Origin of the sequence: Streptomyces sp. NPDC052042, assembly GCF_044548345.1 — a bacterium.
Taxonomy (GTDB): domain Bacteria; phylum Actinomycetota; class Actinomycetes; order Streptomycetales; family Streptomycetaceae; genus Streptomyces.
Window position 1 is genome coordinate 229,615 of record NZ_JBIUBU010000009.1, and the last position, 55,134, is coordinate 284,748.

Genomic DNA, 55,134 nt, shown 5'->3' on the forward strand with positions numbered 1-55,134 from the left:
GAACAGGTCCACGTGGGGCCATCCGTAGCCGAAGGTGTCGGCGTAGCAGACGAGAAGGAGGCGGTGGGTCACGAGGGACTCCTCTCCACCGCAACGCGGAGCAGGTCCCCGAGCCCGGCGGACACGTCGTGGACCGCGGACGGCGGCAGGTTCGCGCCGCGCGCCAGGGCCCGCCGTACGGCGGTGAAGTCCCGGGGGTTGTTCACCGCGTCGCAGGCGATGAGCCGGCCATCGCGGTAGTAGAGGACGGAGAACCGTCCGCTGTCCGGCTCGCCGCGCAGCACGTACTGGTCGTGTCCGGCGCTCAGTCCCGCGATCTGGAGTTTGGCGTCGCCCTGGTCGGACCAGAACCACGGCACTTCCTCACCACCGGGGACCTCGGCCCCCAGCAGGCTCGCGGCGGCCGCCTTGGCCTGGGCGGTCGCGTTGTGCACGGATTCGATGCGGACCCGGGTGCCGGGTTCGCCGAGGTCCCGCGATCCGGTCAGGGGCGCGGGCCGCAGCGTGCAGTCCCCGGCGGCGACGGTGCCGGGGCGGCTGGTGCGGGCCCGCCGGTCGACGACGATTCCGGGGCCGCAGTCGAGACCGATGGCCCGGGCCAGGTCGGTTCGGGGAACTGCCCCCACGCCCACCACCACGAGATCGCAGTCGATGGTGGAGCCGTCGTCCAGAACGGCCCCGCGGACCGCGCCGTCCCCGGTGAACTCCGTGACCGCCGCGCCGAAGGTGAACCTCACCCCGGACCGCCGGTGGCGGCGGACGAGGTGTTCGGCGGTCGGTGGCGCGCACAGCCGTGCCAGGGCACGGTCCGCGACCTCCACCACCTGTGTGTCCACCCCCAGGCGCCGGGCCGCGGCCGCCACTTCGAGGCCGATGAACCCGGCGCCGACGACACACAGGCGGCGGCTCGCACGCAGTGCCGCGGCGAGCCGGGCCCCGTCACCGGCCCGCCGCAGCCGAAGGACGTTGGCGAGGTCCTCGCCGGGCACGCCGAGGCGCCGCGGCTCGGCTCCCGTCGCCAGCGCGAGCCCGTCGAACGCCAGGGTCTGCCCGGCGGCGGTCACGGCCCGGCCCGACGAGCTGCCGGGCCCGTCGAACTCCACGCCCAGCACCGGGTCCCCCAGGCGGAGTTCGATGTCGTTCTCCTGGTAGAAACCCTCGGGGCGCAGGGCCAGCGGTCCCGGGGCTCCGGGACCGCCGGCGTGGTCCAGCAGGACGGACTTCGACAACGGCGGCCGGTGGTACGGGGCCTCGTGCTCGTCTCCCGCGAGGGTGACCGGTCCCGTGTAGCGGTACTCCCGCAGCGAGGCCGCCACCTGCACTCCGGCCGTCCCGGCGCCCACGACGAGCATTCCGCCGCTCACGGGGCGGCCACCGGGACGTCGACCTCCAGGGCCTCCATGTCCGAGGTGATCCGGATCTGGCAGGCCAGCCGGCTCGTGGGACGACGCTCGGCGAGGACTTCGTCCAGCATCTCGGACTCGAAGACGCCCGGCTCACCGGTCCGGGCGCGGAAGGAGTTCCCTATGTAGACGTGGCACGTCGCGCAGGCGCAGGCTCCCCCGCATTCGGCCGCGATGCCGGGGACTCCGTTGCGGACTGCGGCCTCCATCAGGGAGACGCCCTCCGGGGCGTCCACGGGACGTACCTGGCCGCTGGTCCTGAAGAAGATTCTGGGCATGCTCCGCTCCTTGTCGGTTCTGGTCTGCGGGATGTCAGAGAAGGAATCCACAGGTCCGCAGGGTGTGTTCCGCGTCGATGAGATGGACGATCTTGGTCCGGATGCGGGGGCCGCATTCCCGGCCGACGATGTGGTGCACCATCTCGGCCGCCCAGAGTTGGTGTTCACCGCGCTGGTAGGCCGCCACGATCTCCGTGGAGGTCACCCGTACCTCGTCGTCGCCGGTCCGGTCGGCTGTGAAGCGGGAGACGGTCCGCACCGTGCGGCCGACCGACTCCACCGCCCCGGCGTATCCGCCGGCCATACGCTCCACGCGGCGGTGGCGCATGACGGCGTCGTCGTTGACGTAGTTCAGCACCGCGTCGAAGTCGGTGGCCTCGCGGCTCATCGGAAGGACGTAGCGGGTCTCCCCCTCGTCCCACAGCGCCTCCCAGTCGCGGTAGCGCTTGTCGTCGAGGAGCCGGGCCTCCTCGTAGATCAGTTCGACGGCGGCGAGCGCCGCCGGATCGGTGAGCGGAAGGCGCTCCACCGTGCCCGTGCCGGTCCCCGTTTCAGTGAACATCAGTCATCAACCGCTTCCACATGGTGTACGCCGTGCGCATGCCCGTCTCGTCCGTGATGTGCGACCAGGGATGTCCCTCGTCGGAGGTCTGCTCCCGGTTGAGGCCGCGGTCGAGCAGGATGGCCATGCCGGGGTCGGCCACGGCCCCGCGCTGTACGCGGTCCCACACGTCGGAGTCGTCGGGGGTGCCGAAGCCGAAGGGTCCTTGGAAGTGTTCGTGGATCCTCAGCCTCTCCCTGTTCGCGCCCTCGGGACCGCCCTCGTAGCCGAGGGCGATGTGGGCGTTGTCGGTGGCGTCCACGGCCACCGGGTTGAGCAGCCGGATGAACCCCATGGACAGTGCGAGGTTGGGGAAAATGGTGAGGTTGAACCCGGCGCCGTGCAGCGAGCGGACCAGTCTGCGCACGTCCCTGGGCGGCAGGTCCGGTGCGAGGTCGGCGACCAGCGAGGCGAAGCGCTCCTGAAGGGGCTCCGTTCCGTCGTCCTCGCCGAGGTCGACGTGCTCCGGGACGAAGATCCCGACGGAGTGGCCGTTGTCGAGGCCGTAGGTGACGGCCCGCGGGTCCTTCATGAAGGACAGCATCTCGGCGGTCTCGGCGTCGACGTTCGCCATCCAGGAGCGGTGGACCAGGGGGAAGTGGTAGCCGTCGGTGACGTTCTCCAACTGGATTTTCCAGTTGGCCCGGTGGCGGAACTTGAATGCGCCCTGGACCTTCAGCGGGTATCCGGCGCCCTGCTTCATGAACAGGTCGATCCAGCCGCGGGCGGCGCCGAGGTAGTCGTGGAGCGGTGCGGCGTCCTCGTCGAAGTGTGCGAAGACGAGCCCGGCGTAGGTTTCGACGCGCAGCCGCTGGAGCCCGAGCCGGGACTTGTCGATGTCCTCGGGGTAGCCCTCCGGGTAGGGGATGCCGCGCAGGCGCCCGTCGAGCGCATACGACCAGCTGTGGTAGGGGCAGGTGAAGCCGCTGGTCATCGCCCCGGAGGGCTTCTCGCACAGCAGTGCGCCCCGGTGCCGGCACCGGTTCAGCAGGACGTTGATCCGGCCCTTGCGGTCACGGCTGACGATGACCGGACGGCGGCCGATCTCCAGGGTCTTGAACGAGCCCGGCTCGGGGAACTCGCTCTCGTGGCCCACGCAGTTCCACGTGCGGTAGAAGATGCGTTCCAGTTCCTCTTCGTAGATGTCCGGGTCCAGGTAGACCTGTGCGGCGACTTGGTCGTCCGCGACAAGTGCTCCCCGGTCCGGCGCCGTCGGGTACTCGGCGTCGGCTGTCACATTGCCCTCCTCGTGCTCGTATGCGTTGTCTCGGTGTCCACGCCCAGGACGAAGGCCAGGGCGCGGGCCTGTTCGGGGTCCAGCGCCTGCGACCAGAGCCGACGGGGCCGGTACTCGGTGATCAGGGCGCGGTCACGGTCCGCCTCGAACCACACGCGGAGCTCGGTGAGCGTGATGTTCGCCCCGCCCGCGGTGTAGGTGGAGAGCCGGACCATCGGCCATTGGCCCTCGACGCCCGTGCCGCTGCCGCCGCACGGCTTCAGCGTGCCCCGGCCGAGCAGGTGGGCGTTCAGAGTGAAGTGGGGGTTCGGGGGGAGTCTGGTCTCCAGCATCTCCACGATGCGGTCGGCCCCGCTGACCCGGCCGAACCGCTCGGCGTTCCACTTTCCCGCGCCCTCCCAGACGGCGTCCGGTGCGAACAGCGCCCGGAGTTCCTCGCGGTCGTAGGCGACGGCCGGGACGTCGCACAGTTCCATGTACCGCCGCAGTGTCCGGCTCGCCGCGCTGATGAGCGCGGCCTGGCCGTCTTGCATCGTGCACCTCTCGTTTCTTCCGTGTTGCTCCGTCGGGGGCGTGGTTCAGCCACGTAGGCGGGCGACGGCGGACGGCTCGTACAGCTCCGGCCGCCGGTGCGCGTAGAGGTGCCGGTGGGCGCGCGCCTCGTCGACGTGTGCACCGCGCAGGGCGCCCGAAACGGTCTGTTCACCGTTGCCTCCGGCGTCGGCCACGACGTGGCCGCGCGGGTCGAGGACGCAGGTTCCGCCCGCAAGGTCGAGACCGGCGACCCGGCCGGTCTGGTTGGTGTGCACCACATATGCCTGGTTCTGGATCGCGGTGGCCGCGAGCAGCGTCCGCAGTTCCTCGGGGGTGCGCCCGGAGCCGTCCATCGGCCAGGAATTGGGCACGACGAGGCATTCGGCCCCGGCGAGCGCCAGCGTCCGCGCGATCTCGGGGAAGCGCAGCTCGTAGCAGATGACGAGGCCGAACGTCGCGAAGTCCGCCTCGACCAGGCACAGTCGTTCACCGGCGGTGACGTGGGCGGACTCGGCGTGCCCGGGGGCGTCGAAGAGATGGGTCTTGCGGTACGAGCCGATCAGCTCACCGGAGCGGTTGAACACCCGACAGGTGTTGGCGTAGGTGCCGTCCGCCTCCTCGGTGATGTACGTGCCCACCAGATAGCTGTTCAGCCGCCGGGCGCGCGCGGCCAGTTCGGCCGCCAGAGGGTGTCCGCCCGGAATGCCGACCTCGGTGACCGGGACGGAGCCCAGCGGTCGGAAGGTGAACATCTCGGGCAGGCACACCAGGTCCGGCCGGGCTCCGGAGTCCGCCAGCTCGTCCAGCCGGGCGAGCGCCGACGCGATGTTCGCCTCGACGTCCTGGGTGGTGGCCATCTGGATCAGCTCGACACGCGTGTCCCTCATGTGACGGGCCCCTTTCTGTGGCGGTCGTCCGTTCCCGGGGCCCGGGGCTCCGGTTCCGGTCGAGGACTTCCTCAGACTGCTCGGCGGCCTTATCATTTGTAAAGCTTGTTCTTTATTACTTAAAGACATGAAAAACTTAGGAGTCTCCATGCTGGTGGACTACTCGTTCCGGCAAGTGGAGTACTTTGTCCAGGCCGCGACGCTGGGGACGATCAGTGCTGCGGCGGAGAGCTGCAACATCTCGCAGACCGCGGTGTCCCTGGGCATCGCCGGGTTCGAGCGCCATCTGGGCGTGCAGTTGTTCGTCCGCCGCAAGGCCAAGGGCGTGGTGCTGACCGAGGCGGGTGCCCGGGTGCTTCCGGCCGCCCGCGAAATGCTCAGCCTGGCGCGGCAGCTCAGGACCGACGCACGCGCCGAGGGCGACGAGATCGCGGGACGGCTGACCTTCGGCAGCACGTCGACCCTGGCTCCGGTGGTGGTGCCGCAACTGCTGGACGAGCTCGTCGGCCGCCATCCGGGGCTCGACCTCGCTGTGGTGGAGGGCCAGGCGGAGACACTGCGCCAGTCCCTGCTGAACGGCGAGTGCGACATCGCCCTGATGTACGCGGATCAGGACATGACCGGGCTCGACTGGCAGTCAGTCTCGGTCCTCAAGCCGTACGTTCTGCTGCCCGAGGCGCATCGGCTTGCCGGGAGAGCGGCCGTCCTGCTGGCCGACTTGGCCGACGAGCCGCTGATCACCCCCGTCACCTCCCCCGGCACGTACGACAGCGAGGCGGTTCTCCGGTCGGTGGGCATCACCCCCAAGGTGGGCCTGCGCAGCGGCAGCATGGAGGTCATCAGGGCGGCCGTGGCGCGGGGGCTCGGTTATGCGATCCTCGTCCAGCGCTGGCTGGCGAAGGAGAGTTCCGAGGGCCGTCCGCTGGTCGTGAGGGAGATCGCGGACCCCGTTCCCCCGACCCGCGTGGTGCTGGCACGGCCGGCCGGGGTGCGCCGCACCGCCCGGTCACAGGCGGTGGCCGCGTACTGCGCGGCGGCCTTCGGCGCCGGAGCAACGGGCGCGGACGCGGACGACGCCAGTCGGCCCGCGCGGTGAGCGTCGCCCCGGTCAGCTTCCTGCTGACCGGGCCAGCTCGTCGGAGACCAACCGGGCAGCCCGCCGCACCTCGTCCGTCACGCGTGTGACGTTCACCGTCCGATGGGCTCCCACCAACGACAGCGCCCCCACCACGGCACCGTCCGCCCGTACGGGCGCGGCTATGGAGACCGACCCCAGGTTCATCTCCTCGCCCGCGTAGCCGACTCCCAGACGCCTGATCTCGCGCAACTGACCGCTCAGCAGGGCCGGGCTGACCACCGTGAACGGGGTGTAGCGGGGCAGCGGCCCGGACAGGTACTGCTGGATTTCCTCCGGTGGTGAGAAGGCCAGGAGCACCTTGCCCGCGCCGGTCGCGTGGAGCGGCATGTCCGCGCCCAGCTCCCCGGTGACCGGCCACGACTCGCGTCCGCTGACCTTCTCCACAGCGAGCGCGGAGCCGCGCCCGTCCAGCACCGCGAGGGTGACGTTCTCCCGGGTCGCCTGGTGCAGTTCCTGCATCTGCGGGCGGGCTGACCGGCAGACCACGTCGACACGGGGAGCCCGCACCCCCCAGCGCCAGATGCCGATCCCGATCTCGTACCGGCGCCCGGTCGTGCGATGCACCACGTCGAGGTCCGTCATCTCGCGCAGCAGACGCAGGACGGTCGTGGCCGGCAGCCCCGTCGCGCGGGAGATTTCCGAGACCGTGTGGCCGCACCTGCTGCGGCCGAGGACCCCCAGGATCGCAAAGATCTTGCTGGCGACCGAGCGCCCCGCATCCCGTCCGTTGCCCGCCATCCCGCTTCCTCCTCACCAGGGCCGCATCCGCCCTTGCTTAGAGCAATCCCAGCCGCTTCACCAGCAACGCCCACCGCTGAGTGGCGACTTCTGCCCGAAACCCCAATGTCACCTTTCTTTCCACCCATGAAAGCCAACATTTACAAGAGCTTCCTGGCCCACCAACACTATGTGGCCAACGGGGCAAGCCAGGAAGCAAACCGTCGAATTCACAGGAGTGGCTGATGACGAATTCTTCTGGAAAAGTCCGTACAACAACCAGACGTGTCGTGGCGGCCAGCCTGGTCGGCAATGCTCTGGAATGGTACGACTTCTTCCTCTACGGAACCGCCGCGGCGCTCATCTTCAACCGTCTCTTCTTCCCCGGCGCAGACCCCATGGTCGGGACCGTCGCCGCCTTCGGCACCCAGGCTGTGGCCTTCGCCGCCCGCCCCATCGGCGGCTTCATCTTCGGTCACTTCGGGGACCGCATCGGGCGGCGCTCCATGCTCTATGTGACGCTCAGCCTGATGGGTGTGGCCACCTTCCTCATCGGCGCACTGCCCACCTACGAGACCATCGGCGTATGGGCCCCGATCCTGCTGACCCTGCTGCGGATGCTCCAGGGCATCGCCGTCGGCGGCGAATGGGGCGGCGGGGTATTGCTGATCAGCGAGAACGTCGACGGCCGGCGGCGCGGCATGCTGAGCGCACTGAGCCAGACCGGTGTCGGCATCGGCTTCCTGCTCTCGGCGCTCGTCTTCGCGATCACCCAGGGCGCCACCACCGAGGAGCAGTTCATGACGTGGGGCTGGCGGATTCCGTTCCTGGCCGGTGTGGCGATCATGGGCATGGGCCTGTTCATCCGGCACCGGGTCTCCGAGACCGCCGCCTTCGAAGAGGTGCGGGAGCAGAGCAAGGTCGAGCGGCTCCCCGCACTGACCGCCCTGCGCGAGCACCCGCGCAGTATGTTCGTGGCCTTCGGCGCCCGCCTGACCGAGAGCGGGGCCTCGTACATCTTCATCGTGTTCGTGCTGGCATACACCGATCAGGTCGGTATCTCCAACTCGGTGGCGCTCACGTCCGTGGTGATCGGCATGACGCTGAACGCCCTGGCCATGCCTCTGTGGGGCGCGCTGTCCGACAGGGTCGGCCGCAGGCCCGTGTACATAGGGGGCGCGGTGGGTGTCGCCTTGTGGGCCGCACCGTTCTTCTGGCTCATCAACACCCGGCAGACGGCCCTTGTCCTGATCTCGATCATCGTGGCGAACGCGATCTGCCACGCCGCCATGATCGGCGTCCAGCCCGCGTTCTTCACCGAACTCTTCCCCAGCGACGTCCGCTACAGCGCCCTCTCGCTGAGCCATGAACTGGCCTCGATCCTGGGCGGCGGAATCTCCCCGCTGATCGCGATCTCGCTCCTGGCCTGGGCGGATGCCTGGTGGCCGGTGGCCGTGTACGTCGCCTTCCTGGGGCTGGTCGCCGTGGTGGCTGTCGCCATGGCCCCCGAGACAGTGGGCCGGGACCTGTCCGCCGGCTCCCTGGACCGTCCGGCGCAGCCCACGCCCGGCGATACCCCGGCCCAGGTCTCCGCACCGTAACGCCGCTCCCGGTGTCTGCTCCAACGGTCGCTGCGCCTTGAAGCCGGAGCCCTTCATCGAGGACTGGCTCCGGCTCTGACCTGGAGCGGTCGGCGCGCAACCCCTGCTGCTCGGTGGCGCCCCGCGGCGCCGCTGTACGACGCAGTGAACAGGCACGAGGGCACGAGCGTGCTACCTGAGGTGGCGTCGTGGCCGGTCCTGGTGGATCGCGGTGCGGAGGCCGTAGACGACGATGATCAGGGTTGCCAGGGCTGCGAGCGGGTCGGCGGGGTGGGCGGCCGGCCATGCCCACCAGTGCGGTGTTTGCTGTGGACCGTAGCCGAACGTGGCGGTGGCCAGGGCGAACACGACGGGAGGAACGGTGGAAGCGGGCCCCCCGAGCAGCGTGCGTCCGACGAGTGCCATACCCGTGTACAGGGCGAGGTTGCGGACAGCCTGTCCTGCCGGCTCGGGGTCCGGGCCGAGGCCGGTGAGTGAGAGGGACATGACCAGTGCTGTCAGGGCCATGGTCGCGGCGGCGAGTACGGCATCACCTCGTGCGACGGCGCGGCCGGCCGTTGCTTCGATCTGTGGAGCACGGTTGTGTCCGGTGTTCAGAGCGATGGCCGGGGCGAGGGGGGCCAACAGGATCAGGGGTACGGATGCCGAAGTCGCTCCGCCCAGTTGGGGCAGGGGAAGACCTGTTTCGCCGACAGAGAGGGCGACGGCCCAGAATGCCGTGGTGATCACGGTGAGGAGCTGGACCCGACGAAGACGTAACCACCAGATCACCAGGCACACCGGGCCTTGGACAGGGTGGCCTCGTACCACACGGTCTGGCTTTGAGACGTCTGAGTTATCTGTGTCTGTACTGCTGCCCAGGCATCGGGGCTGTAGCGCGGTGGCGCCTGATCGGCGTCGATACCGGCTCGGACGGCGAGCCAGACCTCCAGCTGCTGGTATGCGGCGATGGCGGAGTCGACGGCCGCAGGATCACTCGCACACGACGGCGCCGTGGGGTGGGCTGAGAGGTGGGGAAGAGCTTGAGCGAGGTTGGCGGCGAGACCTGCGAGCAGATCCTGCTGCGTGAAATCCGGCGTCCGTCGCACGGTGATCTGCCAGCGGTCCTTGGTTGCGGGGGCGTCCTGTTCGCTGATGGTCTTCGGGGCGGGGATTCCGTAGGCGTGGAGCTGAGAGGCCGCCTGGGTGAGTGTCCGGGTCGCCTCGGAGAGCCGACCACGGTGTTCGGGCCAGACACAGACACGTGGACCGGCCCCGAGGCGGTCGCAGACGAGTTCCTTGGCTTCACGTTTGTGTACCGCATCGGCTCCGAGCCGGTCGACCAGGGCGATCCCGCCACCTACGCAGAGCGCCAGGGCGACCGTGCCGACCGCCAGCAGACGCCGTCGGGCCCCCGTAGTGACGCGCCCCAGGGCCGGCATGTGGCGTGAAGCCGCGATCCCGGCCAACGCAACGGCGGCCAAGCCAACGGCTACCAGCGCGGAAGCCGCGAGGGCACGTGTGTCGGGAGCGAAGACGTTGTCGCAGCAGCCGGCTACCGGCACCGTCAGATGCCGCAGCCAGAGAGGCTCAAGCGCTGGTGGGTAGACGGCCCACAGATAGTCGCCGATCAGCACGAGGGGAACAGCGGCGACTGCCGGCAGCCACAGACCGACCGCGAAGCCGGCCAGGATGTGAGCGGCGATGATGACCAGCGCCGCCGCCAGGATGGCGAAGTCCGGCCACCCGGGGGCGGATCCGAGCTGTAGCCTCACACCCAGCAGGGTGGTGCACAGCGCGAGAATTCCCAGCACCAGCACGGGAAGGGCGGAGCCGGCGGCGATCTGCCAGGCACCGCGCGCCGGAGCCCAGGATTCGGCGCGTGCGCGACGCAGGCGACCGGCCTCCCACGCGGCGCATGCGGCTGTCACCGGCGCGATGAACTTCACCGCGGACGCGGTCTGGGCACTCGCTGATTCCCAGTAGCCGTCCAGGTGGGCGGACACCTCTTCGGAAGCGGCGTACATGCCGACAACGGCCAGCAAGATCGGCGCGGCGATGACGGCGGCATTGGCCCGGGGATGAAGCCGGAACATCATCGCAAGCCCCCGCTGCGCAGAGTCTCCTCGTAGGCGGACTCGGCGGTCTGGCTCGGGGCGGCATCTTTGTCTGCCCGTGCGGTGAATTCGTTTACGGTGCCATTGAATCTCACGTGTCCGTCCTCAAGGACCACCACATTCTCGTAGAGATCACTGAGGTCCTCGGTCTGATGGGTCGAGACGATCACATGGGCGTGCCCCGACAGGCGGCCGACGATTCCCCTGAACACACGGCGCTGAGCGGGGTCCAGGCCGGCGGTGGGCTCGTCCATGAGGATCAGTTCGGCACCATGAACCAGCGTCTGGGCCACGCCGAGACGCCGCCGCTGGCCGCCCGAGAGTGCGGAACTCTGGGAATCAGCCTTGTCGGTGAGAGAGACTGCGTCCAGTGCCCCGACGGCCGCCTCCCACGCATGCGAGCGGGACATGCCTTTCAGCCATCCGGCATACGCCACCTGCTCACGCGCGGTCATACCTGGCATGGCGTCGATCTCTTGAGGCATCCACCCCACGCGTCGGCGGTACTCCTTGCGCTGAACACGGAACGCGGGATTCAGTCCCCCGTAGGACACCGACCCCGATTCCGGAGCCAGAGCGGATGCGGCAAGGGCAAGAAGAGTTGACTTGCCCGCGCCGTTCGGCCCCAGCAGCACGGTCCTTCCGGGCGGGAAAACGAGATCGAGCCTGTCGAGTACCACCACACCCCGGCGGTACTGGTAGGTGCAGGCGGTGAACTCGACAGACACGAACACTCAATTCTTCCCTGGGGCCGAGCGCCTGGGGGCAGGCAGCATCCGGCGGCGCTGACCCGGCTGGAACAGTAGGCACCGTAGTCCGCGGTGGACCAGCACGCGACATCGGATGCGGTGCATCGCAAGACGAAGGACGTCCGCGTGCTGGATGTATGCGGATGTTCCGACAACGCGACGAGGTGCCGTAGCCGGAGTCGCGCGCCCGCCAGGGGTTGTAGGACGGCCCTGGGAACCACGCCTGAGCGTCACAGGACGTTCAGGCCACGGTGAAACGGTGGCTCGGCTCGCCCCGCAGCCGACCCGTCGGGAGCTTGCGCCCGTAGGCGACCAGCAGGAGGTCCTGGGCGGCCCCGTACACGGGCACGCCCTGGCCGAAGGACCAGTCCAGATCATCGGCGCACAGCCGCACCCCGTCGGCGTCCGCCCCGAAGAACCGGAGGCTTCGGGGCCGGACCTCGCCGAGCAGCACGCGTAGCCGATCCTCCGGGACCTGCCGGTCGATACCGAGGGCGACGGTGATGTCCAGCCCGTGCACCACGTCGTGGCCGAGCGCCGCCGCGAGCCCGCCGACCGGCGGCTTCCAGGGGTGGTGTGCGTTGTCCCGCAGGAACGCCGCGAGCCGGGTGGTGGAGTGGGCTGCCGCGTCCCGGCGGGCGACCCGGTCGGTCATCCGGTGAAGGCGGCCTCGCGCCTTCGCGAGTTCGGCGAGGGTCGTCGGCAGGGAGTGCCTGAAGCCCATCGACATATGGGCCGCAACCTCGCGCACCCGCCATCCCGTGCACAGGCTCGGCGCGTCCCACTGATCGGGCCTCAGACCATCGAGCAGATCCGCCAACTCCCGGCGTTCCGCAGCGATCAGGGCCCTGATGTCCGTCCTGTTCCCCTTGGTCCCGTCCGTTGTGTGATCGCTCGTCTTCCCCATGTGTTCAAGGGTGTGCGCACCTGATGCATAAGTCCAATAGTTGGTCATGCTGCTGGCTAGCATCATTGCTTATGGAACTCCGGCAGCTCCGTTACTTCGTCGCCGTCGTCGAAGAGGGTGGCTTTACCCGCGCCGCCGCCCGCCTGCACCTCGCCCAGCCCGGACTGAGCGCCCAGATAGCCCAGTTGGAACGAGAACTGGGGCAGCAGCTGCTCGACCGCACCGGCCGGTCCGTGACGCCGACCGAGGTGGGGCGGGCCGCACTGCCGTACGCACGGGCCGCGCTGGCCGCCGTGGATGGGGTACGGCAGACGGTGGAGGAGTTCACCGGGCTGTTGCGCGGCCGGGTGAGGGTCGGGCTCGTCTCCGGCGCCGTCGGTCACGCCTTCGACATCGCCTCGTCTCTCGCCGACTTCCATCATGCCCACCCCGGGGTGGAGATCGCGCTCACCGAGGACACCTCGGAGCGGATGCGGGCCGCGCTTCTGGCCGGTGAGCTGGACATCGCCCTGCTCGGGCAGACCTGGAACGATTCCTCCCCCGGGCTTTCCCTCCAGACCGTGATCGACGAGCCACTGGTCGCCGCCGTCGCCCCTGATGACCCGCTCCTCACTCGCGCCGAGCACACCGTTCACGCCGAGCAGGCCGTTCCCATCGAACACGCCGAGCACGCCGGTCCCGCCGACCGTGTCGGTGACGGCGACCGTGTCGGTGACGGCGACCGTGCCAGGGAGGCTCGTCATGTCAGTGACGCCGATGACGCCGTTCACGCGAACGTCCCACTGGCCGAGCTGCGCGACCGGCCGCTGATCTGTCTGCCGCCCGGTACTGGGGTGCGCTCGGTGCTCGAACGCGCCTGTGCGCAGGAGGGTTTCCGGCCCCGGGTGGCCTTCGAAGCGGCATCTCCGTACGTTCTTGCGCAGCTCGCCGCCCGGGGTCTCGGTGTCGCCGTACTACCGGCCGACGAGAAGTCGATTCCGGACGGCCCCTTGCGCACGCTGCGAATCGTCCGGCCCCGGCTGCGCGGCCGGGTCGCTCTCGCCTGGCAGTCCGCCGGGCCCGCGAGTCCCGCGGCACGGGCGCTGCTCGACCGCCTGCGCGACGCACTTCCGAATCTGTCCGAGCGATAGCCGCACATCTGACGGCCACGAGCCGGACACGCGACGAACCGAAGACGACGAACCGAAGGCGACAAGCAGAAGGAAACGGGCGGAGGACGAGGGGCAGAGGGTGGGCAGAGGGTGGGCAGAGGGCGGGCAGGGGGCGAGAGCCGAGGTCGACGGCTCCGACGGGCGCGACCGGGCCGATGGCGACGGAGGATCAGCCCGGTACCGGACCGCGTCGCCGCACCAGCGGCAGGTACACCTCGTCGACGATCTCGACGAGCACGTCGTCGGGCGCCGTGGGCACCCCGCGTACGACGAACTCATTGCGCAGCAGCACGATGGCCACGGTGGCCACCCGTGGGTGGAGCGCTTCAGGGGAAGCCTCGCCGCGTGCCACCGCGCGCCCCAGGATGGTCAGCCAGGGAGCGGCCACGGCATCGCTGGACTGTTCCTGCAACTGCGCCTGGAGCTCCGACGTACCACCGGCCGCCGCGAGCAGTTCACGCAGGATCGCGCCGAGCGGTGAACTCCAGTGGCGGTTGGCCCGGCGCAGGAAGTCCAGGGCATCGCCGCGCAGGCTACCGGTGTCGGGCGGCTGAACCGTCGTGGCCAGTTGCCGGTACGCGGCGATGCCCAGCGCGAGGCGGTTCGGCCAGCGACGATAGATGGCGTTCTTGTTGGTGCCGGAACGGGCCGCGACCTTGTCCATGGTCAGCCCGGCGTACCCGGACTCGGTCAGCTCGTCCACCGCTGCGGCCAGGATCGCCTCCTCCAGAACAGCCCCGCGCCGCCGTGTCTGCCCGGCGTCTGCCCGGTTCGCCGCTTCCCCTGCCATGACGCCTTCCCGCAATCGGTACCGTTCGTACTCTCTCATTCTCGCTGTCGCCTCCAACAGGCGCCAAATAAGGTACGTTGAGTACCGTAAATCTCGTGACCGGCAGAGAGGAGCGCGACGCATGCGCGCCCGAGGAATCAGTTACGACACCGGCTTCGTCCGCGACGGAGAGATTTCCCGCACGTCCTTCGATCCGAAGGTGGTCGAGCGCGAATTGCGCATCATCCGTGACGATCTGCGCTGCAACGCGGTACGCGTCATGGGGGGCGATCCCGAACGGCTGGAGTTCGCGGCGGCGTACGCCGCCGGCCTCGGGCTGGAGGTCTGGTTCTCCCCGTACCCCCTGGAACTGACCACCGAAGAGATGCTGCCGCTGCTCGCCGACTGCGCCGAGCGCGCGGAACGGATCCGTCGGCAGGGAGCCGAGGTCGTATTCGTCACCGGCGCCGAGATGAGCCTGATGAACAAGGGGTTCCTGCCCGGTGACAGCCTGGACGACCGGGTCGCGTTACTGAGCCGGCCCGATCGCGTACGTGAACACATCGGCGAGATCGGCGCACGCGTCAACCACTTCCTCGGCGAGGCGGTGACACTCGTCCGCGACCGCTTCGGCGGCAAGGTGACCTACGCCTCCGTGCCGCTCGAACGCGTCGACTGGACCCCCTTCGACATCGAGTCCGTGGACCTCTACCGAACGGCCGAGACCGCCGACCGCTTCGCGGCGGGCGTCCACGACCTCACCGCTCGGGAGAAGCCGGTCGCCATCACCGAGTTCGGCGCGGCGACCTTCCGGGGCGCGGGAGACGTGGGCGCCCGGGGGCTGGAGATCGTCGAGTACGGCGAGAACGGCGGCCCCGCCCGGCTGAACGGCGAGTACGTCCGCGACGAGTCCGGTCAGGCCGCGTATGTGCGCGAGCTGTTGGAAGCGTTCGAGGCCGGGGGCGTCGACAGCGCCTTCGTGTTCACCTTCGTGCTCGCTGATCACCCGCACCGCCCCGACGGCGACCCCCGGGACGACTTGGACCTCGCCAGTTACGGCATCGTCAAGGCCCTCGACGGCCGTCTCGGGACCACCTACCCCGACATGTCGTGGGAACCGAAGGCCGCGTTCACCGCCATCGCCGAGTTCTACGGAAAGAAGTAGGCAACGAGCCGTCGGCAGGGCGCACGGCTGAAGGAAGCCGTCGGCCTGCGGAATGGCGAACCTGCGGGCCTTCGGATGCGGGGCCCTCGGGGCCGCCGGGAACGGGTGCGTACGCGACCCCCCGGCGGCTCCTGGCGGCCCCTCGGCCGAACTCCTGCCCAGGTCGGTGTCCCTTGGTCTACGTGAGGGACAGCGCCGGCCTGCCGCAGGAGCGGCGATCCCCGCTGTGCGGCACGTCAACCCGCGGCACGTCAACCCGTGGCACGTCAAGCCGTGGCACGTCAAGCCGTGGCACGTCAAGCCGCGCACATCAGTCCGCGCACGTCAGGCCGCGGAGCGCATCGGCTTGGGGGGCTCGGCGTCGTTCAGCCACTCGATCAGGCAGGTGCGGGCGCGTGCTACTCGGGAGCGCACCGTCCCCACCGGGCAGTTGCTGACGAGTGCCGCTTCCGCGTAGGGCAGCCCGAGCAACTGGGTGAGGACGAAAGCCTCGCGGCGTTCGTCGGACAGGTTGGCCAGCAGCTCGGCGAGGGCGATGCCGTCTTCGAAGCCGGGCAGGCTGTGTGGCTGGGCACGTTCGGCGGCGGCCTGCCAGTCGTCGGTGTCCGACAGGCGGGGCCGCGCGGCGGCGTATCGGAGGTTGTCGACCACCGCGCGCCGGGCGATGGTCAGCAGCCAGGTGCGGGCCGAGGAGCGGCCTTCGAAGCGGTGCAGGCTGGTGAGGGCCCTCAGGAACGTGTCCTGGGTCAGATCGTCCGCGGTCTGAGGGTCGGCACCAAGGCTGGTCACATAGCGGCGGACGTCGCGGTGCAGGGCCCGCACGAAGTGCTCGACGGCTTCGGCGTCACCGCTGCGGGCGGCGAGTGCCCAGGCCGTCGTCGATTCGTCGGGCGGGGTGGGCAAGGCAGGAGCGATCATCTGGCGTCCTTCTCGGGAATCCGGGCCCGGCGTTGAACGGCGGCGGGTCCGGTGCTGGCGTGCGGCCACGCAGAGGTGATCGATGTACGACCGCACGGAGGCGTACGGCCGATACCCGGGGCCGTCCGGACGCGGGGTGCCGGGGCGGCATCGGGAAACCGGCTGTCAGACGACAGCGGTTCCGGTGGGCGGGCCCCGAGAGGAGATGGCGTGGATGAGGAGGAACCGCCACGGCCTGGGGGCGGATCGGTTTCGGTGGGTGCGGATGCGCGGACGGTGCGGTGGGGCGGGCAGCAGGAGGGGCAGTCGCAGTGGTGCCACGAGCCATTCGGCGAGGAGCCGCAGGATGCGGAAGGCGGCTCGTTCGCCGTACGCGAGCCACATGCTGCACAGCAGTGCGGCCAGTATGTGGGCCGCGACCATGTCGGTCGACGACATGCCTGACATGTCGTGGCCCAGGTGACCGGAGCGGGCCACGTGTTCCAGCGGCGTGCTGTCCGCCATGGCGTGATGGTGGGCGGTGGGCGTGGCAGGATTCGGCGGGTGGGGCCGCGTCGCCGTCTGGGCCAGCGAGTACCACACATGTGAGCCCGCCTGGGCGGCCATCGCGACGGAGACGACCAGGGGGAATCCGCGCTCTCGCCCGGTCAGGCACCATGCCATACCGCCGGCCCCCACGAGTGCTGCGGCGGCGGCCCACCAGGGCACCGTGGAGCCCGACAGCATTCGGTGCCCCAGGGCTGCGAGCAGCGCACAGACGGCTGCGAACACCGCAGTCCTTGTCGCGCGACAGACCCACCCAATGGTCATGGCGGGCTCATCCTCGCATCCGCGCCTCTCGCGTCACGGGTACTCCTGCCGGATCGGTACGGATGGCGACCGGGCGTCCCACTTACGTCGACTCATGTGAACCATCGCACGTAACTGACGTGAATTGAAGGGGAGTTGAAGCCAACCGTGTGCGACGCCGAGGCCCTCGCCGCTGCCGTGAACCGCCGGGAACCAGCGGCCGTAAGCGGCCGACTACTGAAAAGACAGGAGTGACAGGAGCTGCCAACAGGGCCCGTGGGTCCAAGAGGGAGGCCGAGCGACGTGGAATGGTACGAGGACGACTCCCTGTGGTCCGACTTCGCGCCCACCATGTTCTCCCCGGCGCGCGCGCAGTCCGTTGCCGAGCTGGTGGCCACGTCACCTCTCCTCGACTTCCCGCCCGGGTCCAGGGTGCTCGACCTGTGCTGTGGTCCGGGCCTGTTTCTGGTGCCGCTGGCCGACCGGGGGTTCGACGTCACGGGCGTCGATCTCAGTGAGCCGATGCTGGAGCGGGCGAGGAGCGCGTGCGAGGAGGCCGGTGCCGAGGTGCGGCTGGTACGAGGGGACATGCTCACCTACACGGCTCCCGGGGCATTCGATGTCGTCCTGAACGTGTTCACGTCCTTCGGGTACTTCGACGACCCGGACGACAACCTCCGGGTTCTGAGCAACGCGTGGGAGAGCCTCGCCCCCGATGGGCAGCTCCTGGTGGACGTGATGGGCAAGGAGGTCCTGGCCGGCTGGATCGGGCGGCCCCAGGCCGTCGACCTGCCGGACGGCTCGTACGTGGTCCAGCGGGACGTCGTCTTCGACAGCTGGCGCAGGCTGCGGACCGACTGGACGCTGGTGCACGGTACGTGGGCGCGCACGGCGTCCCTGACGTCCTGGCTCTACAGCGCCGCCGAACTGCACGACCTGTTCGTGGCCGCCGGCTTCGCGGACGTGGAGTGCTTCGGCGGCTTCGACGGTTGCGCGTACGACAACCACTCCCGGCGATTGATCGTCCGGGGGCGCAAGAAGTGACGCGGACCATCGGGTCCGCACGCGTCGCTCCCCGGCCGGGTGCCGCCGCGCGCGGCCCGCCCCGCCCCGGCAGGGACGGCAGCCCTGCGCCCGCACCTGCCGCCGCCGCCCGCTCGTGGCCAACCACCCGGCGCCCGCAGCCCTGGAGGACCGGTACACCATGTCACCGCACCACGAGAACCACGATCCCACGCTCGGCAGCACGGCGGCAGCACACCTGCCCGAACACGGCCCGCGGGCCGTGCCGGGGGGAGCGCGGACGGAAACCGCCGCCTCGTCCGCGCCCATCACCACCGCACCCGTCCATGAGCACAACACCACCGCCGCTCCCATCCACGAGCCCATCACCACCGCCACGCCCGTCCATGAGCACAACACCACCCCCGCACCCGTCCACGAGCACATCACCGATGCGTTGAAGACGCCGGACCTGATCCGGCTCGGCGGCAACGTCGTGCTCGCCCGCTTCGAGACGATGAAGGTCTACGCGGCTCTGGGCGCCATCCGTACGCTGCTGCACCGCGGGCGCATCGTCCGGGGACAGACCCTCGTCGACAGTTCCAGCGGCATCTACGCCCTGGCGCTCGCCATGGCCTGCCACCGCTACGGCCTGCGGTGCCACATCGTGGCGTCCACGACCGTCGACTCGGTCATGCGCGCGCAGTTGGAGGTCCTGGGCGCGACGGTCGACCAGATGCCTCCGTCGCAGAACCTCAGGCTCGACCAGGAGCGCCGCGTCCGCCGCGTCCGCGAACTGCTGTCCGAACGCCCCGACTTCCACTGGATGCGGCAGTACCACGACTCCATCCACTACGCCGGATACCGGGAGTTCGCCGACCTCGTCACCGGGACACTGCCCGACGCGCCCCTGACCGTCGTCGGCGCGGTCGGTACGGGGGCGTCCACCGGCGGGCTGGTGCAGGCACTGCGGGAGACCGGGCGGACGGTGCGCCTGGTGGGGATTCAGCCGTTCGGCAGCGTCACCTTCGGCAGTGAGCACTTCCACGACCCCGAGGCGATCATCGCGGGCATCGGCAGCTCCATCCCCTTCGAGAATGTGCGGCACGAGCTGTACGACACCATGCACTGGCTGGGCTTCCGGCACGCCATGGCCGGTGCGATCGGCCTCCTCCAGGAACACGCGACCTTCGCGGGGCTGTCCACCGGAGCCGCACACCTGGTCTCCTCCTGGGAGGCGGAGCGCGATCCCGAGCGCCTCCACCTCGTCCTGGGCGCGGACACCGGCCACCGCTACGCCGAACGGGTCTTCGCCAGGCACACCGAGGCACAGGACATGCGCACCCTCCGGCCCCGGCCGATCCAGGCACTCGACGAGCTGCGTCCGCCCTGGTCGGTGATGGAGTGGGGGCGGCGTCCCGGTCAAGCGACGGTACGGCCGGGCCGATGCCCCGGCACGAACAGCGTTGAACCCGTTTCGCCCGTGGAGGTGACGCCATGACCATCGCAGCCCTGGAATCCCTGTCCTTCGGCCTGGGACACATGGCCGCGGCGGCGGCGGAAGCAGGACACAAGCTGTGCCTGCTCACCGCGGACCGGTCCGTCTACCGGCATGAACTCGCCACCCTGCCCGACGACACGCTCACCGTCATCGACGTCGACACCTTCGACGAGACGGCGACCCGCAGCGCGCTGACCGCCCTGCCCGACCTGGCCGGCCTGCTCAACACCACCGACACCTGGAGCGTGCCGGCCGCCTGCCTCGCGGCCGAACTCGGGCTCCACGGCCCGGATCCGGCCGCGGTACGGCTGCTCCGCGACAAATATCGGGTACGTGAACTCCTGCACCGCCGGGGACTGAGCCGGAGCGGTGCCGTGCGCGTCGCCCCGAGTCCCGACAGCGCCGACGAGGTGCGTCGTGCGGTCGGTCTGCCGGCAGTGCTCAAGGACTCCTCGGGCACCTCCTCGCGCAATGTCTGGATCGCCCACGACGAGGAAGCGCTGCGCCGCGTGCTCGACGAAGCCGCCCGGCAGCGGCTCATGGGGGAATTGTTCGCGGAGACGTTCCTGGCCGGGCCGCTCTACAGCGCCGAGACCCTCAGCTGGGACGGCGCCACCCGGCTGCTCGGCGTCCTCAGCCGGCAGACGTCCCGGCAGCCCGCGGTACGGGAGGAGGCCGCCGCCTTCCCCGTCGCGCTGCCACCGGCCGAGTCGGCCGCCGTCGAACAGTGGGTCGGGGACGTCCTGCACGCGGCGGGACATCACGGCGGCTTCGCGCATGTGGAGTTCATCCTCACCACCGAGGGACCGGAACTCGTCGAGATCAACCGCAGGATCGGCGGAGCCCTGGTGGGAGAGGTCATGTGCCGCTCGCTCGGGACCAATGTGTACACCGCCATGATGGAGGAGGCCCTGGGCCGCAGACCGCGCCTCATGGACGCGCCGCTCGATCGCACCGGCCCCGCGTACGCCTTCGTCCTCGTCTACGCGGACCGGCCGGGTGTTCTCAAGGGCTGGCACGGGCTCGACGAGCTGGCGGCCTTTCCCGGAGAAGTGCGCTGGTACCCGACCAGGGCGCCGGGAGACGTGCTGCCGCAGGTGGGGGACCAGCGCGGCTGCACCGGCATCGTGCTGGCCGAAGCCGCGACGGCGGAGCTGGCGCAGCACCGGGCGTGGAGCGCGGCCACCCGCGTGTGCCCCGTCGTCGCCGATCATGGGCCGTAGGCCCCGGCTCGGTGGGTGGCGGGTCACCGGCCCGCGGGCCTTCCTGCTGGCCGCCTCGTTCCTGATCACTCTGGGCAGCTTCGCCGTCCTGCCGTACGTGTCGGTGCTCCTGCACCAGCGGCTCGGGCTGGGGCTCGGTACGGTCGGCATCGTGCTGGCCGTCGCCTCGCTGGTGCAATTCTCCGGCGGCGTGGCCGCCGGAGCGCTGGCCGGGCGCATCGGCCTGCGGGCCACCATGCTGACGGCGCTGGCCGTGCGGACGGCCGGGTTCGCGGCGTTCGTGCCCGGGATGACCAGCCCCGTGCTCGCGGTCGGCGCCGTGTTCCTGGTCTCCTGCGGGGCGGCCCTGTATCTCCCGGCGAACAAGGCGTACTTGGTGGAAGGAGCCGACGAGGCCGACCGCCCCCGGCTGCTGTCGGCGAGCGGGGCGGCCTTCAACGCGGGCATCGCCCTCGGCCCGCCGGCCGCGGCACCCTTCGTCCTGGGCTCACCCACCGTGCTCTTCTCCTGCGTCACCGCGCTGTTCGCGCTCGTCGGCATCGGCCACGCGCTGCTGCCACCGGCCGCGGTGCGCCCGGTGGCCGACGAAGCGCGGGAGGCCGCCGGCGACGCCGACCGGCTCTGTCGCCATGACGACGGCCTGCCGCCCTTCGCCGTGACCGTGCTGAGTGTGTACGTCTTCATGTTCTTCCAGCACTATTTGGCGCTCTACGCCGTCCCGCGCACCTCGGTGGCCTACTACGGGGCGGTGCTGACGGGCTATGCCTGCCTCCTGGTCGTCGCCCAGCCGCTGCTGTCACGGTGGATCGCCGCACTCGCCTACCGGGACACCATGAAGGTGGGCTTCGGGAGCATGGCGGCAGGGACGGCCGCCATCGCATACGGCGGCCACACGGGCATCGGCGCGGGAGCGGCGCTCATGTGCGTGGGCGAGGTCGTGCTCTTCCTGAAGAACGACCTGGAGGCGCTCGCCCGTTCATCCGCGGCACCGGCCTCGGTCTTCGGCCGGCAGCGGCTGGCGGCCGGCCTCGGAGCGTTCGGCAGCGGAGTGGTCGGCGGCCAAGTGTACGCGGGTGCGGAAGCCATGGGCTCGGCACGGGGGTTCTGGCTCGCCGTGTGCCTCCAGGCTCTACTTCTTCCCGCCCTGCTGACGGGCGTGGTACGCCGCCGCCGTATCGGGACCGGGGCCGCCATCCCGGAACCCGGCGGCGAACGGTCGTCGTCACGGCGGCAGCGGCCACCACGAGGGTGAGACAACACTTCTCCCATGTGACCCACGGCACACAATAGGGGTGGGAACTTTCGTCTCTCCTCCTCCGACTCATCCAGTAGCGCGACTGGGCACCCCGTGCCCCGGAGAGTCCACGCCCCCGCTCACCAGCCGAAGCGACTGAAGAGGCCGCACGATGACGTCATTGCCAGCGCAACCCGCCTCCGAACCGGCCAACGCCCCCGTCGCCCAGACCGGTGACGGGCAGCGGCGGCGCCCCACGCTGCGGTCCGACCTGCGCGCATCCATCCCCGACGGCCTGATCGCGCTGCTGGTGACCGGCGCCGTCTTCGCACTTCTCTACGCCCGCATCCGCGCCGAGACCTCCTCGACCGTGTCGGTCATGCCCTTCATGACCGACACGGGCAAGTTCTGGCTGTACTTCCTCAGCCAGGCATTCGGCTGGTCCGCCCTGCTGTGGGCCTGGATCACCGTCGTCCTCGGACTCCTCCTCTCCGGCCCCCGCCTCTCCTGGCTACCGTTGTCCGGCCAGCGCCTCGAACGCCTGCACCGCACCACCAGCCTCAACACCATCGCCCTCATCGCCGCCCACGCGCTGCTGTTCGCCGCCCAACTGGTCCGCTCCGACACCGCACGCTGGCACTCCGCGATCGGCACGGCCTTCGTGGAGACCTTCGTCCCCGGCGGCTACACCTCGGGCACCGGCAGGATCGCCATCCCTGTCGGGCAGGCGGCCCTCTACCTGGCCATCCCCCTGGGCCTGCTCTTCTACATCAGGCACCGCATCGGCCCCAAGACCTGGCGGGTACTGCACCGCTTCGTCATCGTCGTCTACGTCCTGAGCGTCTGGCACACCCTGCTCTACGGCACAAACGTCTGGTACGACGGCTGGTTCCGCACCGCGATCTGGCTGCTCCAGCTCCCCATCGCCGCACTCCTCCTGCTGCGCCTGCTGCGGCCCGCCCGGCGCTCGGAGAAGCTACGCGGCCCTCGCGCCCACACCGGCTCGCCGACGGGCTGGGCCCTGCGCCTGAGCGGCCGTCTCGCCATCGTCGGTGTGATCGCCGCCCTGCTCGGCGTGGTCAGCAGCGGAAACGACGGCGGTCGCACCGCGCCTCCCGAGGACACCTCTTCCAGCCACAACAAGCACGGCTGAGTCCGCCCTCGCCCGCCCACGGGTTCGCCGCCGCGACACCTTGATGCCATGAGGCGGGGCGGGCGGCTACGGGAGTCCGACGACGGTGACGCCGCGCAGTTCGCGGTGGACGCGGGAGGCGAGCATGCCAGGAAGGCGCGGCTTGCCGTACGGGGCCAGGACGTCGTTGTCGAAAGTGCGCCATCCGGTGTCGGTGAGTTGGTAGACGGCGCCCGAGACCCCGTAGAGCTGGGGTTTACGTACGCGGAGTACGGCGTGGTCGGCCGTGCGGAGGAACGGGCACTGGCGGACGGACACGCGGGCGTGTTCGTTGCACAGGGGCGGCATGGAGGTGATGGACTTCTCGGGCCAGGACGGGGGCGAGTCGGGGCGGCGCCAGTCGAGGAACAGCCACCCTTGCTCGTTCCGGTCGGCAGGCCCGCCGCAGATTTGGCACAACATGCCCTCCATACAGGCGCGTTGGCGTTGTACGTGCATGCATTCGTAACGGACACGTCCGCCGGTGGATTCCTGCATGCGTACCCATAGATTGCCGTGGTGATCCCGGTCGGTGGGTCGCGGGCTGCGGTAGGCGATCCGGGGGCCGTTCAAGGCGAACTCGATCGTCAACTCCGATTCGCGTACAGGGTGTTCGGTGGTGCGCGACGCGACGTACGGCGTCAGGAGGGACATGGGGCGTTTCCTTTCAGTGGCTGGGTCGAACGAACGTACGGTTGCTGGGGTGGCGGGAAGCTCTGGGCACCGCGGTGGCGGGCCCGGGGCTCGGCGGCGGGATCTGGGCGCGCGGCGGGCTTTGGACGCGATGGCGGGATCTGGGTGCTCGCGGCGGTGGGCCTTGGGCACGCGGCGGGCTTTGGGCGCGCGCGTTGTGGGGCTACGCGTTGATCAGCGCGGCGCCCGGTTGAGGCGCGGGTTGCGGTAGGCGCAGTGGGCTGGCGGTGAGCCTGTACCAGCACGCCTCGTCCCGGGCGACGAACGAGACCTCGGCGCCGGTGGCGAGCCGGTGCAGCGCCTCGGTCTGGCGTACGTCGTCGGCGGCCCAGGCGCGCAGCTCGGCCGGTGCGTCGGGGATGGGCGGGGTAGGTACGGACAGGGTGGGCACAGTCCGGGTGGACAAAGGTGCGGGCACGAGGGTGGGCGCGGGCACGGGCCGTAACACGTATGGGGGAATCCACGGGGTCCCCGGTTCCGGGTCCAGCCCGTTCGCGAGCCGCGTTGCCTGCCCCCGCAGCCACCGCAGGGCGAGCCGGGGATTCGCGGCGCGTCTCCCGCCCAGGTGGATGGTCGTCCGGCCGTCACCCGCGTACACCGCGACGAGGAACGGCCCCGTCACAGCACCTCACCTCGGCTACGCCGGTTGGCGCGGGCCAGTTCGGCGCGCAGCCGCTCTATCGGGTCGGCCGGCCTTGCGGCCTCGGGGGCGACGGTCCATTCGACCCCGCCACCGATGGGTCGCAAGGACCACTGCCCGCACCACTCACCGCGGAACTCGCCGACCCGATCCTGTGATAGGTCCACCATGAGCGTGCCGGGTGTCGGGAGGGGCGGGGTCTCCAGTTCGTTCGAGGCGCCGTTCTGCACAGACACGGGCCACTCCTCTCCGTAGTGATTCCACTACCAGGGCGGCCCAGCGTGACCCAACGTCTGGGACGCTTCAACTTGTTGAGCAGGAACGGAAAGCTGGTGACAAACCGTTGAACCGCAAGGAGTTGGAGCCCGAGAGCAGTCCGGAGGCTGCCTTTGGCGCGCGTATCCGCAGCTCGCGAGAGGCTCGCGGATGGAAGCAGGAAGAACTGGGTGCGGAGATGGGATATTCCGGCACCCATGTCTCCGCCGTCGAAACTGGTCGCAAGATGCCGACTCTTCGCTTCTCGCGCAGCGCCGACCGCGTCTTCGAAACCGGTGACACAGCCGACACGTTCGAACGCCAGTGGCGCGAGATCCGGCACGGTTCACTGCTGGAGGGCTTCCCGCAGTACGTGGGGCATGAGGGACGCGCGGTGGAGATCCGGTTGTACGAAATCGGGATCATCCCGGGGCTGTTACAGACTCCGGAGTACGCCAGGGTCCTGGCGGACAGCGCCGTACGGCGTGGAGCGATCAGCCCCGAGCAGGCCACTGAGCGGGTCTCGTTCCTGGCGGAGCGTCAGGCGGCTCTGGTGCGCCCGCGCCCGCCGATGATGCTGGTGGTGATGGATGAGAGCTGCATCCGCAGGCGGGTCGGCGGAGATGCGGTCATGGACGCGCAGTTGGAGCGGCTGGTGGAATTCGCCGAGCAGCCGAACACCGTGCTCCAGGTCGTTCCGTACGACATAGGGGAACGTCGACCGTTCGACCTTCCGTTGTACATGCTGACGCTGTCCGATCTGTCCGTGATCGTGTACGCCGAATCCCAAATTCGGGGGCACCTGGAACGCGAAACGACCTCTGTACTCCCGCTGCTGACCGCCTACCATCAGCTACAGGCCGAGGCGCTGTCCCAGGCGGAATCCGTAGTCATGATCAACGAGGCACGAAAGGGCACCCTGTGACGACCACGAGCGAGTCCCCCCGCTGGTTCAAGTCTTCATACAGCAACAACGGCGGTGCCTGTGTGGAGGTCGCCGCCAACCTCGCCGCCTCACGCGGCATCGTCCCCGTCCGCGACTCCAAGAACCCGAACGGCCCGGTGCTGAACACCACCACCCACGCGTTCACAACCTTCGTCGCAGGCATCAAGTCCGGAAAGTTCGCCACCGCCTGACCGCCCAGCCCGCACGGACCGCAAGGATCACCAGGATCGCCAGTTGAGATGTGCCCCATCGTGCGCCGCATGGTGGGGCTTCTGGACGCGGCGGACCCGCCGTCCGTTTCCAGGCCGAGGCGCTGTCCCAGGCGGAATCCGTACTCATGATCAACGAGGCACGAAAGGGCACCCCGTGACGACCACGACCGACTCCCCCCGCTGGTTCAAGTCTTCGTACAGCGACAACGGTGGCAACTGCGTGGAGGTCGCCGCCAACCTCGCCGCCCCGCGCGGCATCGTCCCCGTCCGCGACTCCAAGAACCCGAACGGCCCGGTGCTGAACACCACCACCCACGCGTTCACAACCTTCGTCGCAGGCATCAAGTCCGGAAAGTTCGCCACCGCCTGACCGCCCAGCCCGCACGGACCGCAAGGATCACCAGGATCGCCAGTTGAGATGTGCCCCATCGTGCGCCGCATGGTGGGGCTTCTGGTCACGGCGGACCCGCCGTCCACGCCCAGACCGAAGCTCCGCGGGGTCCGTGGAGTCCGTAGAGTCCGTCCCAAGTAGTTCTCGCGGAAAACCAACGCTCAGCCGTGCGGCAGCCTCTGATCTGGGCTGATCATCGATCTTCGCGAAGATTTCATCTTTGTGCACAACCTTTCACGTTCGCCCGAGGTCTGGCCTGGCGGGTCAGCAGACCCACAGTCCAAACTTGGGGAACACATGCGTATTCGTGCCACTGTTGCCGCTGTCTCCGGCGCCCTGGCCCTGTCTTTCCTCACCGTTCCGGCCTCTCAAGCAAGCAGCCCTTCGCTCGCGCTGACGCGGGCGGACGCCGCCCCGATGATCAGCAAGGTCGTTGTGAACAGTGGAAAGCCGATCGTGCTCGGTACCACCGCCACCAAGAAGGTGACGGTCTCCGTCACCGCGTCCCACTCCTCGGGTATCAAGGACGCTCTCTCCTACGTCTGGAGGGGCCGCGACAACAAACCGAACCTGTACGGCTTCGGGTTCCACCCGGACGGGACAAAGGCCAAGTGCAAGGCCGCGAACGCCACAACCTCGACCTGCACCCTCACCATCACGGTCGATCCCGGATACCTGTGGAACACCAACGCCACGAACTGGCGGGTCTACGTCGGCGCATGGGGCAAGGACGGGAGCTTCACCGAGAACGACTCGTTCTCCTTGGTCAGGTTCCAGCGGCTGTCGCGGCTGACGGCCGATGCCTCCCCGGAGCCCGTGAAGAAGGGCAAGACCATCACGGTCACGGGCAAGCTGGACCGGGCCAACTGGGACACCCGTAAGTACGCGGGCTACGCGTCCCAGCCGGTCAAGCTCCAGTTCCGGAAGAAGAACAGCAGCACATACACCACCGTCAAAACGGTGAAGGGCTCCAAAACCGGCACGCTGAAGACCACGGTCAAGGCGGTGCAGGACGGCTACTGGCGCTGGAGCTTCGCCGGTACGGCCTCGACTCCCGCGGTCAACGCCCCCGGTGACTTCGTCGACGTGAAGTAGTCCCGCAGCGCGAGGTGGCAAGAGAACCGAAGGGCCCCGCAGGTCGGGCCCTTCGTCGTTTCCGCGAGGGGGCGCTTCCCCGGGAACTACGCCGTCCTCATCGCCCCTTCGAGGGGTCCGCCGACGGCAGTGTCCTCGCTCGGTGGGACGGCATCCCATCACGGCCGCGCCCGAGCTCGCCGGGCGGGTCCAGGCCGTGGTGCCCAAGCGCCGCGGCGGCCGTTCCCTACCGCCGTCGCCGCCCTCGCCCTGACCTCGTCTCCGCCGATCGGCCCCGGATGCTGACTTTGCCCGGTGCGCCCGGCGCTCCCCCGCAACTCGCTCTCCAAGGGCTGTCCCGTAATCCGCAGCGGGTGCGCGACGTCGGCTAACACCTCGCCGCGTTGTCGGAACGTCCGCATACATGCAGTATGCGTACGCCCCTCCGCCTTGCGATGCACCGCATCCGACGCCGCGCGCTGGTCCACCGCGGATGGAGGGGCAGCCCTTAACGTCCGCGTCCGGTGGCCCCGCCCACGGGTGGGTTGAGCCGGGCGAAGCCCTCCTGGCGCTGGTAGGGGAAGTACGGGTAGGGGGCCGTCTTGCCGCTCACCGCGTCCAGTTTCGCCATCTGGTCCGGTGTGAGCGTCCAGCCGATGGCACCGAGGTTCTGGCGGAGTTGTTCCTCGTTGCGGGCACCGATGATGACGGAGGAGACGGTCGGCCGCTGGAGCAGCCAGTTGATGGCGATTTGCGGTATGGCCTTGCCCGTTTCCTGCGCGATCTCGTCGAGCACGTCGACAACGCGATAGAGGTGTTCGTCCTCTACCGGAGGGCCGTAGTCAGCCGTCTGGTGAAGGCGGCTCCCGGCGGGGAGCGGCCTGCCTCGGCGGATCTTGCCGGTGAGCCGCCCCCAGCCGAGCGGGCTCCAGACGAGTGCCCCGAGTCCCTGGTCGAGCCCGAGGGGCATCAGTTCCCACTCGTAGTCGCGGCCGATCAGGGAGTAGTAGACCTGATGTGCGACATAGCGCGGGCGGCCGTACCTCTCCGCGATCGCGAGAGACTTCATCGCCTGCCAGCCGGAGAAGTTGGAGACCCCGACGTAACGGACCTTCCCCGCCCGTACGAGATCGTCGAGCGTGGACAGAACCTCCTCGACGGGCGTACCCGCGTCAAAGGCGTGCAGTTGGAACAGGTCTATGTAGTCGGTGCCGAGCCGCCGCAAGGCATCGTCGCACGTGGTGATCAGGCGCGAACGTGAGGAGCCCGCATCCCCCGGACCGTCGCCCATCGGCAGGCTGGTCTTGGTGGACACGATCACCCGGTCCCTGCGGCCTTTGATCGCTTCGCCGAGCACTTCCTCGGACGCGCCGCCGGAGTAGACGTCGGCCGTGTCGAACATGGTGATCCCGGCATCGATACAGATGTCCACGAGGCGGCGCGCTTCTCGCGCATCGCTGTTTCCCCAGGCTCCGAACAGCGGCCCCTGACCGCCGAACGTGCCGGCGCCGAAGCTGAGTGCGGGGACCTTGAGTCCGGATGCGCCGAGTCGCCTGTACTCCATCGTTGATCCTCTCTCGCCCACAAGGGCGATCTCGTCCACGAGGGTGCTCGCCCACCAAAGTACCTAATGGGCCTAGGGTTCCGTTAGTGGTGGCTTAAGATAGCAGGCGCGATGGACTAACGGAACAGGAGTCCCGTTATGGGGTTTGAAAGTGCGGATCCGGGGACGATCCGCCCCGGCGGGCGCACCGCACGCGTGCGGGCGGGGGTGCTGCGGGCAGCCGGGGACGCCTTGGCGGAGCAGGGCTTCGCCCACCTGGACCTCGCCGACGTCGCACGCCGCGCCGAGGTGGGCAAGACGACCGTCTACCGCCGCTGGGGAACGCTGACCGGCCTCGTGACCGACCTGCTGATGGACATGGCGGAGCAGTCCCTGCCGCGTACCGAGACCGGCTCACTGCTCGGCGATCTGAAGGCCAATGCCCGGCTCGTACAGCGCACTCTGGCCGATGTGCGACAGGGGGCACTGTTCAAGGCGGTGATCGCGGCGGCCACCTGCGACGAGAAGACGGCCGAGGCTCTGCGCCGGTTCTACGACATCCGCGTCCAGGAGTGGGCACCCTGTGTGCAACAGGCCGTCGAACGAGGCGAGTTGCCCGAGGACACCGACACCCATGAGGTGATCCGCGCCGTCTCCGCCCCCCTCTACTACCGCCTGCTGACCACGGGCGACCGCCTCGACGAGGCCGCCGCGGACCAGGCCGCCGAGGCAGCCGTGGCCGCGGCACGCGCGGGGGCCTACCGACGGAGTGCGTGAGGGCTCCACCCGCCTCGCCGACGCGGAGTCCTCACGCACTCCACCCTTGGTAATCAAATTTGACCAGTAGTCGTCCGCGCTCGTACGGTCGAGGCATGGCGGAGAAGACGATCCCGATCCTGCCCTGTCCCTCGATCCGCGAACTGGTGACGTTCTACGAGCACCTCGGCTTCACGGTGACCCACCTTCAGACCCGACCGAACCCGTACGCCGCGCTCGCCTACGGGGACGACATCGAGCTGCAGTTCTTCGGCCACAAGGCGGTCGTCCCCGCCGAATCCTGGTCCACCTGCTACATCACCACCGACCGCGTCGACGAGTTGTACGCGACCTTCCGCTCCCGCCTGAAGGCCGCCCTGGGGCGCGTCCCCACGCGCGGAATCCCGCGCATCGGACAGCTGAAGGACACCTCGTACGGCGTTCGCCAGTTCCTGATGACCGACCCCGGCGGGAACTGCGTCCGCATCGGGCAACCCAACGGCGAGTCCTTCGAGCACGGCCCCGCGCCCGACGAGCCGTTCGCCCGCGCCCTGCACCACGCATGGCTCATCGGGGTGTCCAAGGGGAATCCCGGGCAGGGAGCCCGCATTCTCGATCACGCCCTGGCGAAGGAGACCCCGGCCGGCCCCGCCGAGCACTATCGCGCCCTGGTCCTGCGCGCCGACCTCGCCGCGCAACTCGACGACCCGGCCGCGGCCCGCGCCCACCTGGCCGAGGCCGCCGGGCTGCCTCTCCGCGAGACCGAGCGCGAAGCCCTCGCCGACGACATCCGCCGCGCCTCGGACCTGGCCTCGGAGCTGGCCTCGGAACTCGCCGCGGAATGACCCGGGCTCGGGCCCCGCCGAGGCGAACGCACCGCGGAACGGCGGCACTCCGACGGCGCCGGGGGCGTCCTCCCCCAGGATCGGGTGGATCGCCCGCGCGGCCGTGGCCTATGTTGGCCAACCACTGAACGAAGTACGGCATGAGCCACCCAGCGCCCGATCTTCCGGGCGGCCGTCGACGGCTCCCACATACGGGCACTGAAAGGGGGATCCAAGACAGGGCGAAGCCCTGTTGACCGAGGCAGGACGGGCAGCAAGCATCACCTGACCACCGACGCCACCGGTATCCCGCTCGCCCCCACCTTGACCGGTGGCAACCGCAACGACGTCACCCAGTTGATCCCGCTGCTTCAGGCAGTACCGCCGGTGCAGGGCAAGCGCGGCCGGCCCCGGCGCCGCCCGGACGTGGTGCTGGGCGACCGCGGCTACGACCACGACAAGTACCGCCGCCTGGTCCGGGATCTCGGCGTAAAGCCGCTGATCGCCCGCCGGGGCACCAATCACGGCTCCGGACTCGGCGCCCAACGCTGGGTCGTAAGGCGAGCATTCGCCCATCTGCACTGGTTCCGCCGCCTGCGCATCCGCTGGGAGATACGCGACGACATCCACGAAGCCTTCCTCACCCTCGGATGCGCACTGATCTGCTGGCGACGCCTGAACTCTCGATAGGATTTTCAAGACAGGCACTGCTTGCGTTGATGGCCCGGTGGCCGACCTCAGGTTGGCTTGCGCCACACGGAGATGTGTTTCGCGGAGTCCTGGGTGAACGGCGCCCCGTCCCAGTTCGCGACGCGACGTTCCCTCTCTAGCCCGGCCATCCGCGCCATCAGGTCAAGTTCTGCCGGCCAGGCGTAGCGGTGCCGGGAGTTGTTGCGGCGGTAGCGGCCGTCGTTGCCGTCCCGGGTGAAGTGGTGCGAGACGAGAATCTGCTCGACGAGGTCGAAGGTGTCGAAGCCGAGATGCTGCTCGGAGACGTCGAACGGCACCGCGACCTGGCCGGGCGGCAGGAACCGCAGCGGCGGCACGCCCAGCTCGATGACGAATCGGCCGCCGGGCTCCAGATGCCGTGCGGCGTTGCGGAAGCACTCGACCTGCTCATCCTGAGTGAGCAGGTTCGTAATGGTGTTGTAGACGAGATAGACCAGGGTGAACTCGCCGGGAACGACGGTGGTGGCCATGTCCCCGATGACTACCGGGAGCGTGTCCTCGTCGATCTTGCGCCGCAGCACCGCTGCCATGTGCTCGGACAGTTCTATGCCCACGACCGGCACGCCGCGTTCCCTGAGCGGGACGCCCACTCGTCCGGTCCCGATGGCGAACTCCAGTGCCCGGCCGTCTCCGGCGAGCTCGGCGAGGAAGGCGAGAGTCGGACCGAGAACGGCGGCCGAGGACATCTCGGTCTGCTCGGCGTCGTAGCGGTCGGCGGTCGCACGGGTCCATAGCTCACTGCTCGTCACGGGCGGCCACTTTGCCGGATACCGAGGGGCGCTGTCGACGCATTTACGTTCTCCTCGACGCTGCCTGCACCGCCCACAGCTCGTGGTCGCCTTCCCTCAGCTTCGGCCGACCCGCCTCGCACCCGGATCAAGAGTCCCGGAGTGATCCAACCGCCTTGGAGATCATTTCGTTAGGAGTTCTGAAGGCTTGCAGAGAATCGGGCCTGTCCGGCTCCTCGGTCGGGTGGACCGAGGAGCCGGACAGCAGGCCGGTACGGTCGACGTCATACGTCGGACCTCGCACGTCAGACCTCGTGAGTCGGACGCCGGACGCCGGGCGTCAGGCGGCAGGCGTCAGGCGTCAGGCGTCAGGCGGCCGACCCGTCGGCGGCGGCGTTGCGGCGGCGCAGGTAGACCGTGGCCAGGACGCCCGCTATGGCCGCGCCCCCGGTCGCTCCGGCGACGGTCGGGTCGATCATCGGAACCGCCTCGGCGGGCTCCGCCCCACCGCACTCGGCGTGGCCGACGACCAGGTTGGCGCCGTTCAACGCCGGCAGCAGGGTGATGTGGACGGCGTTCACGGTCAGCACACCGTCGGCGTCGGTGGTCTGCTCGTTGAGGACGATCGAACCGACGGCGGGGATGCTGATCTTGGTGTTGGCGGGGGCGTTGGCCTGGAGGTTGGTCGGGATTCCGAGGACGCTGATCGACCCGCCCGCGATCAGGCCGCTGCCCTTGGCCCCGGAGGGGGTCGCCGCGCAGGTCGACTCGATCCCCGTCAGGGACACCGAGGCGACACCGAGGTCGAGCCCGAGCTTGTCGACGGCCGCGGAGGCCTTCGAGGTGCCGTCGGCCGGGTTGCCCTCGGTGTCAGCGGTGAGCACCGAGGTGGTGGTGAACGCGCCGAGGTTCAGACCGACGAGGGTCTCGGTACCACCCGACGGGTACGTCGAGTGGGGCGTCGGCGCCACGGCGACGGCTCCGGCCAGGGCCTCCGAGGAGACGACATAGGCGTCGGCCTTGGGGGCCGGAAGGGCGGCGTACGCCGGGGCGGCGACGGACAGCGCTCCGGCGACGAGGGCGCTGCTTGCCAGGACGCGGTTGCGGGTACGAATTCTCACGGATTGGGCCTTTCGTGTAGCGGGCAGCCAGGTCCGCTGCCGGGTGGTGGTTGCGGGGACGGGCGGTTCCCGTCGGCCATGAAGGTGCACAGGGCTTTCGGGGCCGTCCCCCGAACGGGCCGCCGGCGGTGGCCGGTCGAGGCCGATGGGCGTCGTCGAGCCGCGCGCCGGGGACGTGCGGGTGGTGCTTCAACTCCGTTCACCGGAAGTGGACTTGGCCATGGATTCCGGTCAGGGAGAAGCTTGAGCGGTCGAGGAGGAGCCTGATCGGTCGGAGAGAAGGTGTGATCGGTCGAGGAGAAGGCGTGATCGGTCAGGCGGTGGCGATCTCCTGGGCGGCGGGCAGTGGCTCGGCCGTGCGGGCCGTCTTGTGCCAGGAGCCCTTGCGCCGCACGATCCGCCAGAAGGCGCGCACCGCGACGATGTAGGTGGTCGCGGCATAGACCGCGAGCGCGAGGCCGTAGCCGAGTGCGGCCCGGCGGCTGACTCCGGGCTCGCAGCGACGGCGGTAGAGCGGTCCCCAGACGGCGAACTCAGAGATCCCCACGAGCAGGTAGAGGGCGATCAGCGGAGCACCGCCGTGGCTGAGGAAGGCGAGGACGAACTCGGGGTACACGACCGCGTTGTAGGCGAAGGCGGCGATCGGAACGGTGTAGACGACCAGCCCGATGGCCTGGATCCAGGGCTGGCTCATGAAGTAGAGGACTTCGAGGAAGCCCATCGTGGTGAAGTGATGGGAGCGCCAGACCTGTCGCAGATAGGGCGCGCACTGCATCGCTCCTTGCGCCCAGCGGACCCGCTGAGTGATCAACTGCCGTACGCTCCACAGGGCTTCCTGATCCACCCAGGCGGCCGTGGTGTAGCCGTTGCGCCAGCCGCCGAGCATCATCCTCAGCCCGAGCTCGAAGTCCTCCAGCAGCGCGTTTCCCCACGGTTCGGCGCTGCCCTGGTCGATCGAGCGCAGTGCGCTGAGCCGGTTGGCCTGCCCGTTGCCCCCCACGTTGACGGTCCGGGTGTACCGGCGGGTGATCTGCATGGCGGAGATCGGTCCGCGGAACTCGATGTCCTGCAACCGGGCCAGCAGGCGGGCGAACCGGTTGCGAATGGGCCCCCGGTCGGGCAGGGGCACGGCCACGTCACGGTTGGACATCCGGACCTCGGCCTGGACGGCGCCGATGGCCGGGTTTCCGAAGAGCGTCGGTCCGGCGAAGCAGTCCAGCATCCCCGGGGAGGGACGCCCGTCGGCGTCCAGGACGGTGACGATGACCCGGTCGGGGTCGGCGTCCTCGGGAAGCCAGGATTCAAGCGCCTGGTAGGCCGCGTTCAGCGCGTCGCCCTTGCCGGTCCGCGCCTGCGGCAGCCGACGGCTGACCAGATGAACGGGGTGTCCCGCGTTCGTCCGGGCCCGTACCACCTCGGCCGTCCGGTCGTCGGAATGGTCGTCGACGACCCAGACGCGGGCGCCGGGGAAGTGCCGGGCGACGTAGTCCAGGGTGGTGCCGATGACGGCCTCTTCATCCAGGCAGGGGATGAGGAAGTGCCAACTGAACCCCGTCGGGTCACCCGGGGGATCCGGGCGCGCCCGGAGGAAGTTGCGCACGATCACGGCCACGTAGGCGAGGAAGCTGACGCCCAGAACGAAGGAGAGGGATATGGAGATGTCGAGCAGGGTCACAGTGCGTCGTCCTCGGCGTCGTGGGCGGACGTTCGGTTGACCATGTAGAGGAAGAGCAGCAGGGCGACCAGGGCGGCGGCCATCATCAGCACCGAGCCGAACAGGATGTGCGTCCAGCCGAATCCCTGGTCGCCGTAGCGGTGCTGCATGGCGACGATCAACATCAGACGCCCGAGGTTGGTGCCGCCGATCAGGGCCGCCGCCAGGGCGAAGCCCAACAGGATCCGTGTCGGCCTGCGCGTGCTGAACAGCAGCAGGACACCGGACAGTGCGGCGAGCATGGCAATGAACAGGGCGCTGCTGCAACCAGTGGTCAGAGCGATTCCGCGCCCGAAGCCGCCCTCGTCGCCGGCGTAGAGCACCGGTGCGTCGGGGGCCTCAAGCACCATGGTCCGCAAGCTCAGTACGTGGGAGATCAGCCACTCCGCCGCAGCCATCTCATGGAAGCGGTAGCTGCGCTCACCGACGACCAGGGACCCGCACAGGACCAGTAGCAGTGACCCGAGCACCCGGCCGAGCAGCGAGGTGCGACCGGAGTGCGACACGCGCGAGCGGACTGGTCTCAACGACCGGGGTCCTTGCGGCAACGCGTCTGAAGTCATGAAGAAAACCCCCTGGGAGAAAGACGGGCGGCCGAAGGCTCCGCGGCAGCCGACCCGTACGCGCTCCGGCGAGTAGTCGAGCCGGCGGCACGGCCGGTGCTCGTTCGCGGTCCACCGCTGCCCCTCCCCCGGGGCCGTGCGGGACCGCCCGATCCATCCGCTCGCGACGGCGAGCGTTATGCCCGGCCGCGCCTCTGGTCGGCCGACCCGGTCTTGGCGGCGGCCAACTGACCGCGTCGAATCAGCACAACACCCAGCAGCACCAGCGCCGTTGCGGTGGTCGCCGCGATGCCGAGGCCTGGCGAGCCGGTGGAAGCGAGCACGCCGCCGCCGGCCGCAGCCGGGGGCAGGCCCCCAGCTATGGGTCCATACATGGGTAGTTCCTCTCGTTCCAGCCGATTCCCGAGATCGGATAAGCCCGCATATTGCCGCACCATTCATTCGATCTGACTAAAAACATGGGCACTTGTTCGAAAATCACCCGTTTGCCGCAATGCCCCGCGCGCGACGACGAGAGGCCATCCCAACTGCCCGTGACACCCCGTCAACCCTTGCCGAGGGATCCGCAACCCAAATCGACGCGCACACCCCACCCAGGCCACACCATTGATCCTTTTGGGTGATTTTGACGATCTTTTCGGATATTCCTTCGAATCCCTTCCTTCTGTCTGCTGATACTGCACTGCCCCCCACCCCGCTCTTCGCCTCCCTCGGAGCACCATGTCCTCGACCGATGTCGCCCTGGTCTTCGGAACCCGCCCGGAGATCGTCAAACTCGCCGGCGTAGTCCGCCTCCTGGGCCCCCAGGCCCGCGTCGTGTGGACCGGCCAGCACTGGGACCCGGCCCTCACCACCGCCTTCTTCGCGCAGTACGGCCTTCCCCGCCCGCACCACCGGCTGAAGGGCGTCGGCGGCGAACCGCGCGGACAGCAGATCGGCCGCATGGTCAGCGCGTTGAGCGACCACCTCGCCGCACGCCCACCGGCCGCCGTCGTCGTCCAGGGCGACACCAACACCGCGGCCGCCGGCGCGCTGGCGGCGCACTGCGTCGGCATACCCGTCGTCCATGTCGAGGCCGGGCTGCGTTCGTTCGACCCCGACATGCCCGAGGAAGCCAACCGCCGCCTCATCGCCCCACTCGCCGACCTGCACTGCGCGCCCACCACGACGGCGGCCGCGCACCTTCTACGCGAGGGCATCGAACCCCACCGGGTGGTGATCACCGGAAACACCGTCGTCGAGGCGACCCTGGAATCCCTGCCCTCCGAGGCTGAAGTCCGTCGCATCGTGGCCGAACACGCCGTCGTCCCGGGTGGCTATGTACTCGCCACCATCCACCGCCCCGAGAACACCGACGACGCCGCGAGGCTCGCCCAGATCCTCGATCAACTCGCCGCCCTGGAACTGCCGGTGCTGCTGCCGCTGCATCCCCGGACCCAGGCGGCCGTCGATGCGTTCGGCCTGCGGACCTCGATCGCGCGGCTGCGACCGATCGATCCGCTGGACCACGCCGCCTTCCTCGCGCTCGCCCGGCACTGCCGTCTGCTGGTGTCGGACTCCGGCGGGGTCCAGGAGGAGTGCACCGTGCTCAAACGCCCGCTCGTGGTGGTACGCAACTCCACCGAACGCCCCGAAGCCGTACAAGCCGGCTTCGCCCGCCTCGCCCAGCCCGGCCACGAACTCGCCCGCGCGCTGAGCGACTTGCTCGATGACGAGAGCGGCGCCGAACGACTGGCCCGGCTCCCCTCCCCCTACGGCACCGGTCAGGCGAGCACCGACATCGTCACCGCGGTGCGCGACCGCTACCTGGGCACCGGGCCGGTCGCCGCCGTACCGCGGCCGGGAGGCGACCGAACCCGGCTCGGCCCGACGGCTGCCCGTTCCCGGGCCTGACCCGACCAGCGATCGCGAAGTCCGACGACCCATGTTCGGCGCCACGCAATCGGCGAAGGTGGAGGTCGGCGCGGACTACATAGCGGATGCGGGGCCGCTTGAACCGGTGGGGCCAGGCAAAGACGCGCTGAATCACCCATCGTGTCCCGGCCACGCTCGATAGGTCCCGGCTGCCTTCGCGGGTGGACCGTCGTCGCTCGTTCCTCGGTCACACGAAGTCACCGCTGCCCACGAACCCGCTGGCGCCGAAGGGGCCGCACCGCCGGCACCCGAAGATGTCGCCGGACAGGGCGAGGGGGAAGCTGCTGGAGACAGTGAACACCGCGCGGGACCGGCTGGTCGTCGACCGGCTCGCCGACGGCGGGCTTCGGATCGGCGAGCTGTGCGGGTTGCGACTGGTCGACCTGCACCTGCGGGAGAACGCAGCCTGCGGCGAGTGCCGCGCCCCGCACCTGCACGTCTGCCACCGGTCCGGCAACCCGAACCGGGCCGAGACCAGGACCAAACACCCCTGGCAGGTCACGCGCGGGACGGTCACCGGCGGGCTGATCAAGCGAGTCAGCCCGGCGATGGTGCACTCCTACTTCGAGTCCATCACCACCGAGTACCAGCGCGGAGCCGGGCACGGCATGCTCCTGGTCCAGTTGCACGGCGCCGATCCCGGAGCGGTTCAGACCATCACGTGCGCGAAGACGGGCTCGTCACCGGCCTGTCCGGCGGTGACGAGCCCGTCTTCCGCAGAGCGGGATGGCCTTCCGCCCACGCCTGTTGTTGGCCACATGACTCCCTTCCTAGGGTGGGTCTCGCCCGTCGCCGGGACGGCGCGGAAAGGAGTACGCATGATTGTCGGCATTGTGGGCGCGGGGGCGATGGGACGAGGCATCGCCCAGGTGACCGCCCTCGCCGAGCACGACGTGCTCGTCTTCGACACCGACCACGACGCTGTCGTCTCCGCGACGACGTCGATCGCGGAGAGTCTCGACCGCGCGGTCGATCGCGGCCGCACCACGCGCGAGGCTGCGGATGCCGCTTCGGCCCGCATCGTCGGCGCCAAGGCACTGGATGCGCTGGCCCCGTGCGATCTCGTGATTGAGGCGGTCGTGGAGCGCGCCGATGTGAAGCGCGCCGTGTTCGCCCAGCTGGAGGCGATCGTGGGACGCGATGCCGTCCTCGCGAGTAACACGTCGTCGCTCTCGATCGCCTCGATCGCGGGTGCGCTCGAGAATCGTCGTCGCGTCGTCGGGCTCCACTTCTTCAATCCCGTGCCCGCCATGCGACTCGTCGAGATCATCGGCGGTCCCGACACGAGCGATGACGTCATCACGCTGGCACGCGAGTGGGTCGACAGCATCGGTAAAGTCGGGGTGATCGTCCGCGATTCGCCCGGCTTCCTCGTCAACCTCGCCGGACGCGCCTACGCGACCGAGGCGCTGGCGATACTGCGCGACGGGGTCGCCACGATCGAGCAGATCGACCGCATCGCCAAGGAAAATCTCGGATTCGCGCTCGGCCCCTTCGAACTCATGGACCTCACGGGGCTCGACGTCAACTACACGGTCACCCAGAACCTGTTCGAGCACAACTTCGGCGACCCGCAACTGCGCTCGACGTGGTATCACCGCTACCTGAAGGACGCCGGCCTGCTCGGCCGCAAGACGAGCCGCGGGTTCTACGACTACCGCGGCAGCAGGACGAGTGAGGATCCGGTGTCCGTGAACCCTGCGGCTTCGACTGCGGCCGTCACCATCGCCACTGCCGGTGACCGCGCAGAGGAACTCGCCGGGCTCCGCGACCGCGCCGGACTCGTCGCGGCGCAGCCGGACGACGCCGACCTCATTCTCGTCGCGCCACTCGGTACCGATGCTTCTCGGACGGCGGAGAAGTTGGGTCTCGACCCGCTGCGCACCGTCGCGATCGACCGCCTCGTGCCAGAGGCCCCGGTACAGACCCTCATGGTGCCCCCGGGAGTGCAGGCCTCGCCGGTCGCGGCTCTCGCCGCTCGGCTCCGCACTCTCGGGGACGTCGAGGTCATCCGGGATTCTCCCGGCTTCGTCGCGCAACGCATACTCGCGGCGATCGTGAACCTCGCGGCGCAGATCGCTCAGCGCGGGATCTCGAGTCCTTCCGACATCGACACGGCAGTCAAGCTCGGCCTCCGTTATCCGAGAGGCCCGCTCGAGTGGGCCGACCACGTCGGCGTCACCATAATCATCGAAGTGCTCCGCGGGATGTACGAAACAGACGCGGACCAGCGCTACAGCCCCAGCCCCTGGCTGCGCCGCCGCGCGGCTGCCGGACTTTCAGCCCTCACTCCTGACTTCTCCTCCTGACTAACGCTACGAAGGGACCACAATGTCGGTCTACGACTCCTACGAGCACCTCCTCATCGACAAGGTAGAGGACGGCATCCTCACGATCACCATGCACAATCCGGGGCGCCTCAACGCAGCGCACGCCGGGATGCACCGGGAGCTCGCCCGGATTTGGAAGGACATCGACGACGACGAGGACGTGAACGTCGTCATTCTCAAGGGCTCCGAAGGCGCGTTCTCGGCGGGAGGCGACCTGGATCTCGTCAAGGACATGTCGGAGAACTTCGATGTGCTCACGCGCGTGTGGAAGGAGGCCCGGGATCTCGTCTACAACGTGATCAATTGCTCGAAGCTCGTCGTCTCGGCAATGGAGGGTCCCGCCGTCGGTGCGGGCCTTGCCGCGGGGCTTCTCGCCGACGTGTCGATCGCCGCGAAGGACGCGCGCATCATCGACGGCCATACCCGCCTCGGCGTCGTGGCCGGCGACCACGCCGCGATCGTGTGGCCGCTCCTGTGCGGCATGGCAAAGGCCAAGTACCACCTGCTGCTGTGTGAGCAGGTCACCGGCGAGGAGGCCGAGCGGATGGGACTCGTGTCGCTCGCGGTCGACCAGGCCGACGTGCAGAAGGAAGCGCTCAGGGTGGCCCGCAAACTCAACAGCGGTTCGAAGACCGCGCTCCGCTGGACGAAGTACTCGCTCAACAACTGGCTGCGGATGGCCGGGCCGACGTTCGACACGTCGCTCGCCCTCGAATTCCTCGGCTTCAACGGCCCCGACGTACGAGAGGGTCGGGCGTCCCTGGTCGAGAAGCGTCGGCCGCAGTTCGGTGCGCCCGCGCAGACGAGGTGAACACCGTGACAACTCAAGAAACCGAGGCCCGTCCGGCCGAGGTTCTGGTCGAGCATCCTTCGCCCGGTGTCGTGTTGGTGCGCATCAACAGGCCGGAAGCGAGGAACGCTCTCTCCATGCCTCTGCGACGGCGGCTCGCCGACGTGTTCCGTGAGTTCGAGGACGATCCGTCGGTGCGCGCCGTCGTTCTCACCGGAACGCAGCGGACGTTCGCTGCGGGCGCCGACATCAACAGCATGATCGGGGTCTCGGCCGTCGAGATGTACAGGCGGCACACGGAACGACTCTGGGCAGCCGTCGGGCGGTTCTCGCGTCCCGTCATCGCCGCCGTCAACGGTCATGCGTTGGGCGGGGGGCTTGAGCTGGCGATGAATGCCGACATCATCATCGCCGGCGAGGGCGTCCGGCTCGGCCAGCCGGAAGTGCGGCTCGGGATCCTTCCCGGTGCCGGTGGAACCCAGCGGCTCCTCCGTGCGGTCGGCAAGTTCCAGGCGATGAGGCTGTGTCTCACCGGCGTCTCCATCACGGCTCATGAGGCGTACGAAATCGGTCTCGTGTCCCAGGTGGTCCCCGACAATGAGGTCGAGACCGGCGCTGTCGCCATGGCTGCGGAGATAGCCGCGCTGCCCGCTGTCGCAGTCGAGCAGATCAAAGAGATCATCCAGCTCGGTGCCGACGCCTCGCTGGAGACGGCGCTCGCACTCGAGCGCAAGGCCCTGCACATCCTTTTCTCCACGAAGGACAAGGAAGAGGGGCTGCGCGCATTCGCCGAGAAACGCGCGCCGGCCTTCATCGGCGAGTAGAGCGCCGGCGGACGAGCTCTCCGATCAGTCGGCGAGCTCGTCCGTCGTCTCAAGGAGCAGGGGGACAAGAGAGCCGTCGATGTCCGTGCGCTGGAGTTCCTCCGTGTACGCAACAAGGCTCAAGGCGTAGAGCTCGCCGCCGGCGTGAAACGCAGTGGCGACGCCTCCGACGTCGGAGTGCCAGCTCCTCAGGCTCACATACGCCCTGGATTCAGGCTCCGTCAACCGCCGGTCGAAGTCCTCGACCGGCTGTCCGCGCTGCGTCAGGTCCTTGCGGACGGCCGTCGTCGCCCGGCCCTTCATCGGCTCCGTCATCGACCGGAGGAAGGCGATCCCGGCGGCCGAGACGGAGATGGGGAGTCGCCCGCCCACGGAGAGCGGGACGGCGCGCGCCCGACGCGGTCGGCTCACGACGAGAAACGCCACGTGAAGATCGTCGCGGACGGCGAGCGCCGTTGTCATTCCCGTCTCGTCCGCGAGCGCATCGATGGCTTTCTGGGCGCGGCCCGCGATGGGTAGATTCGCAAGCACGGGATAGCCGAGGCGCAAGTTCTTGGGCGTGAGCACGTACGCGCCGGACTCCTGGCTCTGCCGGAGGTAGCCGAGTTGCACAAGGCTGTCAGTCAGCCGGGACACCGTCGATGGCGGCAGCCCGGTGGCTCGAGCCAGTTGGCCGTTGCCCATGGCACCGTTCGCACGCGACAACACCTCGAGGACCTTCAGTCCCCGAGCGAGCGCTGTGATCGGTTGGCCAACCATTTCTGAAGGCTATCTCACAGCCCTTCCTGTCCAGACGCCCAGGTGGAGGGACAGCCGGGCAGGAGGCGGCGCCGGTCGAGTGCCGTGACCGGACGATCGAGCTTCCGGCTTCCGGCTTCCGGCTTCCGGCTTCCGGCTTCCGGACGACGATCGACGCCAGATCGACACGGCGCAGCCTCGGCATGCCGTTGCGACCACGCCGAAACCTGTCCTTCCGGCAGACGGAATGGGCTTCCACTCCCGTGTCTTGAGCTGCCAATTCACCACCTCGTAGCGTGGCCGAAACTCTCCCCGGTCGGATGATGCGTTGCGCGCGCCGACTCGCCGAATCGTTGGAGTCCCCATGTCGCAGACAACACAGCCGTCCACTCGTATGTCCGCCTCCGAACGCGTAGCGGACTGGTATTCGAAGTATTTTCCCGATGCGCTGCTCTTCGCTCTCATCCTCACCGTGATCGCGATGGGCCTCGCGCTCGTCTTCACCGACGCCGGTCCGGGCGGGGTGATGGACGCGTGGTTCGAGGGCTTCCCAATGCTCTTCACCTTCGCGTTCCAGCTCGCGTTCACGTACGCGGCGGCGCTAGTACTCGTCGACACGCCCAAGGTGCAGCAAGGCATCACATGGCTCGCTCGCAAAGTGCGGACCCCCCAGGCCGCCTACGTGGCGACGGGTGTCCTCGGTGCACTGACCTCGTTCGTGGGCTGGTACATCGGCCCGGTGGTCACCGCGATCTTCGCGCGCGCCGTCGCCAAGGAGATGAAGGACGTCGACTACCGCCTCATCTCTGCCATCGCATACTCGTCCTTCGTCATTTCGCTCACCGGCCTCTCAGGCACCATTCCGCTCTTCGTGGCGTCCGAGGGCCCGCTGACGGAGACGATCGGTGGTCTGATCGGACTCAAGGACACCACGTTCTCGGTCATGAACCTGGTCTCCGCCGCGACGATCGTGATCGCCACGACCGTCGCTTTCTACTTCGTCGCCCGCAGCAAGACCGAGGTGGTCTCATTCGCCGACCTCGCGGTCGGGAGCAACACCGCGACCGCCGAGGCGGGCAATGAGGCCACTGAGAACTCGAACGGTGAGCGGACCTTCGCGGAGAAGGTCAACGGCAACCGCCTTCCGCTCCTCGTCATCGGGCTTCTCGGCCTCGGCTACCTTCTCTACTACTTCTGGCAGAAGGGGCTCGCCGGGCTCGACCTCAACACGGTGGCGTTCATCGCGCTCGTCATCGGCTTCCTCATGCAGAAGAACGCCGTCGAATACGCCGCGTCATTCGCACGCAATCTCGTCTCGACCGGTTCGATCATGCTTCAGTTCCCCATCTACGGCGGCATCGCGTCCATCTTCGCCGTGACCGGTCTCGCAGGCGTGCTGGCCAACGGACTCGTGAGCATCTCGACGCCAGGAACGTTCCTCACGATCACATTCCTGATCACGGGTCTACTCAATCTGTTCGTGCCCTCGGCCGGCTCGCAGTTCACAGCGACGGCTCCGTTCTTCCTTCCTGCCGGTGAGTCGTTGGGTGTCGACAACACACTGACCATCATGGCCATCACCTACGGGGACATCTGGACCAACCTCGTCCAGCCGTTCTGGGCACTCCTGTACTTCCCCATACTCGCCGCAGGAACGAAGCTCAAGGTGCGCGACTTCATGGGGTACTGCCTCCCCATCCTGATCGTGGTCGGCATCATATGGATCCTCGCCCTCAACTTCCTCCCCATCCGCTAAGTCGCGATCCGGTAACGGCTCCCGACAACGAAGGTGACACACATGCGCGAACCGACCCGCCCGCCCTACTACCACGAGACGATGGACTGGGATCGGCTCACCTCCGAGTACCAGCCGCCGTACGAGTTCATGTCCGGATCACGGCTGTGGTCGCCCGACCACATAGCCGACGAGCAACTTCGGCGGCTCCGCAGCGCGATGGACCGGGCGGCCAAGGTCCCGTTCTACCAACGCCTGTGGGCGAAGCACAGCTTCGATCCCTCGCAGGTCCGGTCCCTGGACGACTTGTCCCGGATGCCGTCGTACACGATCGACGACATCCGCGACAGCATCGAGCACGCACCGCCGCTCGGCGACTACCAGGGGGTCGGCTTCGAGGACGCGCGGCATACACCGCTGCGCATCTACACGAGCGGTGGCACGACCGGTACGCCACGACCGACGGTCTACACGCAATGGGACCGCGAGGTCGGGGCGATCCTCTCGGCCCGGACGTTCTACATGCAGGGCATCCGTCCCGGCGACGTGGTCGTCAACGCATGGGCCTATTCGACTCACAATGCGGCGTGGATCATGGATCACGCACTCTGGCACTGGCTCGGCGCCATCCCGATCACCACGAGCACGGGAAACGTGACACCGACCGAGAAGCAGGTCGAGTTCGCCCAGCTCTACGGCGCGGCGTCGATCACCGCGACGTCCGACTATCTCCTCCACATCGCGGAAACCGCCCGGGGAATGGGAATCGATCCGAAGACGGATCTCAATCTCAAGACAATTCTTTCGTTCGGTGACACAAGAGCCGTCGAGGAAGCATTCGGTGTACCTGCCTACGATTCGTACGCCTTTCACGAGGTGCAGTACGTGGCAGCCGAATGCGAGGCGAAGGACGGCTTGCACATCTTCGAGGACGCCTTCATCGTCGAAGTCGTAGACTTCGAAACCGGCGAGCCGCTTCCCCCCGGGCACCGGGGAAATCTCGTTGTCACCGCGCTTTACAAGACAGGCACATCCCAGCTCCGCTACAACATCCAGGACATTTCGGCGAGCTACGAGCTCGCTCAATGTGCGTGCGGCAGTTGGCACCGGAAACTCGACTACTTCCGGGGCCGCAGCGACACGATGGTGAAGCTCCGCGGTGTCAATGTGTGGCCGGAAGCCTGCGGCAAGATCATCGCCGGCCATCCGGGCATCACCGGCGAGTACTTCTGCTATGTCGAGCGGGTGACTCCCCGGGGGAAGCCGGCGCGCGACGAGATGACCGTCATGGTGGAGGGCGCGGACGGCACAGGCGACTCAGCGACCCTGCGTGCCGAGCTCGAGACGCTCCTCAAGCAGAAGATCGGCGTTGCCATCGAGGTCGAGCTCGTGGGGCGCGATGCCCTGCGCGAGCTCACGGGGCACGGTCATCGTGCCAAGCTCAAGCGTTTCGAGGACCGTCGGGAGTCGCGATGAAGGTCCAGGTCCAGGAAGAACACGACGCCCCACTCGTCCTGCGCGAACGAGACGAGCCTGCGGTGGGTGCCGGCGAGGTACGCGTGCGCGTCATCGCTGCCGGGCTGAACCACCTCGACTTGTGGCTCCGGCAGGGCGGCACAGGCGACGCCATCACGCTGCCACGTGTGCCGGGCAGCGACGTGTTCGGCACCGTCGTCGAAACCGGCGACGGTGTTCCGTCCGACCTGCTCGGCACGCGCGTGGTCGTCTACCCGGGACGGGCGTGCGACAAGTGCCATCACTGTGCCGCTGGGCACCCGTCGGCGTGCCGCGCATTCCGGATCCTCGGTTACCAGTACGACGGCGGGTACGCGCAATCCGTCGTCGTCCCGGCCGGCTCGGTCGTTCCGCTGCCGCACGACGCTCCCCGGGAATGGGCCGCAGTGCCCGTCTCGTACATCACCGCATGGAACGCGCTCGTCGCCAAAGGCGGGCTCAAGGCCGACGACGTCGTCGCCGTGTGGGGAGCGACCGGCGGCCTCGGCAACGCGGCTGTGCGGATCGCCCGCGCCATCGGCGCTCACGTCGTCGCCCTCGTCGGCAGCGACGAGAAGGCGTCGTGGCTCTCCGCGACGGGTTTCGACGGTGACATCGTGGTCAGGGAAGACGATGTCGTCCGCCGTGTACGGGCCACGACGGACGGTCGCGGCGTCGACATGGTCCTCGACCACGTCGGAGCGGCCACCTGGAACGCGAGCCTCAGGATGCTCGCCGTCCGCGGTCACCTCGCATTCTGCGGTGTCACCACAGGCCACTCGGTCGAGATGGACCTCCGGCCGGTGTTCGGCAAGCAACTGACTGTGGCCGGCTCCTGGATGGGGGACGCCGCCGACCTCGCCGCCGCGGTAGCGCTGCTCCGTGACCACCCCGAAGCGCTGCCGGTGATCGAGAACAGTTTCAGCCTCGATGATGCGGGATCCGCCCAGGAGGCGCTCTCCGACCCGGCAGGCAACGGCAAGATCATCCTGCGCTGCGACTGAACTCAACACGAAGGTGAGACGAATGACAGAGGCATTCCTGGTCGGAGGGGCGCGTACCCCGGTGGGCCGATACGGTGGCGCACTCAGCGCAGTCCGGCCGGACGACCTCGCCGCCATCACGATACGGGCGGCGGTCGAGCGAGCAGGGATCGACCCGGCCCTGGTCGACGAGGTCGTCTTCGGCAGTGCCAACGGGGCCGGCGAGGAGAACCGCAACGTGGCTCGCATGGCGTGGCTGCTCGCCGAATACCCCGACTCGGTGCCCGGGATCACCGTCAACCGGCTGTGCGCATCGGGCATGAGCGCCATCGTCATGGCGAGTCACATGATCAAGGCAGGCGCGGCGGACATCGTCGTAGCGGGTGGCGTCGAATCGATGTCGCGCGCCCCGTGGGTCATGGAGAAGCCCGCCACGGCGTTCGCATCGCCGGGCTCCGCCTTCGACACGTCGATCGGCTGGCGGTTCACCAATCCCCGCTTCCTCAGCGGAGAGCTCTCCCGCGACGGCAAGACCGTCTTCTCCATGCCGGAGACGGCTGAGAAGGTCGCCGCTGTCTACGGCACCTCGCGCGAGGACTGCGACGCCTTCGCCGCACGATCCCACGAGCGCGCGATCGCAGCCAGCGCCGCGGGGCACTTCAAGGACGAGATCGTGCCCGTCGAAGTGCCGCAGCGCAAAGGCCCCGCCGTCGTCGTCGACACGGACGAGGGACCCCGGCCCACGTCGGTCGAGGTACTGGCGGGGCTGCGGCCCGTCGTACGCGGCGGCAGCGTGGTCACCGCGGGCAACGCCTCCACGCTCAACGACGGTGCCTCGGCGATCATCGTCGCGTCCGAGAACGCGATCGAGCGCCACGGCCTCACGCCACGCGCCCGCATCGTCGACGGTGCTTCGGCTGGTGTCGCCCCGGAGACGATGGGTATCGGTCCCGTGCCGGCCACACGTAAGGTGTTCGAACGTCAGGGACTCGACATCGCACAGATCGCCGCCGTCGAGCTCAACGAGGCGTTCGCCTCTCAGGCCCTCGCGTGTATCCGGGAACTCGGACTCGATGAGGAGACCACCAACCGCGACGGCGGCGCAATCGCGCTCGGGCATCCGCTCGGGTCCTCTGGTGCACGCATCGTCATCACGCTTCTCGGCCGGCTCGAGCGCGAAGCAAGCAGTGACGACCGCGGGCTCGCGACGATGTGCGTCGGCGTCGGCCAGGGCACAGCCCTCGTCGTCGAGCGTGTCTGAGTAGGTATTTTCAACCAGCCTCCTCGGACCGCGTCCGGCGGTCCGAGGAGGCTGGTTGATCTTTGTTCCGGAACGGGGTGTGCATGCTGCCGGGACTCGGTGAACTGGGCGGATGAAGATCCTTCATGCTGGCTGAACCGGTTCGCCGCAGCATCCTGCTTGTCGTCAGTTCGCCCTCATGACGAGCGCGACGCGGCGCATCCGGGTCGGCTCAGCCTGTGCCAGTCAGCTCGTCACCTGGGCCAAACACAGGACCTGCGGCTCACCTTCAAAACGGTCAGGCGGGCCCACGGATGCCTACGGTTTCACCGTCTCTCCCGTCGTGGACCGTCGACCGAACGTTGCGGGATGGCTCGGCTGCGGTGCTCGCGTCGCTGCCAGCCGCCCACGTGGGCCCCGCACACGCAGGGGTAGTTCAGGGCTCGGAAGCGGCCTTTGAAGAACTGACACATCTCACTGAACCGCCCCGGGTTCGGCAGAGATCTCAGATTGTGGTGCTGCCCTGGGGTTTCGTGAGTTCGGTGTAGTAGTTGGCTTCGTGTTCGACGGGCAGGATGTGGCCCATCTCCCCGTGGAGTCTTCGGTGGTTGTGCCAGTCGATCCACTCTGCAATGGCCAGCCCGACCGGGGAGAGCGTCTTCCAGGGCCGCTAGAGCGTATCGAGTCGTGATCAATCTGCGGGATGTGCCTTCGTGGCACGGTCTGGTCCGGTAGACCGTCTTACGTGACGCGAGTGCAACTGACCGTTCCGGAATGGGAGTTCATCGAGCCGTACCTGCCGATCGGCGAGTACGGCCCGTATCCCGAGCGGCTGCGGCAGCAGTTCGAGGGCGTGATCTGGCGGTTCAAGACGGGCGGGCAATGGCGGGAGATGCCGGCAGAGTTCGGCGCCTGGTCGACCGTCCACAACCGCTTCCGCCAGTGGCGTGACGCCGGGGTCTTCGAGGCCCTGCTGGAGGGCCTGATCGCGGAAGCCGCGAAGCAAGGTGAGGTGGATCTGTCCCTGGTCAGCATCGACTCCACCACCGCCCGTGCCCACCACGACGCGGCCGGGATGCACCTCGACGAGGACATCGTCACCGCTCTGGAGAAGGCTGCCGCCGAGGAGAAGGCCAGGTCAAAGGGGGCGGCCTCGAAGAACGGAACACCGTCGAGCGGGCGATCAACAGGATGAAGGCATGGCGAGGCATTGCGACCCGCTACGACAAGACCCCGGGGAGCTACCTCGCCGGCCTCCACCTCCGCGCCTCGATGATCTGGATCAAGGACCTCACACGAGCAGCCCCTTGATCACAACCAAATACGCTCCCCAGCTGAACACCAGGCCAGCCCCTCCCGACGTACGCGTCAGGGACAAAACCGGAGGACCCGGGGCAGATAACGTAGCGACCCCCATCCCCCGTCCGGCCACAACACTCCGAACACGAACTGTCGGGCCGAAGCACCACCCGATCGTGGCAGCCCGGCGTGTCGGCGGCCCGCGCGGCGCCTTCGACGCACCGCCTGCGCCGGGTCCCGGGGCTTGGAAGCAGATGGCTCGGAGCCGGGCATGCGGTTCGGGTCAACGCTGTGCCGTATGCGCGGGCGTGTCCCAACTCTTTGTGCAGTGCCCGTAGTTGGGGACAAGCGCACACATCATGGGTCCATCGTGGGGTGTGCTCGGGCGTTCTCCGAGGAAGCCGTGCGCGCCGTCGGCGGCCGAGCAGGAGGGTCGTACGGTTTCGGTGCCACACAGACAGGGGCCCCGCCCGGACAAATCCCGGACGGGGCCCCGCGCCTTGTGTCAGGCGCTCTGGCATCGGGCGTCAGGCGCCGCGCCGCTCAGAGCACCGCCACGCGTGCGCTGTATCAGGCGTTGGCACACACGTTGCCGAACGCCGGGTTCAGCAGACCGATGACATCGATGCTGTTCCCACAGAGGTTGACCGGCACGTGCACCGGGATCTGGAGGACGTTGCCGGAGAGGACGCCGGGGGAGCCGATGGCGGCGCCCCCCGCACCGGAGTCGGCAGCGGCGGCACCGGCGCCGGCGAGAACGGCCGCGGCGGCCATAGCGGTGGCGGCCATAGCGGTTCGAATACGCATTTTTCTCCCATCAGGGGACGAAAGTTCCGAAACTGATCACAGCACAATCAGCCTGGAATCGGCTCACTGGAGGAGGATGGATCACTCGATCGTGTAACGACACCCGGTATCACCGCCGCCAACCAGGGCCGAACGAGTGAACCGATCGACCGTGAGCCGGTCGACGTGAACCGATGACCGGGGACGTGACCACGCGGGTACGCGCGTATCCGGAGCAGCGGATGAAAGGCCGTCACGTCAGGCGGTACGAAGGGCGGGCGGTCGTCGACACGCCGCTTCCGTCGAGCACCACACTGCATTACGCACCGTTAGTGGCGGATGGTGAGGGTGCGGAACTCCAGGTACCTCTGGCGCGGAAGTGGTACCTGGGACTGGTTGAGGGGGTGGAACTCGACGCGCGTGCCACGCCCTTGAGCGTTGAGGCGGCGGAGCAGGTACCGGGCGACGTTCGCTCGGCGCACCGTACGGTAGGCCGCTTCGATCTTCTCCATGTTCTTGGCACGGAGAGTGGGTACCGCTGACATATACGTAGAGTAACCATCCGGAGCGGCGCCCCTCGATTCATCCAACGCACACCAGTCGATTCACCCAGCGGGCACCGGAAGGGTCGCAAGCACCTACGGATCGGCGGGTGCCCACTGCCGGTGGGCCAGGGACGTGTACAGGGCGGACGTCCCACGGCTCGAACCGGACCGGGAGCCGTCGCGGCTCGTCGCCTGTCACCACGTCGGCGACCAGACCATGAGCGTCTGAGATTTCCGTGCGGGTCGGGATTCCGGTCCCGTATGGAAGGGGGCAAGCCGCCGTATGGGTGGTCAACTCGCCCGTACGGAAGGTGGATCCAGCCGTACGGAATGGGAAGGCATCCACAGGGGAGCCGAGTCCGCTCTTGTGGAGGGCCCGGCTCACCCGTATGGAACGGGAATCCCCGGCCCGGCCGCGGGCTCCGGCCTGCGGCCGGGCCGGGGAAATACCGATCGGAACCCACCAGGTCCAAGGCCGAGCCGCTGGAGCGGCAGGGTGCCACCGTGGTCGGCCACATCACGGACCTCGCCGACCGGGACGTGTTCACCATGGTCTCCACGCCCGCCGTGCTGGAGTCCGTGATGCTCGACGAGGGTGGGCTGCTCACCGGCGAGCGGGTGCCGCGCGTCATCGACGACACGACGCGCTGGGAAAACTCTTCAAGCGCAACCGGACCAACCACATCGCCGGCCGCGAGGGCCCGTGGCTCCCTGCTCAGCCGCGAAGCGCCCTGTCCGTACTGAGGGCCCGGCGGAGCTCCTTCAACGGGTACGGGGTCTCCCTGCTCTCGTCCTGGATCTTGAGGTAGAAGTCCGTCAGCACTGCGGCGAGCGGTGCATGGCGGGAGAGGATCGCCCTGGCCTCTTGCGGTCCGTCCGGCGGGTCCTCCCCTTCCGCACATGCGCGAATGAGTGCATGGCGTTCATCCCTCGCGTAGCCGTACAGAGCCGTGATCAGCCAGTTCACCAGCCAGCTGCGCGTATAGCAGCGATCGTAGGTCCTGTGCAGTGCGAAAAAGCTGGTCTCGGACGGTGAGAGGTCGAATTGAGAGGAGAGGGCGAGGCCGTAGTCGGCGAAGTAGAGGCGTCGGCCGTCGGCCAGGATGTTCTGAAAATGGGCGTCGAAGTGGAGGAGCCCGCGAGCGTTCATGAAGGACGTGCCGGCCTCCAGCTCCGCCTCCACCAGGGAACAAGCCCGGTCGGCGGACTCTTCATCGGCCTCCATCTGCTCGGTGAACCACTCGTGGAGCGTCTGAGGGATGTACTCCAGGAACAGCGCCAGGCTCGCAGGGGACTGCTGAAGGGCCTCGATACGACGGCGTACCTCCGGCCGGCCTCCCCAATAGGCCACGGCCCGCTCCACATCCGCGAGTTCCTCGGGAAGCGAAGGCGCCGTGTCTGGCAGCACGCGCCAGTGGTACATCATCGGAAACCCTTGGTACTGCCCTCCGAGCACCCAGTTCGTCGTCATGGTCTGAACGGCGAGCTCCCGCCACGCCCCGAATCCAGGCCCACCGACGCCGTACTGGCAGAAGGTGGGAAGCCCGAACAGGTTGGCTGTGGACCGTACATGCTCCGGAAGAAGCTCCATACCCGTGAGTGGAACCCGCTTCACGAAGACCGGCTTCCCGCCAACCTCCAGCAGCGCAGACCTCCCGCCGATGCCGGAGCCGAGCGGTACGGCAGCGTCCACGAGCCTGGCCAGTTGCTGATCACTTCGCAGGGCGAGTGACGTGGAGACCGTGCTGTAGGAAGCCAGACGCGCGTCTTCCCATGGATCGGAACGTGCGGCCGCTCCCTGCACCGAGATGCCAACCCCATTTCCACCGTGCACGCGACTGTCCGCCAACTGCTGCCTTCGGACTGTACGTGAAGGTCGATGAGGAGGTCAGCAGAATCGACGGAGTGAGGGCATCGCGACGTCCAGTGGCAGAAGGCGCGTGCCTGCCCCTTGCCAGAGCCGCAGCCTCGAACCCGGTCGCGCTGCGGTCGCTGGAAGTCGCGCTGCGGTCGCTGAAACCTATCCGGCTGCGTGCTGCCGGTCGAAGGCCTTGCCGCCCGGGTACGAGACGAGTTCGAACTGCATGCCCCAGGGAGCGAGGAAGTAGACCCAGCGCTGCCCCTCACTGGGTCCGCTGCTGGTCGTCGGCTCACCGAGGACGCGCACGCCCCGGCTCCGGAGGTGGGCGACGGCGGCGTCGAGATCGTCGACGTACAGGGCGACATGGTGGCCGCCGATGTCGCTGTTCCTCGGCAGCGTCGTGTCCTGTTCGGGCGCGGCGTACTCGAAGACCTCGAAGACGGCCTGCCCGCCGCAGCGGAAGAAGTGCAGCTGCCGCATGATCGCGCGGGGATGGACGCCGAGGTGGTCCGCCATCCAGTTCCCGTCGTCATCGCGGAACGGGCCGAGCGAGTACATGTACTCGCAGCCGATCACATCGACCAGGAACGACCTGGCCTCGTCGAGGTCGGGCACCGTGAACCCGATGTGGTCGACACCGGCCAGGCCGGGCAGTCCGCCGCCGCTCATCGCACTCCTCCTCAGGCAGACATGGAACATGTGGTACACGCGGGACTCATGGGTCGCGTCGGCCACGAAACGTGTGGAACATCCAGCTCATACGGAACACCCGCAATACATGAAATACGCAGAAATCTCCACAGCGCTGGATCCCAAAACCATAGGCACGCCCATGGAATCCCGTCCAGTGTCGCCCCGAACCCAGATTTTGGATCCATTCCTGCGCCGCTACGACCGGACTACGAACGACCGAGGGGGTGCGAGCGACCACCGCTCACACCCCCTCAGGGCCGACTCCCCCACCATCCCCGCGTGCGCGAGCCGACCGTTCCAAGGCAGTGAGCGCCGAGGCGGCGAACGTGGAACGTCATGGTGCCGTCGGGCCGAGCGGGCTCGTCCGCAGGCCCGGTCGCAGGTGTCGCCACGGCAGGTCGGCCGGGTTCGCGGGAATCGGCCCCGGTGCCCCGGCAACGAGCACCGCTTCGGCGTTGGGCTCGAAGTCGGCGCGGAAGTGGACGGAGCTCTTGACCACGATGATGCGTTCCCGCTCCGGCTGGATGCCGAGCATCTGAAGCTGGCTCCGGTCGATGATCTGCACCTTCCGGCTGGTCACCCCTACCCGCACGTCGTCGATGCGCAAGCAGGCGCTCGGGCCGGTGTCGATCTCGGTGCCGTGCATCATCGGGCCTTCGAAGCGGCACCGGCCGTCGGAGAGATGCTCGACCACGAACGTCCCCTCGAATGGCTCGGCTCCGGGGATGCCGGGGTGGCCGCCGAGCGTGATGCCGAGGGTTCTGCCCCGTCCGGCGGCATGTGCTGCCGCCGCTGCCGCGGGATCCCAGACGGCGGCCAGGACGGCGGACACGCGGGCGTCGACCAGTGTGCGGAGCATGCCGGTCGTACGGGCGTCACCGCCGGCGCCAGGGTTGTCCTGGGTATCGGCGATCACCACCGGACGGGTGGCGTCCTTGGCCATTCGGCTCGCTTCGGAGACCGCTGTGGCAGGCGGCAGCAGGCTGACCTGCCAATCGGCCTCCCGTCGCACGATGTCCTCGTACAACGCTCCGAGCGAGCTCTGCAACGCGTCGGCGTTGTTTCCGTACCCCCACACGACCGGACCGCATTCGGGGAAATCTGTGGCGGGAAAACCTGCCGCGAAGGACAGGCAGGTGCCGTCCCCACCCAGCCGCCCGAGGCCGTGGTAGACGTCGCGAGCGGGTCCCATTACGGTGCATCCGCTGTTGACCGGGATGAGGAAGGGAATCCGCCTCCACTGGAGGTGAAGCCGTTCGCCGGAGCACAACCGCACCAGCAGCGCGGCGGCCCGGCTGCCCGTCTCGGCCATATCGACGTGCGGGTACGTCCGGAGCCCCACCGCGGCGTCCACCGTGGACAGCATGCGCTCGGTGACGTTGGCGTGCAGGTCCAGGCTCACCACGATCGGCACGTCGCTCCCCACGATCGCGCGCAGCCGGGTGAGCAGTTCGCCGTCGCCGTCATCGTGGTGTTCGGCCGCCATCGCGCCGTGCAGGTCGAGGTAGATCGCGTCCGGTCGGACGGCCTGGGCCGCGTCGAGGATCTCGCCGGTGATGCGCTCGTAGGCGTCGCGGGTGACTCGTCCGGACGGGCAGGCCGCCGCCCAGATCACGGGCACGATGTCCCAGTCGTATGCCCTCATCGCGGTGAGAAAGCCGCCCATCGCGATGTTGACCTGCTCCAGTTCGTGGAGCGCCTCGCCCCGGCGCAGCGCGGGAAATCCCTCACCGTTGACGAAGCTGTCGTAGGTGGCCGGTGTCGTGGAGAAGGTGTTGGTCTCGTGCTGGAACCCGGCGACCAGGATGCGCATGGTCGGTCCTTTCGTTCGGTGGATTTCGTCAGGGGTTCCGGGCGGGAAGCCGGTTCGCGGCGATGCCGATGCCTGCGGCCAGCAGCATCCCGACCAGGACGAGCAGACCTGCGAGGCTGGAGCCGGTGGCCTCCTTGAGGTAGCCGAGCAGCGTCGGGCTGATGAACCCGCCGAGCAGGCCGATGCTGTTGATCAGTGCGATGCCTCCCGCGGCGGCGGTCCCGGACAGGTATGCCGACGGCATCGACCAGAACACCGCGTAGGAACCCCAGCTGCACGCGGTCGAGACGGCGATCGCGGTCAGCGCGACCGCGAGGTGTTCCGTGGTGAAAGCGGCGACGGTCATGGCCACCGCAGCGATGACCGCCGGGATCCCGCTGTGCAGCCGACGCTCCCCCAGCCGGTCCGAACGCCTGCTCAACACGATCATCACGATGATCGAGACGGCGTATGGCAACGCGGAGTACAGGCCGATCGCCATCGTGCTCTCGACACCGCTGTCGGAGAGGATCGTCGGCAGCCAGAAGATCATCGCGTACATCCCGCCGATCAGGAAGAAGTAGCTCAACGAGAGGCCGTATACGCGCGGGTCCCGCAGCACTTGGCGGAACTGCTGCTTCCCGTGCGGGTTGTGTCCGGCGGCGATGTCCCGTGCCACCACTGCCTTCTCCTCGGCGCCGAGCCAGGGAGCCTGGGCGGGAGAGTCCGCGAGGACGCGCCAGACGACCAGCGCGAGCAGTACCGTGGGCAGCCCTTCGAGGATGAACATCCAGTGCCAGCCGGCCAGGCCCCACGCACCGTCCATCCCGGTCATGATCCAGGCGGAGAC

Annotated in this window: 55 protein-coding genes and 3 pseudogenes (2 of these 58 cut by a window edge); 27 read left to right on the plus strand and 31 right to left on the minus strand. The window is 68.6% G+C overall.

Translation table 11 applies throughout. The features are described 5' to 3' along the window. The 7 genes in view from ACIHCL_RS17730 to ACIHCL_RS17760 are tightly spaced (at most 45 nt apart) and all read right to left on the minus strand, a layout consistent with a single transcriptional unit that may run on beyond the window. Nucleotides 1–72, minus strand: partial view of a hypothetical protein gene (locus ACIHCL_RS17730; protein ID WP_399862657.1) — the 5' portion only. 186 nt of this gene lie to the left of the window's left edge; the window shows 72 of its 258 coding nt (coding positions 1–72); the start codon lies at nucleotides 70–72; its stop codon lies beyond the left edge, outside the window. Beyond that, on the minus strand, nucleotides 69–1,364 hold the full coding sequence (locus ACIHCL_RS17735) for an NAD(P)/FAD-dependent oxidoreductase (RefSeq protein ID WP_399862659.1): 1,296 nt from the start codon (nucleotides 1,362–1,364) through the stop codon (nucleotides 69–71). The genes ACIHCL_RS17730 and ACIHCL_RS17735 overlap by 4 nt, the downstream gene beginning before the upstream one ends. Continuing rightward, nucleotides 1,361–1,681 (minus strand): 2Fe-2S iron-sulfur cluster-binding protein, encoded by a 321-nt coding sequence (locus ACIHCL_RS17740; RefSeq protein WP_399862661.1) that lies wholly within the window; start codon nucleotides 1,679–1,681, stop codon nucleotides 1,361–1,363. Before ACIHCL_RS17740 ends, ACIHCL_RS17735 begins: the two co-directional genes overlap by 4 nt. Before the next feature lie 34 nt (nucleotides 1,682–1,715). Beyond that, complete coding sequence (locus tag ACIHCL_RS17745) at nucleotides 1,716–2,243, minus strand: aromatic-ring-hydroxylating dioxygenase subunit beta (RefSeq protein WP_399862663.1); 528 nt, start codon at nucleotides 2,241–2,243, stop codon at nucleotides 1,716–1,718. Continuing rightward, nucleotides 2,233–3,519: a Rieske 2Fe-2S domain-containing protein gene (locus ACIHCL_RS17750; RefSeq protein WP_399862665.1), complete on the minus strand. Its 1,287-nt coding sequence runs from the start codon at nucleotides 3,517–3,519 to the stop codon at nucleotides 2,233–2,235. The genes ACIHCL_RS17745 and ACIHCL_RS17750 overlap by 11 nt, the downstream gene beginning before the upstream one ends. Beyond that, a complete protein-coding gene (locus ACIHCL_RS17755) occupies nucleotides 3,516–4,052 on the minus strand; it encodes a nuclear transport factor 2 family protein (RefSeq protein ID WP_399862667.1) in 537 nt (178 codons plus the stop codon). Before ACIHCL_RS17755 ends, ACIHCL_RS17750 begins: the two co-directional genes overlap by 4 nt. 45 nt (nucleotides 4,053–4,097) lie before the next feature. Then, nucleotides 4,098–4,940 (minus strand): carbon-nitrogen hydrolase family protein, encoded by an 843-nt coding sequence (locus ACIHCL_RS17760; RefSeq protein ID WP_399862669.1) that lies wholly within the window; start codon nucleotides 4,938–4,940, stop codon nucleotides 4,098–4,100. Between the two features lie 127 nt (nucleotides 4,941–5,067). Between ACIHCL_RS17760 and ACIHCL_RS17765 the strand changes: the two genes are divergently transcribed. Next, the gene (locus tag ACIHCL_RS17765) at nucleotides 5,068–6,036 is read left to right on the plus strand and encodes a LysR substrate-binding domain-containing protein (protein ID WP_399862671.1); all 969 of its coding nucleotides are present in this window, start codon (nucleotides 5,068–5,070) and stop codon (nucleotides 6,034–6,036) included. Nucleotides 6,037–6,048: 12 nt separating this feature from the next. On the opposite strand, the gene ACIHCL_RS17770 is transcribed toward ACIHCL_RS17765, so the two are convergent. Beyond that, nucleotides 6,049–6,816, minus strand: a complete 768-nt coding sequence (locus ACIHCL_RS17770; protein WP_399862673.1) for an IclR family transcriptional regulator — start codon at nucleotides 6,814–6,816, stop codon at nucleotides 6,049–6,051. Between the two features lie 224 nt (nucleotides 6,817–7,040). Between ACIHCL_RS17770 and ACIHCL_RS17775 the strand changes: the two genes are divergently transcribed. Next, complete coding sequence (locus ACIHCL_RS17775) at nucleotides 7,041–8,396, plus strand: MFS transporter (RefSeq protein WP_399862675.1); 1,356 nt, start codon at nucleotides 7,041–7,043, stop codon at nucleotides 8,394–8,396. A 171-nt stretch (nucleotides 8,397–8,567) separates the two neighbouring features. Here ACIHCL_RS17775 and ACIHCL_RS17780 read toward each other — a convergent pair whose 3' ends face one another. From ACIHCL_RS17780 to ACIHCL_RS17795, 4 genes are all read right to left on the minus strand, one after another. After that, nucleotides 8,568–9,125, minus strand: a complete 558-nt coding sequence (locus tag ACIHCL_RS17780) for a hypothetical protein (protein WP_399862677.1) — start codon at nucleotides 9,123–9,125, stop codon at nucleotides 8,568–8,570. 38 nt (nucleotides 9,126–9,163) lie between these two features. Beyond that, the gene (locus ACIHCL_RS17785) at nucleotides 9,164–10,474 is read right to left on the minus strand and encodes a hypothetical protein (RefSeq protein WP_399862679.1); all 1,311 of its coding nucleotides are present in this window, start codon (nucleotides 10,472–10,474) and stop codon (nucleotides 9,164–9,166) included. After that, the gene (locus tag ACIHCL_RS17790) at nucleotides 10,471–11,220 is read right to left on the minus strand and encodes an ATP-binding cassette domain-containing protein (protein WP_399862681.1); all 750 of its coding nucleotides are present in this window, start codon (nucleotides 11,218–11,220) and stop codon (nucleotides 10,471–10,473) included. Before ACIHCL_RS17790 ends, ACIHCL_RS17785 begins: the two co-directional genes overlap by 4 nt. A 262-nt stretch (nucleotides 11,221–11,482) precedes the next feature. Continuing rightward, nucleotides 11,483–12,148 carry a maleylpyruvate isomerase family mycothiol-dependent enzyme gene (locus ACIHCL_RS17795; protein WP_399862683.1) on the minus strand — a complete coding sequence of 222 codons (666 nt, stop codon included), beginning with the start codon at nucleotides 12,146–12,148 and terminating at the stop codon, nucleotides 11,483–11,485. Between the two features lie 71 nt (nucleotides 12,149–12,219). Between ACIHCL_RS17795 and ACIHCL_RS17800 the strand changes: the two genes are divergently transcribed. After that, on the plus strand, nucleotides 12,220–13,278 hold the full coding sequence (locus ACIHCL_RS17800) for a LysR family transcriptional regulator (protein ID WP_399862685.1): 1,059 nt from the start codon (nucleotides 12,220–12,222) through the stop codon (nucleotides 13,276–13,278). A gap of 190 nt (nucleotides 13,279–13,468) precedes the next feature. Here the strand turns inward: ACIHCL_RS17800 and ACIHCL_RS17805 are convergent, their stop codons facing one another. Then, on the minus strand, nucleotides 13,469–14,089 hold the full coding sequence (locus ACIHCL_RS17805) for a TetR/AcrR family transcriptional regulator (protein ID WP_399862687.1): 621 nt from the start codon (nucleotides 14,087–14,089) through the stop codon (nucleotides 13,469–13,471). Nucleotides 14,090–14,210: 121 nt separating this feature from the next. On the opposite strand from ACIHCL_RS17805, the gene ACIHCL_RS17810 reads away from it, so the two are divergent. Beyond that, nucleotides 14,211–15,233, plus strand: a complete 1,023-nt coding sequence (locus tag ACIHCL_RS17810) for a hypothetical protein (protein ID WP_399862689.1) — start codon at nucleotides 14,211–14,213, stop codon at nucleotides 15,231–15,233. A 324-nt stretch (nucleotides 15,234–15,557) separates the two neighbouring features. Here the strand turns inward: ACIHCL_RS17810 and ACIHCL_RS17815 are convergent, their stop codons facing one another. Both ACIHCL_RS17815 and ACIHCL_RS17820 read right to left on the minus strand, forming a co-directional pair. Further along, nucleotides 15,558–16,151, minus strand: coding sequence for a sigma-70 family RNA polymerase sigma factor (locus tag ACIHCL_RS17815; protein ID WP_399862691.1), 594 nt, complete (start codon nucleotides 16,149–16,151; stop codon nucleotides 15,558–15,560). A 165-nt stretch (nucleotides 16,152–16,316) separates the two neighbouring features. Beyond that, the gene (locus tag ACIHCL_RS17820; protein ID WP_399862693.1) at nucleotides 16,317–16,961 is read right to left on the minus strand and encodes a hypothetical protein; all 645 of its coding nucleotides are present in this window, start codon (nucleotides 16,959–16,961) and stop codon (nucleotides 16,317–16,319) included. Between the two features lie 282 nt (nucleotides 16,962–17,243). Here ACIHCL_RS17820 and ACIHCL_RS17825 point away from each other — a divergent pair, with 282 nt between their 5' ends. From ACIHCL_RS17825 to ACIHCL_RS17845, 5 genes are all read left to right on the plus strand, one after another. Further along, complete coding sequence (locus ACIHCL_RS17825) at nucleotides 17,244–17,984, plus strand: class I SAM-dependent methyltransferase (RefSeq protein ID WP_399862695.1); 741 nt, start codon at nucleotides 17,244–17,246, stop codon at nucleotides 17,982–17,984. Nucleotides 17,985–18,144: 160 nt separating this feature from the next. Further along, nucleotides 18,145–19,443 (plus strand): pyridoxal-phosphate dependent enzyme, encoded by a 1,299-nt coding sequence (locus ACIHCL_RS17830; protein WP_399862697.1) that lies wholly within the window; start codon nucleotides 18,145–18,147, stop codon nucleotides 19,441–19,443. Next, a complete protein-coding gene (locus ACIHCL_RS17835) occupies nucleotides 19,440–20,666 on the plus strand; it encodes an ATP-grasp domain-containing protein (protein WP_399862699.1) in 1,227 nt (408 codons plus the stop codon). The genes ACIHCL_RS17830 and ACIHCL_RS17835 overlap by 4 nt, the downstream gene beginning before the upstream one ends. Further along, the gene (locus ACIHCL_RS17840) at nucleotides 20,656–21,918 is read left to right on the plus strand and encodes an MFS transporter (protein WP_399862702.1); all 1,263 of its coding nucleotides are present in this window, start codon (nucleotides 20,656–20,658) and stop codon (nucleotides 21,916–21,918) included. The genes ACIHCL_RS17835 and ACIHCL_RS17840 overlap by 11 nt, the downstream gene beginning before the upstream one ends. A gap of 154 nt (nucleotides 21,919–22,072) precedes the next feature. Continuing rightward, complete coding sequence (locus tag ACIHCL_RS17845) at nucleotides 22,073–23,053, plus strand: ferric reductase-like transmembrane domain-containing protein (RefSeq protein ID WP_399862704.1); 981 nt, start codon at nucleotides 22,073–22,075, stop codon at nucleotides 23,051–23,053. A gap of 66 nt (nucleotides 23,054–23,119) precedes the next feature. On the opposite strand, the gene ACIHCL_RS17850 is transcribed toward ACIHCL_RS17845, so the two are convergent. The 3 genes from ACIHCL_RS17850 to ACIHCL_RS17860 all read right to left on the minus strand — a co-directional run bounded on the left by ACIHCL_RS17850 (nucleotide 23,120) and on the right by ACIHCL_RS17860 (nucleotide 24,574). Next, the gene (locus ACIHCL_RS17850; RefSeq protein WP_399862706.1) at nucleotides 23,120–23,725 is read right to left on the minus strand and encodes a hypothetical protein; all 606 of its coding nucleotides are present in this window, start codon (nucleotides 23,723–23,725) and stop codon (nucleotides 23,120–23,122) included. 202 nt (nucleotides 23,726–23,927) lie between these two features. Then, on the minus strand, nucleotides 23,928–24,155 hold the full coding sequence (locus ACIHCL_RS17855; protein WP_399862708.1) for a hypothetical protein: 228 nt from the start codon (nucleotides 24,153–24,155) through the stop codon (nucleotides 23,928–23,930). A gap of 227 nt (nucleotides 24,156–24,382) precedes the next feature. Beyond that, nucleotides 24,383–24,574, minus strand: a complete 192-nt coding sequence (locus tag ACIHCL_RS17860; protein ID WP_399862788.1) for a hypothetical protein — start codon at nucleotides 24,572–24,574, stop codon at nucleotides 24,383–24,385. A 173-nt stretch (nucleotides 24,575–24,747) separates the two neighbouring features. Between ACIHCL_RS17860 and ACIHCL_RS17865 the strand changes: the two genes are divergently transcribed. The 4 genes from ACIHCL_RS17865 to ACIHCL_RS17880 all read left to right on the plus strand — a co-directional run bounded on the left by ACIHCL_RS17865 (nucleotide 24,748) and on the right by ACIHCL_RS17880 (nucleotide 27,303). Beyond that, nucleotides 24,748–25,584: a Scr1 family TA system antitoxin-like transcriptional regulator gene (locus ACIHCL_RS17865; RefSeq protein WP_399862710.1), complete on the plus strand. Its 837-nt coding sequence runs from the start codon at nucleotides 24,748–24,750 to the stop codon at nucleotides 25,582–25,584. Further along, nucleotides 25,581–25,796 (plus strand): DUF397 domain-containing protein, encoded by a 216-nt coding sequence (locus ACIHCL_RS17870; protein ID WP_399862712.1) that lies wholly within the window; start codon nucleotides 25,581–25,583, stop codon nucleotides 25,794–25,796. Before ACIHCL_RS17865 ends, ACIHCL_RS17870 begins: the two co-directional genes overlap by 4 nt. Nucleotides 25,797–25,971: 175 nt before the next feature. Further along, nucleotides 25,972–26,187, plus strand: a complete 216-nt coding sequence (locus ACIHCL_RS17875; protein WP_399862714.1) for a DUF397 domain-containing protein — start codon at nucleotides 25,972–25,974, stop codon at nucleotides 26,185–26,187. Nucleotides 26,188–26,505: 318 nt separating this feature from the next. Continuing rightward, nucleotides 26,506–27,303 (plus strand): DUF5707 domain-containing protein, encoded by a 798-nt coding sequence (locus tag ACIHCL_RS17880; protein WP_399862716.1) that lies wholly within the window; start codon nucleotides 26,506–26,508, stop codon nucleotides 27,301–27,303. Nucleotides 27,304–27,790: 487 nt separating this feature from the next. Here ACIHCL_RS17880 and ACIHCL_RS17885 read toward each other — a convergent pair whose 3' ends face one another. Further along, complete coding sequence (locus ACIHCL_RS17885) at nucleotides 27,791–28,846, minus strand: aldo/keto reductase (RefSeq protein WP_399862718.1); 1,056 nt, start codon at nucleotides 28,844–28,846, stop codon at nucleotides 27,791–27,793. 138 nt (nucleotides 28,847–28,984) lie between these two features. Between ACIHCL_RS17885 and ACIHCL_RS17890 the strand changes: the two genes are divergently transcribed. The 3 genes and pseudogenes from ACIHCL_RS17890 to ACIHCL_RS17900 form a co-directional block, all read left to right on the plus strand. Continuing rightward, the gene (locus tag ACIHCL_RS17890; RefSeq protein WP_399862720.1) at nucleotides 28,985–29,602 is read left to right on the plus strand and encodes a TetR/AcrR family transcriptional regulator C-terminal ligand-binding domain-containing protein; all 618 of its coding nucleotides are present in this window, start codon (nucleotides 28,985–28,987) and stop codon (nucleotides 29,600–29,602) included. 95 nt (nucleotides 29,603–29,697) lie between these two features. Then, nucleotides 29,698–30,426, plus strand: coding sequence for a bleomycin resistance protein (locus tag ACIHCL_RS17895; RefSeq protein WP_399862722.1), 729 nt, complete (start codon nucleotides 29,698–29,700; stop codon nucleotides 30,424–30,426). A 165-nt stretch (nucleotides 30,427–30,591) separates the two neighbouring features. Beyond that, nucleotides 30,592–31,095, plus strand: a pseudogene (locus ACIHCL_RS17900) (IS5 family transposase); the annotation flags it as partial. A 47-nt stretch (nucleotides 31,096–31,142) separates the two neighbouring features. Here ACIHCL_RS17900 and ACIHCL_RS17905 read toward each other — a convergent pair. From ACIHCL_RS17905 to ACIHCL_RS17925, 5 genes are all read right to left on the minus strand, one after another. After that, nucleotides 31,143–31,883, minus strand: coding sequence for a class I SAM-dependent DNA methyltransferase (locus ACIHCL_RS17905; RefSeq protein WP_399862724.1), 741 nt, complete (start codon nucleotides 31,881–31,883; stop codon nucleotides 31,143–31,145). A 347-nt stretch (nucleotides 31,884–32,230) separates the two neighbouring features. Then, a complete protein-coding gene (locus ACIHCL_RS17910; protein ID WP_399862727.1) occupies nucleotides 32,231–32,983 on the minus strand; it encodes a choice-of-anchor P family protein in 753 nt (250 codons plus the stop codon). A 313-nt stretch (nucleotides 32,984–33,296) separates the two neighbouring features. Further along, complete coding sequence (locus ACIHCL_RS17915) at nucleotides 33,297–34,658, minus strand: glycosyltransferase (RefSeq protein WP_399862729.1); 1,362 nt, start codon at nucleotides 34,656–34,658, stop codon at nucleotides 33,297–33,299. After that, nucleotides 34,655–35,203: an archaeosortase/exosortase family protein gene (locus tag ACIHCL_RS17920; RefSeq protein ID WP_399862731.1), complete on the minus strand. Its 549-nt coding sequence runs from the start codon at nucleotides 35,201–35,203 to the stop codon at nucleotides 34,655–34,657. The genes ACIHCL_RS17915 and ACIHCL_RS17920 overlap by 4 nt, the downstream gene beginning before the upstream one ends. A 233-nt stretch (nucleotides 35,204–35,436) precedes the next feature. Continuing rightward, complete coding sequence (locus ACIHCL_RS17925) at nucleotides 35,437–35,634, minus strand: hypothetical protein (protein ID WP_399862733.1); 198 nt, start codon at nucleotides 35,632–35,634, stop codon at nucleotides 35,437–35,439. A gap of 346 nt (nucleotides 35,635–35,980) precedes the next feature. On the opposite strand from ACIHCL_RS17925, the gene wecB reads away from it, so the two are divergent. From wecB to ACIHCL_RS17945, 4 genes are all read left to right on the plus strand, one after another. Continuing rightward, nucleotides 35,981–37,153 (plus strand): non-hydrolyzing UDP-N-acetylglucosamine 2-epimerase, encoded by a 1,173-nt coding sequence (wecB, locus tag ACIHCL_RS17930; protein ID WP_399862735.1) that lies wholly within the window; start codon nucleotides 35,981–35,983, stop codon nucleotides 37,151–37,153. A 314-nt stretch (nucleotides 37,154–37,467) separates the two neighbouring features. Further along, on the plus strand, nucleotides 37,468–39,483 hold the full coding sequence (locus tag ACIHCL_RS17935) for a 3-hydroxyacyl-CoA dehydrogenase (RefSeq protein ID WP_399862737.1): 2,016 nt from the start codon (nucleotides 37,468–37,470) through the stop codon (nucleotides 39,481–39,483). A 22-nt stretch (nucleotides 39,484–39,505) separates the two neighbouring features. Further along, a complete protein-coding gene (locus ACIHCL_RS17940) occupies nucleotides 39,506–40,315 on the plus strand; it encodes an enoyl-CoA hydratase/isomerase family protein (RefSeq protein WP_399862739.1) in 810 nt (269 codons plus the stop codon). Further along, nucleotides 40,312–41,118, plus strand: coding sequence for an enoyl-CoA hydratase-related protein (locus ACIHCL_RS17945; protein ID WP_399862741.1), 807 nt, complete (start codon nucleotides 40,312–40,314; stop codon nucleotides 41,116–41,118). The genes ACIHCL_RS17940 and ACIHCL_RS17945 overlap by 4 nt, the downstream gene beginning before the upstream one ends. Before the next feature lie 24 nt (nucleotides 41,119–41,142). Here the strand turns inward: ACIHCL_RS17945 and ACIHCL_RS17950 are convergent, their stop codons facing one another. Further along, nucleotides 41,143–41,877: an IclR family transcriptional regulator gene (locus tag ACIHCL_RS17950; RefSeq protein ID WP_399862743.1), complete on the minus strand. Its 735-nt coding sequence runs from the start codon at nucleotides 41,875–41,877 to the stop codon at nucleotides 41,143–41,145. A gap of 343 nt (nucleotides 41,878–42,220) precedes the next feature. Here ACIHCL_RS17950 and ACIHCL_RS17955 point away from each other — a divergent pair, with 343 nt between their 5' ends. The 5 genes and pseudogenes from ACIHCL_RS17955 (at nucleotide 42,221) to ACIHCL_RS17975 (ending at nucleotide 48,619) form a co-directional block, all read left to right on the plus strand. Continuing rightward, nucleotides 42,221–43,612 carry a TIGR00366 family protein gene (locus ACIHCL_RS17955; protein ID WP_399862746.1) on the plus strand — a complete coding sequence of 464 codons (1,392 nt, stop codon included), beginning with the start codon at nucleotides 42,221–42,223 and terminating at the stop codon, nucleotides 43,610–43,612. A gap of 42 nt (nucleotides 43,613–43,654) precedes the next feature. After that, on the plus strand, nucleotides 43,655–45,067 hold the full coding sequence (locus ACIHCL_RS17960) for a phenylacetate--CoA ligase family protein (protein ID WP_399862748.1): 1,413 nt from the start codon (nucleotides 43,655–43,657) through the stop codon (nucleotides 45,065–45,067). Beyond that, complete coding sequence (locus ACIHCL_RS17965; RefSeq protein WP_399862750.1) at nucleotides 45,064–46,089, plus strand: zinc-binding dehydrogenase; 1,026 nt, start codon at nucleotides 45,064–45,066, stop codon at nucleotides 46,087–46,089. The genes ACIHCL_RS17960 and ACIHCL_RS17965 overlap by 4 nt, the downstream gene beginning before the upstream one ends. Before the next feature lie 22 nt (nucleotides 46,090–46,111). Then, the gene (locus ACIHCL_RS17970; protein WP_399862752.1) at nucleotides 46,112–47,329 is read left to right on the plus strand and encodes an acetyl-CoA C-acyltransferase; all 1,218 of its coding nucleotides are present in this window, start codon (nucleotides 46,112–46,114) and stop codon (nucleotides 47,327–47,329) included. 724 nt (nucleotides 47,330–48,053) lie between these two features. Beyond that, a pseudogene (locus ACIHCL_RS17975) lies at nucleotides 48,054–48,619 on the plus strand (transposase). A gap of 558 nt (nucleotides 48,620–49,177) precedes the next feature. Here the strand turns inward: ACIHCL_RS17975 and ACIHCL_RS17980 are convergent. Beyond that, nucleotides 49,178–49,396, minus strand: a complete 219-nt coding sequence (locus ACIHCL_RS17980; RefSeq protein ID WP_399862754.1) for a chaplin — start codon at nucleotides 49,394–49,396, stop codon at nucleotides 49,178–49,180. A gap of 329 nt (nucleotides 49,397–49,725) precedes the next feature. Beyond that, a pseudogene (locus ACIHCL_RS17985) lies at nucleotides 49,726–49,908 on the minus strand (transcriptional regulator); the annotation flags it as partial. Between the two features lie 534 nt (nucleotides 49,909–50,442). Between ACIHCL_RS17985 and ACIHCL_RS17990 the strand changes: the two are divergent. Next, nucleotides 50,443–50,682, plus strand: a complete 240-nt coding sequence (locus ACIHCL_RS17990; RefSeq protein WP_399862756.1) for a hypothetical protein — start codon at nucleotides 50,443–50,445, stop codon at nucleotides 50,680–50,682. Here ACIHCL_RS17990 and ACIHCL_RS17995 read toward each other — a convergent pair. Then, nucleotides 50,654–51,583, minus strand: a complete 930-nt coding sequence (locus ACIHCL_RS17995) for a protein kinase family protein (RefSeq protein WP_399862790.1) — start codon at nucleotides 51,581–51,583, stop codon at nucleotides 50,654–50,656. The genes ACIHCL_RS17990 and ACIHCL_RS17995 overlap by 29 nt on opposite strands. On the opposite strand from ACIHCL_RS17995, the gene ACIHCL_RS18000 reads away from it, so the two are divergent. Then, complete coding sequence (locus ACIHCL_RS18000; RefSeq protein ID WP_399862792.1) at nucleotides 51,509–51,670, plus strand: hypothetical protein; 162 nt, start codon at nucleotides 51,509–51,511, stop codon at nucleotides 51,668–51,670. The two genes, ACIHCL_RS17995 and ACIHCL_RS18000, sit on opposite strands and share 75 nt — an antisense overlap. A gap of 288 nt (nucleotides 51,671–51,958) precedes the next feature. On the opposite strand, the gene ACIHCL_RS18005 is transcribed toward ACIHCL_RS18000, so the two are convergent. The 3 genes from ACIHCL_RS18005 to ACIHCL_RS18015 all read right to left on the minus strand — a co-directional run. After that, entirely contained in the window at nucleotides 51,959–52,468 is a 510-nt protein-coding gene (locus tag ACIHCL_RS18005) for a VOC family protein (protein WP_399862758.1), read from the minus strand. 358 nt (nucleotides 52,469–52,826) lie between these two features. After that, nucleotides 52,827–54,305, minus strand: a complete 1,479-nt coding sequence (locus ACIHCL_RS18010) for a M81 family metallopeptidase (RefSeq protein WP_399862760.1) — start codon at nucleotides 54,303–54,305, stop codon at nucleotides 52,827–52,829. 28 nt (nucleotides 54,306–54,333) lie between these two features. Then, nucleotides 54,334–55,134: the 3' portion of an MFS transporter gene (locus ACIHCL_RS18015; protein WP_399862762.1), read on the minus strand. The gene runs 507 nt beyond the window's last position; the window shows 801 of its 1,308 coding nt (coding positions 508–1,308); its start codon lies off the right edge, out of view; it ends in the stop codon at nucleotides 54,334–54,336.

Coding starts and splice junctions, on each gene's coding strand:
- ACIHCL_RS17740 (WP_399862661.1), bottom strand. CDS start 1,681: ATGCCCAGAATCTTCTTCAGGACCAGCGGCCAGGTACGTCCCGTGGAC.
- ACIHCL_RS17745 (WP_399862663.1), bottom strand. CDS start 2,243: ATGTTCACTGAAACGGGGACCGGCACGGGCACGGTGGAGCGCCTTCCG.
- ACIHCL_RS17755 (WP_399862667.1), bottom strand. CDS start 4,052: ATGCAAGACGGCCAGGCCGCGCTCATCAGCGCGGCGAGCCGGACACTG.
- ACIHCL_RS17760 (WP_399862669.1), bottom strand. CDS start 4,940: ATGAGGGACACGCGTGTCGAGCTGATCCAGATGGCCACCACCCAGGAC.
- ACIHCL_RS17765 (WP_399862671.1), top strand. CDS start 5,068: ATGAAAAACTTAGGAGTCTCCATGCTGGTGGACTACTCGTTCCGGCAA.
- ACIHCL_RS17770 (WP_399862673.1), bottom strand. CDS start 6,816: ATGGCGGGCAACGGACGGGATGCGGGGCGCTCGGTCGCCAGCAAGATC.
- ACIHCL_RS17775 (WP_399862675.1), top strand. CDS start 7,041: ATGACGAATTCTTCTGGAAAAGTCCGTACAACAACCAGACGTGTCGTG.
- ACIHCL_RS17785 (WP_399862679.1), bottom strand. CDS start 10,474: ATGATGTTCCGGCTTCATCCCCGGGCCAATGCCGCCGTCATCGCCGCG.
- ACIHCL_RS17795 (WP_399862683.1), bottom strand. CDS start 12,148: ATGGGGAAGACGAGCGATCACACAACGGACGGGACCAAGGGGAACAGG.
- ACIHCL_RS17800 (WP_399862685.1), top strand. CDS start 12,220: ATGGAACTCCGGCAGCTCCGTTACTTCGTCGCCGTCGTCGAAGAGGGT.
- ACIHCL_RS17805 (WP_399862687.1), bottom strand. CDS start 14,089: ATGGCAGGGGAAGCGGCGAACCGGGCAGACGCCGGGCAGACACGGCGG.
- ACIHCL_RS17810 (WP_399862689.1), top strand. CDS start 14,211: ATGCGCGCCCGAGGAATCAGTTACGACACCGGCTTCGTCCGCGACGGA.
- ACIHCL_RS17815 (WP_399862691.1), bottom strand. CDS start 16,151: ATGATCGCTCCTGCCTTGCCCACCCCGCCCGACGAATCGACGACGGCC.
- ACIHCL_RS17820 (WP_399862693.1), bottom strand. CDS start 16,961: ATGACCATTGGGTGGGTCTGTCGCGCGACAAGGACTGCGGTGTTCGCA.
- ACIHCL_RS17830 (WP_399862697.1), top strand. CDS start 18,145: ATGTCACCGCACCACGAGAACCACGATCCCACGCTCGGCAGCACGGCG.
- ACIHCL_RS17835 (WP_399862699.1), top strand. CDS start 19,440: ATGACCATCGCAGCCCTGGAATCCCTGTCCTTCGGCCTGGGACACATG.
- ACIHCL_RS17840 (WP_399862702.1), top strand. CDS start 20,656: ATGGGCCGTAGGCCCCGGCTCGGTGGGTGGCGGGTCACCGGCCCGCGG.
- ACIHCL_RS17845 (WP_399862704.1), top strand. CDS start 22,073: ATGACGTCATTGCCAGCGCAACCCGCCTCCGAACCGGCCAACGCCCCC.
- ACIHCL_RS17850 (WP_399862706.1), bottom strand. CDS start 23,725: ATGTCCCTCCTGACGCCGTACGTCGCGTCGCGCACCACCGAACACCCT.
- ACIHCL_RS17860 (WP_399862788.1), bottom strand. CDS start 24,574: ATGGTGGACCTATCACAGGATCGGGTCGGCGAGTTCCGCGGTGAGTGG.
- ACIHCL_RS17880 (WP_399862716.1), top strand. CDS start 26,506: ATGCGTATTCGTGCCACTGTTGCCGCTGTCTCCGGCGCCCTGGCCCTG.
- ACIHCL_RS17885 (WP_399862718.1), bottom strand. CDS start 28,846: ATGGAGTACAGGCGACTCGGCGCATCCGGACTCAAGGTCCCCGCACTC.
- ACIHCL_RS17890 (WP_399862720.1), top strand. CDS start 28,985: ATGGGGTTTGAAAGTGCGGATCCGGGGACGATCCGCCCCGGCGGGCGC.
- ACIHCL_RS17895 (WP_399862722.1), top strand. CDS start 29,698: ATGGCGGAGAAGACGATCCCGATCCTGCCCTGTCCCTCGATCCGCGAA.
- ACIHCL_RS17925 (WP_399862733.1), bottom strand. CDS start 35,634: ATGTATGGACCCATAGCTGGGGGCCTGCCCCCGGCTGCGGCCGGCGGC.
- wecB (WP_399862735.1), top strand. CDS start 35,981: ATGTCCTCGACCGATGTCGCCCTGGTCTTCGGAACCCGCCCGGAGATC.
- ACIHCL_RS17940 (WP_399862739.1), top strand. CDS start 39,506: ATGTCGGTCTACGACTCCTACGAGCACCTCCTCATCGACAAGGTAGAG.
- ACIHCL_RS17950 (WP_399862743.1), bottom strand. CDS start 41,877: ATGGTTGGCCAACCGATCACAGCGCTCGCTCGGGGACTGAAGGTCCTC.
- ACIHCL_RS17955 (WP_399862746.1), top strand. CDS start 42,221: ATGTCGCAGACAACACAGCCGTCCACTCGTATGTCCGCCTCCGAACGC.
- ACIHCL_RS17960 (WP_399862748.1), top strand. CDS start 43,655: ATGCGCGAACCGACCCGCCCGCCCTACTACCACGAGACGATGGACTGG.
- ACIHCL_RS17965 (WP_399862750.1), top strand. CDS start 45,064: ATGAAGGTCCAGGTCCAGGAAGAACACGACGCCCCACTCGTCCTGCGC.
- ACIHCL_RS17970 (WP_399862752.1), top strand. CDS start 46,112: ATGACAGAGGCATTCCTGGTCGGAGGGGCGCGTACCCCGGTGGGCCGA.
- ACIHCL_RS17980 (WP_399862754.1), bottom strand. CDS start 49,396: ATGGCCGCCACCGCTATGGCCGCCGCGGCCGTTCTCGCCGGCGCCGGT.
- ACIHCL_RS18000 (WP_399862792.1), top strand. CDS start 51,509: ATGCTCCGGAAGAAGCTCCATACCCGTGAGTGGAACCCGCTTCACGAA.
- ACIHCL_RS18005 (WP_399862758.1), bottom strand. CDS start 52,468: ATGAGCGGCGGCGGACTGCCCGGCCTGGCCGGTGTCGACCACATCGGG.
- ACIHCL_RS18010 (WP_399862760.1), bottom strand. CDS start 54,305: ATGCGCATCCTGGTCGCCGGGTTCCAGCACGAGACCAACACCTTCTCC.